The 57318-nt window shown below is 68.4% G+C and carries 46 protein-coding genes and 1 tRNA gene (1 of these 47 only partly in view); 26 read left to right on the top strand and 21 right to left on the bottom strand.

The window, feature by feature from the left end; all coding sequences use genetic code 11:
* A partial coding sequence (locus ABIS05_RS00800) for a DEAD/DEAH box helicase (RefSeq protein ID WP_348013420.1) occupies positions 1 to 2249 on the bottom strand: 2249 nt, incomplete at its 3' end.
* Between the two features lie 133 nt (positions 2250 to 2382).
* Between ABIS05_RS00800 and ABIS05_RS00805 the strand changes: the two genes are divergently transcribed.
* The 4 genes from ABIS05_RS00805 to ABIS05_RS00820 all read left to right on the top strand — a co-directional run bounded on the left by ABIS05_RS00805 (position 2383) and on the right by ABIS05_RS00820 (position 5417).
* Positions 2383 to 4155: a DUF885 domain-containing protein gene (locus ABIS05_RS00805; RefSeq protein WP_348013421.1), complete on the top strand. Its 1773-nt coding sequence runs from the start codon at positions 2383 to 2385 to the stop codon at positions 4153 to 4155.
* A gap of 54 nt (positions 4156 to 4209) precedes the next feature.
* Entirely contained in the window at positions 4210 to 4440 is a 231-nt protein-coding gene (locus tag ABIS05_RS00810; RefSeq protein WP_348013422.1) for a type II toxin-antitoxin system ParD family antitoxin, read from the top strand.
* Positions 4437 to 4757: a type II toxin-antitoxin system RelE/ParE family toxin gene (locus ABIS05_RS00815; RefSeq protein WP_348013423.1), complete on the top strand. Its 321-nt coding sequence runs from the start codon at positions 4437 to 4439 to the stop codon at positions 4755 to 4757. The genes ABIS05_RS00810 and ABIS05_RS00815 overlap by 4 nt, the downstream gene beginning before the upstream one ends.
* A gap of 141 nt (positions 4758 to 4898) precedes the next feature.
* A complete protein-coding gene (locus tag ABIS05_RS00820; protein ID WP_348013424.1) occupies positions 4899 to 5417 on the top strand; it encodes a hypothetical protein in 519 nt (172 codons plus the stop codon).
* A gap of 4 nt (positions 5418 to 5421) precedes the next feature.
* Here the strand turns inward: ABIS05_RS00820 and ABIS05_RS00825 are convergent, their stop codons facing one another.
* The 6 genes from ABIS05_RS00825 to ABIS05_RS00850 form a co-directional block, all read right to left on the bottom strand.
* Positions 5422 to 8529, bottom strand: a complete 3108-nt coding sequence (locus tag ABIS05_RS00825) for a CusA/CzcA family heavy metal efflux RND transporter (protein WP_348013425.1) — start codon at positions 8527 to 8529, stop codon at positions 5422 to 5424.
* Between the two features lie 9 nt (positions 8530 to 8538).
* Complete coding sequence (locus ABIS05_RS00830) at positions 8539 to 9750, bottom strand: efflux RND transporter periplasmic adaptor subunit (protein WP_348013426.1); 1212 nt, start codon at positions 9748 to 9750, stop codon at positions 8539 to 8541.
* 1 nt (position 9751) lies between these two features.
* On the bottom strand, positions 9752 to 10963 hold the full coding sequence (locus ABIS05_RS00835; protein ID WP_348013427.1) for a TolC family protein: 1212 nt from the start codon (positions 10961 to 10963) through the stop codon (positions 9752 to 9754).
* 96 nt (positions 10964 to 11059) lie between these two features.
* The gene (locus tag ABIS05_RS00840) at positions 11060 to 11389 is read right to left on the bottom strand and encodes a hypothetical protein (protein ID WP_348013428.1); all 330 of its coding nucleotides are present in this window, start codon (positions 11387 to 11389) and stop codon (positions 11060 to 11062) included.
* Between the two features lie 20 nt (positions 11390 to 11409).
* Complete coding sequence (locus ABIS05_RS00845; RefSeq protein ID WP_348013429.1) at positions 11410 to 12009, bottom strand: chalcone isomerase family protein; 600 nt, start codon at positions 12007 to 12009, stop codon at positions 11410 to 11412.
* Between the two features lie 105 nt (positions 12010 to 12114).
* On the bottom strand, positions 12115 to 13161 hold the full coding sequence (locus tag ABIS05_RS00850) for an RNA methyltransferase (RefSeq protein ID WP_348013430.1): 1047 nt from the start codon (positions 13159 to 13161) through the stop codon (positions 12115 to 12117).
* Positions 13162 to 13412: 251 nt separating this feature from the next.
* On the opposite strand from ABIS05_RS00850, the gene ABIS05_RS00855 reads away from it, so the two are divergent.
* A complete protein-coding gene (locus ABIS05_RS00855) occupies positions 13413 to 14162 on the top strand; it encodes a class II aldolase/adducin family protein (RefSeq protein WP_348013431.1) in 750 nt (249 codons plus the stop codon).
* A 23-nt stretch (positions 14163 to 14185) separates the two neighbouring features.
* Positions 14186 to 14899 carry a 2-C-methyl-D-erythritol 4-phosphate cytidylyltransferase gene (gene ispD / locus ABIS05_RS00860; RefSeq protein ID WP_348013432.1) on the top strand — a complete coding sequence of 238 codons (714 nt, stop codon included), beginning with the start codon at positions 14186 to 14188 and terminating at the stop codon, positions 14897 to 14899.
* On the opposite strand, the gene ABIS05_RS00865 is transcribed toward ispD, so the two are convergent.
* From ABIS05_RS00865 to ABIS05_RS00890, 6 genes are all read right to left on the bottom strand, one after another.
* Entirely contained in the window at positions 14859 to 17843 is a 2985-nt protein-coding gene (locus ABIS05_RS00865; protein ID WP_348013433.1) for a hypothetical protein, read from the bottom strand. The two genes, ispD and ABIS05_RS00865, sit on opposite strands and share 41 nt — an antisense overlap.
* A gap of 101 nt (positions 17844 to 17944) precedes the next feature.
* On the bottom strand, positions 17945 to 18745 hold the full coding sequence (locus ABIS05_RS00870; protein WP_348013434.1) for a molecular chaperone: 801 nt from the start codon (positions 18743 to 18745) through the stop codon (positions 17945 to 17947).
* Positions 18746 to 18856: 111 nt separating this feature from the next.
* Complete coding sequence (locus tag ABIS05_RS00875; protein ID WP_348013435.1) at positions 18857 to 19321, bottom strand: DUF4402 domain-containing protein; 465 nt, start codon at positions 19319 to 19321, stop codon at positions 18857 to 18859.
* Between the two features lie 10 nt (positions 19322 to 19331).
* Positions 19332 to 19781 carry a hypothetical protein gene (locus tag ABIS05_RS00880; protein ID WP_348013436.1) on the bottom strand — a complete coding sequence of 150 codons (450 nt, stop codon included), beginning with the start codon at positions 19779 to 19781 and terminating at the stop codon, positions 19332 to 19334.
* 15 nt (positions 19782 to 19796) lie between these two features.
* Positions 19797 to 20360 carry a DUF4402 domain-containing protein gene (locus ABIS05_RS00885; RefSeq protein ID WP_348013437.1) on the bottom strand — a complete coding sequence of 188 codons (564 nt, stop codon included), beginning with the start codon at positions 20358 to 20360 and terminating at the stop codon, positions 19797 to 19799.
* A gap of 126 nt (positions 20361 to 20486) precedes the next feature.
* Positions 20487 to 22682: a patatin-like phospholipase family protein gene (locus ABIS05_RS00890; protein WP_348013438.1), complete on the bottom strand. Its 2196-nt coding sequence runs from the start codon at positions 22680 to 22682 to the stop codon at positions 20487 to 20489.
* Positions 22683 to 22722: 40 nt separating this feature from the next.
* Between ABIS05_RS00890 and ispF the strand changes: the two genes are divergently transcribed.
* Positions 22723 to 23223: a 2-C-methyl-D-erythritol 2,4-cyclodiphosphate synthase gene (gene ispF, locus ABIS05_RS00895; protein WP_348013439.1), complete on the top strand. Its 501-nt coding sequence runs from the start codon at positions 22723 to 22725 to the stop codon at positions 23221 to 23223.
* Between the two features lie 262 nt (positions 23224 to 23485).
* Here ispF and ABIS05_RS00900 read toward each other — a convergent pair whose 3' ends face one another.
* A complete protein-coding gene (locus ABIS05_RS00900) occupies positions 23486 to 24805 on the bottom strand; it encodes an ATP-binding protein (protein ID WP_348013440.1) in 1320 nt (439 codons plus the stop codon).
* A gap of 155 nt (positions 24806 to 24960) precedes the next feature.
* Positions 24961 to 25695 (bottom strand): two-component system response regulator OmpR, encoded by a 735-nt coding sequence (ompR, locus tag ABIS05_RS00905; protein ID WP_348013441.1) that lies wholly within the window; start codon positions 25693 to 25695, stop codon positions 24961 to 24963.
* A gap of 172 nt (positions 25696 to 25867) precedes the next feature.
* Here ompR and ABIS05_RS00910 point away from each other — a divergent pair, with 172 nt between their 5' ends.
* The 11 genes from ABIS05_RS00910 to ABIS05_RS00960 all read left to right on the top strand — a co-directional run bounded on the left by ABIS05_RS00910 (position 25868) and on the right by ABIS05_RS00960 (position 36865).
* On the top strand, positions 25868 to 26521 hold the full coding sequence (locus ABIS05_RS00910; protein WP_348013442.1) for an SIMPL domain-containing protein: 654 nt from the start codon (positions 25868 to 25870) through the stop codon (positions 26519 to 26521).
* 70 nt (positions 26522 to 26591) lie between these two features.
* Positions 26592 to 27470 carry an alpha/beta hydrolase gene (locus ABIS05_RS00915; protein WP_348013443.1) on the top strand — a complete coding sequence of 293 codons (879 nt, stop codon included), beginning with the start codon at positions 26592 to 26594 and terminating at the stop codon, positions 27468 to 27470.
* An 11-nt stretch (positions 27471 to 27481) separates the two neighbouring features.
* Positions 27482 to 29731, top strand: a complete 2250-nt coding sequence (locus ABIS05_RS00920; RefSeq protein WP_348013485.1) for a bifunctional (p)ppGpp synthetase/guanosine-3',5'-bis(diphosphate) 3'-pyrophosphohydrolase — start codon at positions 27482 to 27484, stop codon at positions 29729 to 29731.
* 44 nt (positions 29732 to 29775) lie between these two features.
* Positions 29776 to 29852, top strand: a tRNA-Val gene (locus tag ABIS05_RS00925).
* Between the two features lie 453 nt (positions 29853 to 30305).
* Positions 30306 to 30818, top strand: coding sequence for a winged helix-turn-helix domain-containing protein (locus tag ABIS05_RS00930; protein ID WP_348013444.1), 513 nt, complete (start codon positions 30306 to 30308; stop codon positions 30816 to 30818).
* A 43-nt stretch (positions 30819 to 30861) separates the two neighbouring features.
* Entirely contained in the window at positions 30862 to 32340 is a 1479-nt protein-coding gene (locus tag ABIS05_RS00935) for a hypothetical protein (protein ID WP_348013445.1), read from the top strand.
* A gap of 102 nt (positions 32341 to 32442) precedes the next feature.
* Positions 32443 to 33000, top strand: a complete 558-nt coding sequence (locus ABIS05_RS00940) for an SgcJ/EcaC family oxidoreductase (RefSeq protein WP_348013446.1) — start codon at positions 32443 to 32445, stop codon at positions 32998 to 33000.
* 277 nt (positions 33001 to 33277) lie between these two features.
* Entirely contained in the window at positions 33278 to 34690 is a 1413-nt protein-coding gene (locus ABIS05_RS00945) for a CapA family protein (RefSeq protein ID WP_348013447.1), read from the top strand.
* A gap of 211 nt (positions 34691 to 34901) precedes the next feature.
* Positions 34902 to 35795 carry a PEPxxWA-CTERM sorting domain-containing protein gene (locus ABIS05_RS00950; protein WP_348013448.1) on the top strand — a complete coding sequence of 298 codons (894 nt, stop codon included), beginning with the start codon at positions 34902 to 34904 and terminating at the stop codon, positions 35793 to 35795.
* Positions 35796 to 35949: 154 nt separating this feature from the next.
* Positions 35950 to 36318 carry a di-heme oxidoredictase family protein gene (locus ABIS05_RS00955; RefSeq protein WP_348013449.1) on the top strand — a complete coding sequence of 123 codons (369 nt, stop codon included), beginning with the start codon at positions 35950 to 35952 and terminating at the stop codon, positions 36316 to 36318.
* 19 nt (positions 36319 to 36337) lie between these two features.
* On the top strand, positions 36338 to 36865 hold the full coding sequence (locus ABIS05_RS00960; protein WP_348013450.1) for a hypothetical protein: 528 nt from the start codon (positions 36338 to 36340) through the stop codon (positions 36863 to 36865).
* Positions 36866 to 37203: 338 nt separating this feature from the next.
* Here the strand turns inward: ABIS05_RS00960 and ABIS05_RS00965 are convergent, their stop codons facing one another.
* The gene (locus ABIS05_RS00965) at positions 37204 to 38232 is read right to left on the bottom strand and encodes a vanadium-dependent haloperoxidase (RefSeq protein ID WP_348013451.1); all 1029 of its coding nucleotides are present in this window, start codon (positions 38230 to 38232) and stop codon (positions 37204 to 37206) included.
* Positions 38233 to 38281: 49 nt separating this feature from the next.
* Between ABIS05_RS00965 and ABIS05_RS00970 the strand changes: the two genes are divergently transcribed.
* Positions 38282 to 38836: an ECF-type sigma factor gene (locus ABIS05_RS00970; RefSeq protein WP_348013452.1), complete on the top strand. Its 555-nt coding sequence runs from the start codon at positions 38282 to 38284 to the stop codon at positions 38834 to 38836.
* A gap of 248 nt (positions 38837 to 39084) precedes the next feature.
* The gene (locus ABIS05_RS00975) at positions 39085 to 41994 is read left to right on the top strand and encodes a serine/threonine-protein kinase (protein WP_348013453.1); all 2910 of its coding nucleotides are present in this window, start codon (positions 39085 to 39087) and stop codon (positions 41992 to 41994) included.
* A gap of 133 nt (positions 41995 to 42127) precedes the next feature.
* Here ABIS05_RS00975 and ABIS05_RS00980 read toward each other — a convergent pair whose 3' ends face one another.
* The gene (locus ABIS05_RS00980; protein ID WP_348063201.1) at positions 42128 to 42373 is read right to left on the bottom strand and encodes a hypothetical protein; all 246 of its coding nucleotides are present in this window, start codon (positions 42371 to 42373) and stop codon (positions 42128 to 42130) included.
* Between the two features lie 438 nt (positions 42374 to 42811).
* On the opposite strand from ABIS05_RS00980, the gene phaR reads away from it, so the two are divergent.
* The 4 genes from phaR to ABIS05_RS01000 are packed head-to-tail and all read left to right on the top strand — an operon-like array spanning position 42812 to position 46788.
* Positions 42812 to 43342, top strand: a complete 531-nt coding sequence (gene phaR / locus ABIS05_RS00985) for a polyhydroxyalkanoate synthesis repressor PhaR (RefSeq protein WP_348013454.1) — start codon at positions 42812 to 42814, stop codon at positions 43340 to 43342.
* Positions 43343 to 43372: 30 nt separating this feature from the next.
* Positions 43373 to 44140 (top strand): hypothetical protein, encoded by a 768-nt coding sequence (locus tag ABIS05_RS00990; RefSeq protein WP_348013455.1) that lies wholly within the window; start codon positions 43373 to 43375, stop codon positions 44138 to 44140.
* Positions 44141 to 44197: 57 nt separating this feature from the next.
* Entirely contained in the window at positions 44198 to 45607 is a 1410-nt protein-coding gene (rimO, locus tag ABIS05_RS00995) for a 30S ribosomal protein S12 methylthiotransferase RimO (protein ID WP_348013456.1), read from the top strand.
* Positions 45604 to 46788, top strand: a complete 1185-nt coding sequence (locus ABIS05_RS01000; protein ID WP_348013457.1) for a PLP-dependent transferase — start codon at positions 45604 to 45606, stop codon at positions 46786 to 46788. The genes rimO and ABIS05_RS01000 overlap by 4 nt, the downstream gene beginning before the upstream one ends.
* A gap of 213 nt (positions 46789 to 47001) precedes the next feature.
* Here the strand turns inward: ABIS05_RS01000 and smpB are convergent, their stop codons facing one another.
* Positions 47002 to 47463 (bottom strand): SsrA-binding protein SmpB, encoded by a 462-nt coding sequence (gene smpB, locus ABIS05_RS01005; RefSeq protein ID WP_348013458.1) that lies wholly within the window; start codon positions 47461 to 47463, stop codon positions 47002 to 47004.
* A gap of 312 nt (positions 47464 to 47775) precedes the next feature.
* Here smpB and ABIS05_RS01010 point away from each other — a divergent pair, with 312 nt between their 5' ends.
* Both ABIS05_RS01010 and ABIS05_RS01015 read left to right on the top strand, forming a co-directional pair.
* The gene (locus ABIS05_RS01010; RefSeq protein WP_348013459.1) at positions 47776 to 48237 is read left to right on the top strand and encodes a type II toxin-antitoxin system RatA family toxin; all 462 of its coding nucleotides are present in this window, start codon (positions 47776 to 47778) and stop codon (positions 48235 to 48237) included.
* A complete protein-coding gene (locus ABIS05_RS01015; protein ID WP_348013460.1) occupies positions 48227 to 48532 on the top strand; it encodes an RnfH family protein in 306 nt (101 codons plus the stop codon). The genes ABIS05_RS01010 and ABIS05_RS01015 overlap by 11 nt, the downstream gene beginning before the upstream one ends.
* A gap of 49 nt (positions 48533 to 48581) precedes the next feature.
* On the opposite strand, the gene ABIS05_RS01020 is transcribed toward ABIS05_RS01015, so the two are convergent.
* The 3 genes in view from ABIS05_RS01020 to ABIS05_RS01030 are tightly spaced (at most 50 nt apart) and all read right to left on the bottom strand, a layout consistent with a single transcriptional unit that may run on beyond the window.
* The gene (locus ABIS05_RS01020) at positions 48582 to 49091 is read right to left on the bottom strand and encodes a DUF4124 domain-containing protein (protein ID WP_348013461.1); all 510 of its coding nucleotides are present in this window, start codon (positions 49089 to 49091) and stop codon (positions 48582 to 48584) included.
* A 50-nt stretch (positions 49092 to 49141) separates the two neighbouring features.
* The gene (locus ABIS05_RS01025; protein ID WP_348013462.1) at positions 49142 to 49870 is read right to left on the bottom strand and encodes a SapC family protein; all 729 of its coding nucleotides are present in this window, start codon (positions 49868 to 49870) and stop codon (positions 49142 to 49144) included.
* Between the two features lie 27 nt (positions 49871 to 49897).
* Positions 49898 to 57318, bottom strand: partial view of a filamentous hemagglutinin N-terminal domain-containing protein gene (locus ABIS05_RS01030; protein ID WP_348013463.1) — the end only. The gene runs 8020 nt beyond the window's last position; 7421 of the gene's 15441 nt are visible here — the last part of the coding sequence; its start codon lies beyond the right edge, outside the window; the stop codon is at positions 49898 to 49900.

Here is a 57318-nt window from a genome sequence, read left to right on the forward strand (position 1 = left end):
CGCATGGCCTTCATCGCCTCCTTGTGGCGCACGCCGAAGCGGTGCTCCTCGTCGATGACGAGCAGGCCGAGGCGGTTGAACTTGACCTCGGGCGACAGCAGCTTGTGGGTGCCGATGACGATGTCGATCGTGCCGTCGGCCAGGCCTTCCATCGCGGCCTTGATCTCCTTGGCGGAGCGGAAGCGGCTCATCTCCGCCACCTTCACCGGCCAGGCGCCGAAGCGGTCGGCGATGTTCTGGTAATGCTGCTCGGCCAGCAGCGTGGTGGGCGCCAGGATGGCGACCTGCTTGCCGCCCATCACCGCGACGAAAGCGGCACGCAGCGCCACCTCGGTCTTGCCAAAGCCCACGTCGCCGCAGACCAGGCGGTCCATGGGCTTGGGCGAAATCATGTCCTGGATGACGGCGTGGATGGCGGCGCGCTGGTCGGGCGTTTCCTCGAAGCCGAAGCTCGCAGCGAATGCTTCGTAATCGTGGCCGGAGTAGCGGAAGGCATGGCCCTCGCGGGCGGCGCGGCGGGCATAGAGGTTGAGCAGCTCGGCGGCCGTGTCGCGCACCTGCTCGGCAGCCTTGCGCTTGGCCTTTTCCCATTGGCCGGAGCCCAGGCGGTGCAGCGGCGCTTCCTCGGCGCTGACGCCCGTGTAGCGGCCGATCAGGTGCAGCTGCGCCACGGGCACGTAAAGCGTCGCCTTGTCGGCGTATTCCAGGTGCAGGAACTCGCTGACCTGGCCATCGCCCAGGTCGATGTTGACCAGGCCTTGATAGCGCCCGATGCCGTGGTTGATGTGCACGACCGGGTCACCCACCTTCAGCTCGGACAGGTCCTTGATCAGCGCGTTGACGTCGCTGACCTGCTCCTGCTTGCGCCGCCGGCGCGTCGTCGGCATCGTCGCGAAGAGTTCCGTCTCGGTGAAGAGCTGCATCGGGTGCTGCTCGTCCACCCAGAAGAAGCCCGACGCCAGCGGCGCAGCGGTGATGGCGTACTTCTCGCCGCTCGCCAGGAACTCGGCCAGGTCCTTCACCGACGGCGGCTCGATCTTGTGGTCGCGCAGCTGCTCCAGCAGGCTCTCGCGCCGGCCTTCGCTCTCGGCCAGCAGCAGCACGCGGTGGGGCGTGGCCTTCAGGTGGGCTTCCAGGCGCGCCAGAGGCTCCTGCACGCCGCGCTCGACGCTGATGTCCGGCAGCGGCCGGGCGAATTCGACGGGCTCCGTGCCGCGCACCGACAGCACCGCATGCGGCTTGGTGAGGCCGAAGAAGTCCTCGACCGTCAGGAAGAGCTCTGCCGGCGCCAGGATGGGCCGCTCGGGGTCGTGCTGCAGGAAGCGGTGCCGCTCCTTGGTGTCAACCCAGAAGCGCTGGATGGCCTCGTCCACCTCGCCGTGCAGCGCCAGGCCGGCGGTGTCACCGAGGTAGTCGAACACCGAGGCCGTCTGCTCGAAAAAGATCGGCAGGTAGTACTCGATGCCGCCCGAGGCGACGCCCTCGCCGATGTCGCGGTAGATGCGCGCCTTGGTCGGGTCGCCGTCCATCTTCTCGCGCCAGCGCTCGCGAAACTTCTTGCGCGCCGCGTCGTCCATCGGGAACTCGCGGCCGGGTAGCAGGCGCACGTCCGGCACCGGGTAGAGGCTGCGCTGGCTGTCGGGGTCGAAGGTGCGGATGGAGTCGACCTCGTCGCCGAACAGATCGACGCGGTAGGGCACGGCCGAGCCCATGGGGAACAGATCGATGAGGCTGCCGCGCACGGCGTATTCACCGGGTTGCACGACCTGGCTGACGTTCGTGTAGCCGGCCAGCGTCAGTTGACTGCGCAGCGAGGCTTCGTCAAGCCGCTGCTTCTGCTTGAAGTTGAATGTGGTGCCAGCCAGGAAGCTCGGCGGCGCCAGGCGGGTCAGCGCGGTCGACGCCGGCATCAGCACGACGTCGATGGTCTTGGTCTTCTTCGCCTGCAGCAGCTCCCACAGCGTGGCCAGGCGCTCGGAGATCAGGTCCTGGTGGGGGCTGAAGCTGTCGTAGGGCAGGGTCTCCCAGTCGGGGAAGACGGCCACCTTCAGCTCCGGCGCGAAGAACTTCAGCTCGTCTTCCAGCCGCTGCGTGTCGCCCGGCTCGGCGGTAAAGATGGCGGCCATGCGCCCGGCGTCGCGCTGTTGCTGCACGAAGCGGGCGAGCAGCAGGGCATCGGCCGAGCCGACGGGGCGCGGGTGGGTGAACTTCTTGCCGGGCTGAATGACCGGGAGCGAGGGCAACGTCATGGGGCGGGCACTGTTGGCACTACAAACGACAACAGCCCCGAAGCGGGGCTTGGGGGCATTTTAGGGAAGCCATCACCTTTGGCCGCGCCCCAAGGTCATCGCTAGCATCGCGGCACTTCCTTTCGGAGATTCCATGCGCCGCCGCCACGCCATCAGCCTGCTCGCGACCTCACTGTCCCTCAGCCTTCCTGCCCTTGCCGCACCCACGGAGAGCGAACGTTTCCACCAATGGCTCGCCGCCCAGTGGGAGCTGACGCTGCAGCGCCAGCCCGTGCTGGCCACGTCCCTGGGCGACCCGCGCTACAACGACCGCCTCATCGACGGGACGACCGCCGCCTACCGCGCGCAGGCCCGGCTCGACCTGCGGCAGACGCTGAAAGGCCTGGCCGGCTTCGACAAGGCCAAGCTCGACCCCAAGGACCGCGTCTCCTACAGCATCCTCAAGCTCGACCTGGAGCAAGACCTGGCCGGTGAGCGCTTCCCCGAGTGGATGCAGCCGATCAGCCAGATCGGCGGCCTGCCCAGCTTCCTGGCGCAGATGGGCACGGGGCAGTCCATCCAGCCCTTCAAGACGACCAAGGACTACGACGACTGGCTCAAGCGCCTGGCGCTGGCCGTGCCCAGCTTCGACGGCACCATCGCCAACATGCGCGAGGGACTCAAGGCCGGCGTTACCCAGCCCCGCGCGGTCATGGAGAAGGTGCTGCCGCAGCTGAGCGCGCTGGCCGTGGCCGAGCCGGAGAAGAGCCTCTTCTGGGGCCCGATCAGCAACTTCCCCGAGGCCGTGCCGGCGGTAGACCGCGAGCGCATCACCGCTGCGATGCGCACGCTGCTGGCCGGGCAGGTGCTGCCGGCTTACGCCCGCCTGCTGGCCTTTGTGCGTGACGAGTACACGCCCAAGGCGCGGGCCACAACGGCCTGGTCGGCCCTGCCCGACGGCAAGGCCTGGTATGCCCACCGCGTGCAGCAATCGACGACGCTGGCGCTGTCGCCCGACGAGATCCACGACATTGGCCTGAAGGAGGTCGCGCGCATCCTCGGCGAGATGGACGGCGTGCGCCGCCAGGTCGGCTTCCCAGGCGACCTGAAAGCCTTCTTCAAGCACCTCAACGACGACCCGCGCTACTACTTCAGCAAGCCCGAAGACCTGCTCGCCGGCTACCGCGAGCTGCAGAAGAAGATCAACGGTCTGACGCCCAAGCTCTTCGACGTTCAACCCAAGGCCGACTACGAAGTCCGCGAGGTCGAGGCCTTCCGCGCCGAGAGCGCGGCCGGCGCGTCCTACCAGCAGCCGGCCGTCGACGGCTCTCGCCCGGGGGTGTTCTACGTCAACACCTTCAACCTGAAGGCCCAGCCCATGTTCGGCATGGAGACGCTGTCGCTGCACGAAGCCTCGCCCGGCCACCACTTCCAGATCTCCATCGCGCAGGAAGACAAGGAATTGCCGGCCTTCCGCCGCTTCGGCAGCCACTACACGGCCTACGTCGAAGGCTGGGCGTTGTACGCCGAGAGCCTGGGCAAGGAGCTGGGCCTCTTCACCGACCCCTACCAGTGGTACGGCCGCCTGTCGGACGAACAGCTGCGCGCCATGCGCCTGGTGGTGGACACCGGCCTGCACCACAAGGGCTGGAGCCGGGAACGCGCGATCCAGTACATGCTCGACAACTCCTCCATGGCCGAGAGCGATGTCGTCTCCGAGGTGGAGCGCTACATCGTCTGGCCCGGCCAGGCGCTGGGCTACAAGATCGGCCAGTTGGAGATCACCCGGCTGCGCGCCGAGGCCGAACAGGCGCTGGGCTCGAAGTTCGACATCAAGGGCTTCCACCGTGTCGTGCTGACGGCGGGCCAGGTGCCGCTGCCGGTGCTCAGGGAGTTGGTTCACGTGTGGGTCAAGGCCGCGCGCTAAAGATCAGGCTTGCCAATCTTTGCCAACATCGGTAGTCTGGGCGACATGAGCACCATGAACATCTCATTGCCCGAGCCGATGCGCACCTTCGTCGAGAAGCGGGTCAGCGAGAAGGGTTACGGCAGCAGCAGCGAGTACGTGCGCGACCTGATCCGGCGTGACCAGGAGCGCGAAACGCTGCGTGCGCTGTTGCTGGAGGGAGCTCAGTCGCCCGTTGCAGCGGAGATGACGCCGGCCTTCTTCGCGGGGCTGCGCCAGCGCGTTCAGACGCGCAAGCGCAAGTGACGCTGCCGGTCATCCTGCGCGCGCTGGCGCTGGAAGATGTCGAGCAGGCGCTTGACCATCTGCTAGGCGAAGGCGCGGCCGATGCGGCGCTCAGCTTCGTGGACGAGCTGGAGGCGGCGCAGCAACAGATCGCGCGGCAGCCTGGCATCGGATCGACACGGTATGCACACGAACTCGGCATCCCGGGTCTGCGCAGCTGGGCGTTTGGCGTGCACCCCTATCTGCTGTTCTACGTCCAGCGCGACACCCACCTGGACGTATGGCGCGTGCTGCACCAGCGGCGCGACCTGGCCGCCTGGCTCGCAGAGCCGGAGTGAGGCGGCGCCGGGGGGGGCGAGGCGCAGGCAGCCCGCTGATCTGCAGTTCAGCCGTCCGTGGCTGCAGTGCGTCGCATCGGCAGCACGGCCGAGGTGGGGTGGCGGCTAGTCTGCGGCCCGACGCAACGACAAGGAGCCGAGATGAACCGCCCGACCTACGCCCTGCTGACCGTGCTGATGGCCGCTAGCGCGACGATGGCAAGCGCCCAGTCCGACAAGGGCATCAGCCTGGAGGCGCACTCGCGAACGCGCGTGCAGGACGTTGGCCTGCCCGCCTACCCCGGCGCCACGCTGGCGGTGGAGAGGGGCGTCAACGGCGAGGAGGACCATTCGGCCGGCAGCTTCGGCGCTTGGATGGGCAGCATCGGCATGCGGGTCGATGCGATCAAGTTCAAAACCAGTGACAAGCCCGAGCAGGTCGCCGCTTTCTACGCCAGGGCCATGGCCCGCCAGGGTGAGGTGCTCGACTGCCGGCTGCCGTCGTCGCGCGTCAAGCAGGTCAAGGACGAGCCCGAGCGGCTGAGCTGCGACGAGAAGCCCATCCAGCCCGGCCACTTCGAGTACCGCGTGGGCCAGCCCAAGCACATGCGCATCGTCCATGTGCACCCGGAGGGCGATGGCACGCGCTTCGAGATGGTTCGCCTGCAGCTCGGTCGATGAGCGACTAGGTCCGCAGGCGGTGCGCCCACCGGTACAGCAGCGGCAGCACCAGCAGCGTCAGCGCTGTCGACGACAGGATGCCGCCGATGACCACCGTGGCCAACGGCCGTTGAACCTCCGCGCCCGTGCCTGTGGCCAGCGCCATCGGCACGAAGCCGAGTGACGCGACCAGTGCCGTCATCAGCACCGGTCGCAGCCTTGTGAGCGCGCCCTCGCGAACGGCACGGTCGAGCGGTGTTCCTTCATCACGCAGCGAGCGGATGAAGGCGATCATCACCAGCCCGTTCAGCACCGCCACGCCCGAAAGCGCGATGAAGCCCACGCCGGCCGAGATGGACAGCGGGATGTCGCGCAGCCACAGCGCCGCGATGCCGCCGGTCAGCGCAAACGGCACGCCGGTGAAGACGATCAGCCCGTCGCGCATGTTGCCGAACATCGCGAACAGCAGCGCGAACACCAGACCCAGCGCCACCGGCACGACGATCTTGAGCCGCGCCGTGGCCGACTGCAGCTGCTCGAAGCTGCCGCCCCAGTTCGTCCAGTAGCCGCTCGGCACCTTGACCCGTTCGGCCAGCCGCGCCTGCGCCTCGGTCACGAAGGAGCCGATATCGCGACCCCGCACATTGGCCGTGACGACGACGCGCCGCTTGCCGTTCTCGCGGCTGATCTGGTTGGGGCCGGGCGCTTCGTCGAAGCTGGCCACCTCGCCGAGCTGCACGTGCGCGCCGTTCGGTAGCCGCAGCGGCAGGCGCTTCAGCGCATCGACATCGCTGCGGATGCTGTCCGGCAGCCGCACCTGGATGTCGAAGCGGCGGTCGCCCTCGAACAGCACGCCGGCCTCCTGGCCGCCGATGGCCGCCGCTGCCGTCTGCTGCACGTCGGCCACGCTCAGCCCCAGGCGCGCGAGCTTGGCGCGGTCGAGTTGCAGCGTCAGCAGCGGCAAGCCGGTGGTCTGCTCGACCTTCACATCGGCTGCGCCGGGCACGGTGCGCAGCACATCGGCGATCTGGTCGGCGCTGCGCTCCATGACGGCCATGTCGTCACCGAACACCTTCACCGCCACGTCGCTGCGCACGCCCGAGATCAGCTCGTTGAAGCGCATCTGAATGGGCTGCGTGAACTCGTAGTTGTTTCCCGGCACCTGCGCCGCGACGGCCTGCAGGGCTTCGACCAGCGACGCCGTGGAGCGCTTGGGGTCGGGCCACTCGCTGCGCGGTTTCAGCATGATGAAGGTGTCGGCCACGTTGGGCGGCATGGGGTCGGTCGCGATCTCCGCAGTGCCGAGCTTGGAGAACACGCGCGCCACTTCGGGCGCCTGCAGCAAGGTGCGCTCCAGCTCGCGCTGCATCTCCACGGCCTGTGTCAGGCTGGTGCCGGGGATGCGCATGGCGTGCAGCGCAATGTCGCCCTCGTCCAGGCTGGGAATGAACTCGCTGCCCATGCGCGTGGCCAGCAGCGCGCTCAAGGCCACGGTCACGCCGGCAATCGTCAGCACGAGTGGCGGGTTAGCCAGCGCCCGGTCCAGCAGCGGCGCGTAGCCACGCCGGGCCCAGCCCATCAGGCGGTTCTCTTTCTCGTCGACGCGCTGGCCTATCCACAGCGCCACGGCCGCCGGGATGAAGGTGACCGACAGCAGCATCGCCCCCAGCAGCGCGATGACGACGGTGAACGCCATCGGGTGGAACATCTTTCCCTCCACGCCGCTGAGCGCAAAGATTGGCAGGTAGACCACCATGATGGTGAGCTGGCCGAACAGCAGCGGCCGGCGCGCCTCGCGGGCAGCGGCGAAGACCTCGTCGAAGCGCTCCTTGCGCGTCAGCAGCCGGCCCGCTGCGGCCTGCGCATGCGAGAGCCGCCGCACGCAGTTCTCCACGATGACGACGGCGCCATCGATGATGATGCCGAAGTCCAGCGCGCCCAGGCTCATCAGGTTGGCGCTGACCTTGCCCTCCACCATGCCGCTGAACGTGAACAGCATGGACAGCGGGATCACCGCCGCCGTGATGACCGCCGCGCGCAGGTTGCCGAGGAAGGCGAACAGGATGGCGACCACCAGCAGCGCGCCTTCCAGCAGGTTGGTCTTCACCGTCGAGATCGCCTTGTCGATCAGCAGCGTGCGGTCGTACACCGTCTGCGCCACGATGCCTGCGGGCAGGCTGCGGTTGATCTCGGCCAGCCGCTCGTCCACCGCCAACGACACCTGCCGGCTGTTCTCGCCCAGCAGCATGAAGACGGTGCCCAGCACCACCTCACGGCCGTTCTCGGTGGCCGCGCCACTGCGCAGCTCGGCGCCCAGGCCCACGTCCGCGACATCACGCACACGCACCGGCATGCCTTGCGCGTGGCCCACGACGATATCGGCGATGTCGTCCATGCCCGTCACCTGGCCCGGCACGCGGATCAACACCTGCTCGCCGCGCCGCTCGATGTAGCCGGCGCCGACGCTCGCGTTGTTGCGCTCCAGCGCCTGCACCAGCTCCGGCCACGCGACGCCGTGCGCCACCAGTTTGTCCGGCCATGGCGCCACCTGGTATTCCTTCGCCTGCCCGCCAATCGTGTTGATCTCGGTCACGCCGGGCACCGTGCGCAGCTGCGGCTTGACGATCCAGTCCTGGATCTCGCGCAGGTCCGTCGGCGTGTACGGCGTGCCGTCGGCCTTCAGTGCGCCGGGCTTGGCCTCCACCGTCCACATGTAGATCTCGCCCAGGCCCGTGGCGATGGGCCCGAGCGTGGGCGCCAGGCCCGCCGGCAGCTTGCCTTTGGCCTCCTGGATGCGCTCGTTGACGAGCTGGCGCGCGAAGTAGATGTCCGTGCCCTCCTTGAACACCACGGTGACCTGGGACAGGCCGTAGCGCGACAGCGAGCGCGTCTGCTCCAGCCGTGGCAGCCCGGCCATCGCCGTCTCGATGGCGAAGCTGACGCGCTGCTCGGCCTCCAGCGGCGAGTAGCCCGGCGCCTCGGTGTTGATCTGCACCTGCACGTTGGTGATGTCGGGCACGGCGTCGATGGGCAGGCGCTGGTAGCTGAACACGCCTAACGCCGCGATACCCAGCACGGCCAGCATGACGAGCCAGCGCTGGGCGATGGCGAATCGGATGAGTTTCTCGAACATCGTTGTTCCTCAGTGGGCGTGTTCGGCCGCAGCCTTGCCGATGTCGGCCTTGACGAGGAAGCTGTTCCTCGCCGCGTAGCGCTCGCCGGCCTTCAGGCCCTTCAGCACCTCCACGTGGGCGCCGTCGCTGCGGCCCGTCTCCACGCGGCGCGCGTCGAACTGCTGGCCCTCACGCACGAACACCACGCGGGCGTCGTCCAGCATCTGCACGGCGTCTGCCGCCACGGCCACCGGCACGTCGACCTCGCTCGCCGTTACCGCCACCGTCACCGGCAGCCCGGGCCGCCACAGGCCCTTGGGGTTGGCCAGCACGAGCCGCGCCGTCGCACTGCGGCTTTGCTCGCCGACGAGCGCGCCGACGTAGCTCAGCCGTGCCGTGCCCTGCGCCTCGAACGCCGTCGCCTTGACCTGCGCCGTCATGCCTTGCGTCAACTGGTTCAGGTCCTTGGCGGGCACCGTCAGCTCCACCCAGACGCTGGACAGGTCGGCCACCTGGAACACGGCGGCGTCCTCCTTCAGCGCCTCGCCGACGCTGAGCTTCTTGTCGACGACGACGCCGTCGATCGGCGAGCGAACCTCGTGGCGTGTCAGGCCCTTCGGGTCGCCCGCCGTCGCGCCGAACGACGCCAGCCGCTGCCGCGCGTTCTCGACGGCGATCTCGGCTTCCTGCATCGCCTGGCGCGCGGCCAGGTAGTCCTGCTCGGCGGAGATCTTGTCCTCCCACAACTTCTTCTCACGGTCGTGCGTGGTGCGCGCGATGGCCAGGCGCTTCTGCGCGGTCAGCAGCTCGCTGCGCTGATCGGCCAGCGCGGGGCTGGAGATGACGGCCAGCACCTGGCCGCGCGTCACGCGGTCGCCTGCGTTGGCGCGCACGGCCTCGACCAGACCGGCCAGGCGCGGCGTGACGATGACGGCGCGGTCCTGGTTCAGCTTCACCTCGCCCAGCAACTGCAGCCGCGTGGCGATGCGCGCCGGGCCGGCGTCGGCGAGTGCGATGCCGTTGTGGCGCAGCTGCTCGTCGCTGAAGCGCGCGTGAGGTGCTTCGACCGGCGCCGATGCGGGCTTTCCAGCCGCATGCGGGGTTTCCTCGGCGTGTTCGCCGTGTGCGCCGTGCTCGTCGTGCCCGTCTTCACCGTGCTTGTCGCCGCGCAGGATGGCCGCGCCCAGCAGCAGGCCCACGGCCAGCACCGCCGCGATGGCGATGGCGTTTTTCTTGTTCATGTCAGTCCTCGCTATCAGTCTGGATGGACCGGCCCAGCAGGCGGTCCAGGTCAGCGGCGGCGCGGTGGGTGTCGGCGCTGCCTTGCAGCAACTGGCGGCGCAGTGCAACCAGCGTGCGCTGGGCGTCCAGCACATCGAGGAAGGCGAACTTGCCCAGCTCATAACCCTTCAACGCAGCGTCGTAGGCGGTCTGCGCGGTCGGCAGCGCGTCGTGCCTCAGCAGCGCCACCTGCTCGCGGCCCAGCCGCAGCCGCGCGGCGGCATCGGCCACGTCGGTCTGCAGCTTCAGCGTCGCGTTGGTCAGCGCCTCACGCGCCTGGTCTTCGCGGCGCAACGCTTCCAGCAGACCGCCCTGGTTGCGGTCGTTGATGGGCAGCGGCAGCGAGAAGCCGATGACGGCCTGCGTGCGGCCCAGCTCGGCGTCGCGCTTGGCACCCAGCGTCACGGTCACGTCCGGCACGCGGCGCGCGCGCTCCGTGTCGGTCAGTGCCTGGCGGCGGGCGATGTCGAGCTGCGCCAGCCGCAGCGCAGGGGCCTCGATCATCCATTCGGCGAGGCGCCGATCGTCCGGCGCATGGGGCAGCGTGGCGGTGTCGCCGTTCGCCTGCGTCACGGCTTGCAGAGGCTGGCCGCAGAGCGCCGCCAGGCGCCCGCGAGCCAGTAACTGCGCGCTCTGCGCCTGCGCGACTTCGGCCCGCGCGCCGGCCTCGGCGACGCGCGCCTTGGCCAGCTCCAGCGGCGGCACCTTGCCGGCCTGCATTCGTTTGTCGGCCGCGTTCACGGCGCTACGGGCCAAGGCCAGCGACGACTCGGCCAGCCGCTGCTGTTCCTGCGCGCCGAGCAGGTCAAAGAAGGCGGCAGCCACGGCGGCGCGCAGCTCGGCTTGCCTGGCCGCCAGCGCCACGGCCGCCTGCTCGCGCGCCTGCGCCGCAACCGCCTGGCGCGCGGCGCGCTTGCCGCCCAGCTCGATTGCCTGGGACAGCTGCACGGTGCTCGTCCGCGTGGCGCGGCGGGTGTCTTCCAGCAGCACACCCAGCTCGGGGTTGGGCCGCGCGCCGGCTTGCAACTCGGCGCCTTGCTGCGCCTGCAGCTCCAGCCGCGCGCGGGCCAGATCGGGGTTGTGGGTGAGGGCCAGGTCTTGCGCCTCGGCCAGGGTCAGGGCATGGGACGCGCTGGCCCACAAAAGAAGAAAGCCAAAGACAAGGCTTCGCATCGAACTCTCCAAGGTTGTTGGGGACGGTTCGGCGCGCGGCCGGCACCCGGCGGGTGCCTTGCTTCAGATCAACGGGGCGGGGAAGCGGCGCGCCGATCAGGCGCGCAGCCAATTGGGGCGTTCGAGCCCTGCAGGCGTGTGGGACCGCAGCCGCGCGGCCGCAGCGGGCTCGGGCGGCACGGCCTGCGAGGCGGTGATGCCCTGGCCTTCAGCCAGCGGCGCAGCGCACCCCGTGTGGTGGCAATGGCAGTGGCCGGTCTCGCAGACCGGATGCACTTCGCCCGCTGCCGCCGAGTGCACCGGCTCGCCGCTCAGCACGGCGGCGTTCTGCTCGGCCAGTTCATCCACGCAGCACAGCGCGGCACCCGCCCAGGACAGCTGGACTGTCACGAGCAGGGCGAGGAGGAGGAGAAACCAGCGGCGCATGGCGGCAGATTCTAGAGACGCTAGTCCTTGCCGCCGTCGAGCAAGGCGTCACGCAGGTGGGCGTCGGCCGGCGATTCGCCGAACCAGATGCGCAGCACCAACGTGAAGAACTCGTCGTCGCCCACCGGCTCGCCCTGGGCGATGCCCGAGATGTAGAACTGCGTGCCCTTGCCGGGGATGAAGTCCATGGCGAAGGTGTCGCCCGCGACGAGCTTGGCCTTGCCCGAGAAGATCTCGATGAGGCGCGTCGTCGACAACGTCTGCCGCGTCATCTGGGCGCTGGGCGTGTTGTCACTCATGCCGCGCAGGAAGAGCCGGCCGAGGTCGGTGCCGGGCAGGTCGCGCAGGGCGGTGAACTGCAGGCGCTTGGGGCCGGGCAGGGCCAGCAGCTCGGCCGGCGTGGTCACGCGCTTGGTCGTGTAGAGGCCCATGTCGTAGGCCTTGAACACCAGTTTCACCCGCGTGCCCTTGCCATTGAGCTGCAGCGTGCTGCCGCCTACCTGGGCCGTGGGCTCGAACTTGTGGACCGTGGTGGCGGCCGTGGCCTGCAGGCACAGCGCCGTGCCGGCGATCAATGCGGCCATGCGGGCCTGCGCCGCGAGCGTCTGAAGCTGGGTCATGTCGTCTCCGTGGAATGTCTTCTCGCATCGAAACCGACGCGGCGCGTGGATTCTGCGTGCCAACCGGGGTGGAGCAGTGACCGTTTGTGGTGTCGGTTCACTCCGTCAGCCGTGAATCCTAACGACGCGGCCGGCGCGCCCCACCGCCTCCCGCGCACGCAGCTGGCCGCAGCCACCTTCCACGTCCTGGCCGGCGGAGTCGCGCAGCTTGGTCAGCACGCCGCGGCTGCACAACTCGGCGGCAATGGCCCGCGCGCGTTCCCAGCTCGGCCGCGTGAAGGGCAGGCCGGGCGCGCTGTTGAACGGGATCATGTTCAGCAGGCCGTAGCGGCCCTTGAGCAGGCGCACGATGCCGTCCAGCTCGTCGGCACCGTCGTTGACGCCGTCCAGCAGCGTCCACTGGTACTGGATGGGATAGCCGCTGGCGCGGGCGTAGGCATCGGCAGCGTCGACCAGTTGTTCGGGCGTGAGGCGCGGCGCACGCGGCAGCAGCTCGGCGCGCTTGGCGGCATCGGTCGTGTGCAGGGACAGCGCCAGCGCCGGGCGCACCTCGGCCGCGTTCAGGGCCTCGAAGGCGCGCTCGTCGCCCACGGTCGAGAACACCAGCTGCTTGTGCCCGAAGCCGCCCTCGCGGCCCAGCAAGGTGATCGCGTCCAGCACATTGGCCAGGTTGTGCGCCGGCTCGCCCATGCCCATGAAGACGACCTTCTTCAGCTTGGGGTTCTTGCGCCGCGCTAGCACCACTTGCGCCACGATTTCAGCGCTGCCGACTTGGCGGATCAGCCCGTCCACGCCGGTCATGCAGAACTTGCAGCCGACCGCGCAACCGACCTGGCTAGACACGCAGACGCCGTCGCGCGGCAGCAGCACGGTCTCCACCGTCTGGCCGTCATTGAGGCCCAGCAGCAGTCGGGCGGACTGGCCGTCGCCACCAGCGTGCTCGCTGCGCAGCGTGAGGAGGCCATCCAGCTCGGCCATCAGGCCCGGCAGCGCCTGCATCACGGCCTTGGGCAGAAAGCCCTGCAGCGGCCGTTTCTCACGCGGGCCACCCTCAAGCGGCAGCGCGTGCAGCCAGGTGCGCAGCACGCGGGACTCGTGGTCGGGGTTGGCGCCTAGCGCGCGCAGGCGCTGGCGGAGGTCGGGGATCAGCATGGCGGCGCGATTGTCCCAGCAGCCGCCGAATTGAAGCTTCCCCTCGCCCAGTCCCGCGCCGCTGGACGCGGGCGGGCCTGGTCGGTCCCCCACGGGGACGGCGATGCTTGCGGCATCGGGCCGCAAGCACATCGCCTGAGGGGCCGGCTTGGGAGCGGCCCGGCGCTCGGCCCAAAGGCGCAGTGATCGAAGGTGACACCGCAGAGCTGCTCGGAGGAATAAGCTGGTCTGCCCGCATTCAGGAGACACCCATGGCCAGACCCACTCCCATCACCGCAGAGGAATGGCAAGTCCGCTGCGATCTCGCGGCCCTGTACCGGCTGGCCGCGCTGCACGGCTGGGACGACCTGATCTTCACGCACATCTCCGCCCGCGTGCCCGGCCCGGCCCATCACTTCCTCATCAACCCCTACGGGATGATGTTCGAGGAGATCACGGCCAGCAGCCTGGTGAAGGTCGACCAGGCGGGCGAGAAGGTGGCGCCCAGCGACTACAACGTCAACCCCGCCGGCTTCATCATCCACAGCGCCGTGCACGAGGCGCGCGAGGACGCGCAGTTCGTCATGCATCTGCACACGGTGGCGGGCGTTGCGGTCAGCGCGCAGCGCGAGGGCCTGCTGCCGATCTCGCAGCACAGCCTGTTCCCGCTGGCGTCGCTCAGCTATCACGGCTACGAGGGCGTGGCGCTCAACCCCGACGAGAAGACGCGCCTGGTCGCCGACCTCGGCAACACCTCGCTGATGATGCTGCGCAACCACGGCCTGCTGACGCTCGGCCGCAGCGCCGCCGATGCCTTCCTGAAGATGTTCATGCTGCAGCGCGCCTGCGAGATCCAGATTGCGGCGCAGGCGGGTGGCGGTGAGCTGATCCGCATTCCGGCGCCCATCCTGTCCGGCATCCGCGCGCAGAGCGACAAGGTCATGCGCGGTTCCGGCGCCGAGCTGGCGTGGCCGGGGCTGCTCAGAAGATTGGCGCGGCAGAACCCGGGTCATGACAGCTGAGCGTCGCTGGAACAATGGCGGGGATGACTGAACCCCGCTTCTTCGCCCTCGTCCCCGCCGCCGGCATCGGTGAGCGCTCCGGCGCCGGCATGCCCAAGCAGTACGTCGATATCGCCGGCCAGCCCATGCTGGCCCACACGTTGGCCGCACTCGCTGCGGTGCCCCGTCTTGCGCAGACGCTGGTCGTGCTGTCGCCAGCAGATGACCGCTTCGAGGCCGCGCTGCCGGGCTGCACCGCCTGGGTCGCCCGCGTCGGCGGCGCGAGCCGGGCCGAGACCGTGCTCGGCGGCCTGGCCGAGTTGCGCGAGCGCGGCGCAGGCGATGGAGACTGGGTGCTGGTGCACGACGCCGCCCGCTGCCTGCTGCGCCCCGAGTGGGTCGATGCGCTGATCGACGCCTGCGAGCACGACGCGGTTGGCGGCCTGCTGGCTCAACCGATTGCCGACACGCTGAAGGCCGGCGACACCGAAAGCCGCGTCACCGCCACCGTCGACCGCCGCGACAAGTGGGCCGCGCAGACGCCGCAGATGTTCCGCCTCGGCCTCGTCGAGCGGGCGCTGACGGCCATGGGCGCCGCAGCGACCGACGAAGCCAGCGCCGTCGAAGCGCTCGGCCTGGCGCCGCTGCTCGTGCGCGCGTCGATGGCCAACTTCAAGGTGACCTGGCCGGAAGACTTCGCGCTGGCGGCGCTTTGGCTCAGCCACCCGCCAACTGCAGCACCAAGTCCTGCCCGCTGATGAAGTTGCCGTCCATCGGCACCTCGATGCCGCGCTCCAGCGAGCCGTTCAGCCGCAGCTTCTCGGCCTGCTCCGGGGCGATGCGCAGCCGGTAGGGGCCGGGCGCGATCTGGTGGAAGAGGTAGTAGCCGTCGGCCGCGCTGGTGCTGGTGGCGATGACCTGGCCGTCTGCGCCCACCAGTTCCACGCGGGCGTCGCCGATGCCGCGTTTCCTGCCGCCGGCCTCGGCGATGAAGATGGTGCCCTCGATTTCCGAGGTGGCGATGACGGGAAACTCCAGCGTCTCTACACGGCCAGGACGCGGCAGCACGCGCACGCCCGGTGACAGCGGTTTCCACTGCGGGTCTTCCAGCGTGGCGGTGTCCAGCGCAATGTCGGCATAACGACCTGGTTGCAGGCGGTTCAGCAGGGCCACGCCGTCGGCATCGGTCAGGCGCGGGTGGCGGCCGCCGCCGTTGAGGATGAAGCCGGCGTTGGGCACCAGCTCCTCGCCGGGGTCGCGCAGGCCGTTCATGTTGCGGTCGACAAAGGCGCGGGCCGACACGGCGCCGGTGCCGGCCAGCGGCTGGCCGTCGAACGACCATTTGCCGCTGCGGGGGTCGCGGTCCAGCGCGATGAAGAGCTGCAGCCCGAGGGCCAGTTCGCGCTGGTTGGAATAGCTGGCGCTGAGGGCCAGGCCGAAGCTGCCGAGGTTCTTGCTGAGGCCGGCGGAGACGAGCGTGAGCTGCGACTCCATGCTGCGCAGCAGGCCGCCGGTGAGCTGGTAGCCGTCGGCGAGGTTGTGGTCGGCGCTGAGCGCAAAGGCCTGCAGGCTGGCGCCGGGTTGCAGCCGGTAGTTCAGCTGTGCGCTCAAGCCGACGTTGGCGACGCGCCGGCTGACCTGCAGCACGCCGTCGGTGCTGGCGTAATCGCCCGTGCGCTGCCAGCGCAGGCTGTTGGACAGGGCGGTGCCCTGCAGCATCGTGGCGGCGCGCAGGCCGACCTGGTAGTTGTCGCTGCCCTGGTCCAGCGCGTTGCGCACGGCGTCGAAGTCCAGCGTCAGGCGGGGCAGGGCGCCGAGCTTGACGGCGCTCTTCAGGCGCAGCTGGTCGCGCTGGCGCACGCCGCCGGCCACGTCGGCGAACTGGTCGTTGATGAAGTGACCCTGGCGCTGGGTGTGCAGCAGGTCCAGCGCGACGTTGCCCAGGCGCGTCTTCAGCCCGACCTCGCCGAGCGCGCCGCCGCCCTGCATGCCGACGAGCTGCGAGCTGAGGATGGCCGAGTTCAGGTAGGCCAGCAGGCCCACCTGGCCGTAGTTGAGCGGGTTGCCGCCGCCCTGCTGCGGCCGGCGCACGAAGCCGAGGTTGCCGGTCAGCATCTTGCTGATGCCGATGTCCACCAGCGCGACGCGGCGCACCGAGCCGTCGTCGGCGACCTGCTGGCCCAGCGAGTAGAAGAGCTGGCCGGGCTTGACGCTGGCTTGGTCGAGCAGAAAGCTCTGGCGCTCCACGCGCAGCTGGCCGAGCGGGCCGTGGAAGACGAGGCGGAACTCGTTGGGGCCGAAGGACAGCGGCAGGTCGTCGAACGCGTACTGGCCGTCGGCGCGCGCGGACTGGTAGGCCAGCAGCGTGTCGTTGTAGTAGAGCGTCACGTCCCAACCCGGCGGCAGGTCGCCGCGCAGGCTGTGGCGGTCGAAGCTGTTGGGCTGGTCGGTCGGGCGGTTGCTGATCGCCACGCCGTTGCCCAGCGGGCTGCCCTGCATGACGTTGCGCACGCTGGGCAGCACGAGGCTGCCGACGGTGACCGAGCGGGCCTGCAGGGGGCCGAGGAGGCCGCCGTCGGGGTCGTGGCGAGCGAGCGTCATGCGCAGGTCGGGCCGGGTCTTGTCCTGCGTCTTAAGCACATAGGCCGAGCCTTCCATGCCGAGCAGGTCGGCGGTGAGGTAGGCGGTGTAGGCGCTCTTGTACTGGCGTGAGTCGCGGCCGAAGCGCGCGTCGGCGCCGAAGGACTGGTCGATGGACGGCACGCCGATCAAGCCCGGCGTGGACGGCGTGTAGGGGTAGTTGGGCCGTTCGCCCGGCTGCTGGCCGGCCAGCGCCGCGGCGATGCGCTCGCGCTCCATGCGCTCCTGCAGCGGCAGCTTCTCGCGCGGGATGACCTTCAGCTGCAGCGTGCTCAGCTCCGTCTTCAGCTCGACCGGCAGCCAGCGCGACAGCAGCTGCCGGGAGACGTAGATGTCGTCGCCGATGACGACGGCCAGGCGCGGCTCGAAGTTCTGCTCACGCCCCGCCAGGCTCACCAGCGACTCGCCCAGGTTGAGCGCAAAGCTGCGCTCGTTCAGCACCGTACCGGCCGCGCTGCCCTGGCCCGGCTGCACCTGGATGGGCAGCGTCAGCAGGCGCGACAGCTCGCCCAGCGGCAGCAGGATCTGCGCGCCGTCCTGGTAGGCGCTGAAGCTGTCGGACAGCACTTGGCCGTCCAGCTGCACCTCCAGCACCAGCAGGTTGGCCTCGGCCTCGGTCATGGCGCGGCGCGGGGTCAGCACGGGCGGCGGCGCCACCGCGGCGTCGGGCGGCAGGCGCAGGCGCAGCTGCCAGTGCGGCAGGTCCACGGCCAGCTCCAGGCCGAGCCAGCGCGTCAGCAGCGCGGTCGACACGTAGATGTCGTCCTCGGCCGCAAAGGCCAGGCGCGGCTCGAAGGACTGGCTGCGTTCGCCCACGCGCGCGCTGGACTCGGTCAGGTCCAGGAAGAAGGGCAGGCCCGAGCCGGGCTGCGTGCCGGCCGCGCGGCCGTGGCCGGGCTGCACGCGCAGGTCCAGCCCGAGCAGCTTGGACACGGCCGCGAGTGGCAGCAGCACCTGGTAGTCGGTCTGGTAGGCGTCGATGCGCGCCGGCAGCGGCTGGCCGTTGAGTTGCACCTCCAGCTGGCGCAGCGGCTTGGCGGCTGGCTGGACCTGGGCGTTCAACTGAGCGCAGGTAAGCAGCGCCAGCGCGACTATCAGGCCCCTGAGCAATGAGGGCCACGCGCGGGGATGGGCCATGGGACCCTCGCTCCGGCGCGCGCCGTTCAGGGCAGCGCGAGGGCGGCTTCGGCCAGCAGCTTGCCGCCGGCCTCCGGACGCTCGCGGAAGCTGACCTTGAGCACGCCAGCGGGCAGGGCCTGGCCCGGGGTGGTGCCGGGCAGCTGCAGCGGCAGTTGCACGCGGCGGCTGGCGTTGGGCACGTAGACGGCCACGCCGCCGGCCTTGGCCACCTCGAAGCTGACACCGGCCGCCGTGGTGAACGTGGCCTGCAGGTCGCCGTAGACCGAGCGGTTGCCCTCGCGGTTCATCTGCAGCGACAGCAGGCCGCCGGGTACCAGTCTGAGCTCTGAAAGACTCATGCTGGCCTGGGTCTCGCCCTGGCGAACGATGACGGGAATGGACGCGCCCACCAGCGCGTTGATGACGACGCCGAGGTCCTTGCCACCCTGCTTGGCCAGGTCCTCGACGCTGCTGGCGCCGCTGGCTTCGGCGACGCGGTCGAACTGCAGATGCGAGCGGTACTCGCCGGCGGCCAGCGCCTCGGGCTTGCGCAGCAGGATGCGCACGATCTGCGAGCCGCCGGGCGGGATGGTGACCTGGCGCGGCGAGTAGCGCAGCAGCTCGTCGGCGAACTGCTCACCGGGGCCCGGCTTGTCGATGGCGATGAACTCGCCGTTCGCGCCCATGCGGCGGTTGACGAGGTTGATGCGGTAGGTCTCGGCCGTCTTGCCCTGGTTCATCAGCTCGACCTGGGCGGCGCGTTGCTTGTCGAAGACGATGCGTGTGGGGAACAGCATGAGGTCGGCACGCGCGGTGCACGACAGCGAAAGCAGGACCGCAGCCATCAGGCCGGGGCGCCACGAGGAACATGTGGAAACACGCATGGGCCGGATGGTCTCCGGTCGGCTTGCGATTCAAAGCCCGCAATAGCGACGGACTTCCAGCGCAGTTGCTCGCTACTGGTAGTTCACGGTGACGTTGAACGAGCCCGAGTAGCTGGCCGGCGCCTGCTGGTTGCCCACCGTCAGCGTCGCGCCGACGCTGATCGTCGCCGTGCCGCCGCCACCCAGAATGCCGGTGACGCTGGGGCTGCTGGTGAAGCCGTTCAGCGCCATCGTGTTGGGGCCGCCGTCGTTGAGGAAGACGGTGCCGTCGACCGGCAGCGTGATCTCGAACACCGCGCTGGGTGTGCCGCTGATCGTGAACTGGGCGGCGCTGGCCGTGCCCGACTGGTTGACGAGGATGACGCCGCCCGTCTTCATGCGCGCTCCGCCGCTGTTGACGGTGATCGTGCCGCCCGCGCCCGCAGTGAAAGCGCCGAAGGACAGCGCCCCGTTGTTGGTCAGCGTCTGCGCAGGGGCGGCCATGGCCGTCAGGCAGGCGGCCCACCCGAGCCACCAGCGCCATGCCATTGCGGTCATCGCCCGCGCCTCAGTTGAACGCCACCGTGATGACCAGCGGCGCGTCGCCGTCACCGCCGGTCGCGGCCGCGAAGGCCGACACCGCCGCCGCCATGCCGCGCGGCAGCAGGGCCGAGCCGGCGCTGGGAACGATGTCGATGGCAAAGGAGCTCTTCGCGTCCAGCGCCGCCGCAAACCAGGCCGGCAGCAGGCGCATCGAGCTGGGCGGGTTGCCCGTGGGCACCCTCGGCACGAGGGCGCCCGTGGCGGGGCCAGCCGGTGCCTGCTGCGCGCGCAGCAGATCCTGCACGCTGACGGCCAGGCCTAGCCAGGTGTTGATGGGCACGGCTTCGACGACGGCGGCGCTGGCCCGGGCCGCGCCGGTGGCTGCCAACGCCGGGGCCGGTGCAGCAGCGAGCAGCGCCAGGCAGGCCAACGTGGAAGCAGATGTCGAAGCGAGTTTCACGCGGATGTCGGGCATCGCAAGCGCCCCGCCTCAGTTGTAGGCGACGGTGACCTTGACGTTGCCGCTGTAGGTGCCGGCAGCTTGCGAGGAGCCGACCGTGAGCTTGGCGCCCACGTAGATGTAGGCGGCGCCCGAAGCCAGCGTGCCGGTCGCGGCGTCCGTCGACGCATCGGTCTTGCCGGTCGGTGAGGTGGTGGCCACGGCCTCGGTGATCCAGTCGATGGCCATGGTGTCGCTGCCGCTGGTCAGCACGCTGTCGCTGCCGGTGTAGTCGATGGAGAAAGTGTTGGCGCCCGTGCCGGTCACGTCGAAGCGGGCCGCGGCCGCAGCGCTGCCGCCGGTGGGCAGCACGGTCGTGCCGCTCTTGGTGCGCGCGTTGTCGGTGGCGACCGTCACGTCGCCGTTGCCGGCCACGACGTTGCCGAACACCAGGTCCGCCGCCTTGCTGACTGCGATGGGCTGCAGCACCACGGCCGTCGCGCTGGCTGTGGCGTTGTCGGCCGCCTGGGCAATGCGCAGGCCGCCGAGGGCGGCGAGCAGCGTCAGGCTGGCGATGAGGGGCAGGGGACTGGCGGTCTTGAGACGCTTGTTCATGTGTGGCTCCTGGTTTGCCGGACAGGCGCGCAGCGCCCGACACAGCGGGATAGGGGATGTTGCAAGACTCCCTGCCACGTTATCGGCCGATGACGGCGGCCATTGATCGTTATTTCTCTCAGGGGCTCACCAGCTTGGGCCGAGCAGCAGATAGGCCGCCGTCTCGCCGCCCCGCGTCGTGCCCAGCGCGAGATAGAACGGCCCGAAGCGCGTGTCCACGCTGAGGAAGCCGCTGGCCGCCTGCTGCCAGCCGCTGCGCGGCAGGTTGGCCAGCCTCAGCCCCGCGCCGGCGCCGACCGCGCCCGCCTCCAGCGAGAAGCCGATGCGCACCGCGCCGCCCAGGCCCACCGGCATCTCGCCGATGCGCCGCGCCATGACGACGCGGCCGAGCACCATGTTCTCGCCCAGCAGCGAGCCGTCCGGCGTGCCCGACAGGCGCAGATAGCCCCCCAGCGACCGGGCCTGGCCACGCTCGGCATGGGCGAACTCGCCGTAGAGCTGGCCGGCCCATTCGCCCAGCCGAAAGGCCGCCAGGCCAAGCAGCGAGGCGTTGATGACGCTGGACTCGCCGCGCGGGTGCAGCCATTCGATGCGCGCCGTCGTCCACTGGCCGCGGCTGGGGAAGGCCAGCGAGTCCAGCGAGTCGGTATGCAGCTCCACGTATTGCTGGCCATAGGTCTGCGAACGCCCGCCCTGGCCGGGGACGACGGGCAGCACGACCTCGTCGCTGGCACGCAGGCGGCCGAAGCCCAGCCGCAGGTCGCCGAGGCCGGCCACGCGGTGGCCGAGTTCGAGCTGCGCGCTGGCCAGGCTGCTGGACAGGCGCAGCGCGCGCTGCCCTTGGTCGAACACGTCGTTGGCGCCGGCCGTGTAGCCGAGCTTGGCGCTCACGAACCAGCGCGAGCCCGGGCCCAGCGGCTGATAGAACTCGGTGTTGAGGCCGCGCGTGGTGCCGATGCGGGCCACGGTGCGCGCTTCGGCGCCCCATGCATTGAGCCAGTTGGCCACGTGCATGGCGACGAGCGAGTAGCTGCTGGCGTCGGCGAAGTTGCTGTACAGCTCCAGGCCGAGGCGCACGCGGCTGGCGGCCCAGTCGGCCTCGCTGAGCTTGAACTCGACGTTGCGCCGGCCATCGTCGCGGTCGTCGATCTGGGTCTCGATGCGCTCCAAGTCGCCGGTGCCGTCCAGGCGTTCGACGGCGCGGTTCAGGTCGGCGCGGCCGACCGGGTCGCCCGGCCTCAGCGCCAACTCCGCCCGCAGTGCCTCGGCGTTGAGGCGGCGCGAACCGCTGATCTTCAGCTCGCCCAGCGGCAGCGCGGCCATGGCGGACTCAGGCACGTCCAGGCGGCGGGCCTGCAGGGCGGCGAAGGCGGCGGGCGAGGCCAGGGCAGCCAGGCGCTCGCCCGCCGCCAGCGCCGCCCGCCGGCCGGTGGCCATGGCTTCATCGGCGCGGTAGAAGTCCATGAAGCCCATGGCGCCGAGGTCGGGGTCAATGATGATGTCCTGCGCTTTCAGCTCGCGCAGCGAGCGCTGCACGTTCTGCTCGGTCAGGATCTGCAGCATCTGATTGGCCACCATGACGGCGCTGGTGATCTCGCGTTCTTCCAGCAGCGGCGTGCCGACGTTGACGGCGATGATGATGTCGGCCCCCAGGCTGCGCGCCACGTCGATGGGCAGGTTGCGCACCAGGCCGCCGTCCACCAGCGGCCGGCCGTTGACGCGCAGTGGCGCGAACACGCCGGGCACGGCCATGGAAGCGCGCAGGGCCTCGAAGAGCGGCGTGTCGGCCTGGTCCAGCATCTCGCCGGAGAGCAGGTCGGTGGCGACGGCACGAAAAGGGATGGGCAGCTTGCGCAGCGGGTCGTCCATGCGGGTGGCGGGCAGCAGCGACGACAGCGTCGCCTCCAACTGGCCATTGCCGGCCGCGCCGCCGGGCAGCATGGCGCCGCGCTCCAGGTTGAAGCCGAACTCGATGCGCGAAGGCAGGCGCTCGTCGTCCTCGCGGCGGCGGATGGCCAGGCGGTCACGCGCCGGGCGGTCGGCCAGGATGGCGTTCCAGTTGGCGCCCTTCACCAGGGCTTCCAGTTCGTCCAGGCTGCGCCCCGACGCGTAGGCCCCGCCGACGACGGCCCCCATGCTGGTGCCGACGATGAAGTCCACCGGCACCTGCATCTCCTCCAGCACGCGCAGCACGCCGATGTGCGCCAGGCCGCGAGCGCCGCCGCCGGACAGCACGAGGCCGATCCTGGGGCGCGGCGGCAGGGGTTCGGCAAAGGCGAGCTGGCAGAGGGCGAGCAGGCAGAAGAGGAGGGCTCGTTTCATGGCGGGCCGCACCATAGCAGCGTCCGCGAGAATTGCGCCCATGAACTCGTCGCCCCTCCCGTCATTGCGCATCGGCGAGGGCTGGGACACCCACCAGCTCGTCACCGCCCGCCCGCTCGTCCTCGGCGGCATCACCATCCCGCACAGCCACGGCCTGCTCGGCCATTCCGATGCCGACGCGCTTGCGCACGCCATCACCGACGCGCTGCTCGGCGCCGCTGCGTTGGGCGACATCGGCAAGCTCTTTCCCGACACCGCCGTCGAGTTCAAGGGCGCGGACTCGATGGTGTTGCTCGCCGAGGCCTATCGCCGCGTGCGCCAGGCCGGCTGGCAGCTCGTCAACCTGGACAGCACCATCGTCGCCCAGGCGCCCAAGATGGCGCCGCACATCCCCGCCATGCGCGCTCGCCTGGCCGAGGTGCTGGGCGTGGCCGTGGGCCAGGTGAACGTCAAGGCCAAGACGGCCGAGAAGATGGGCCCGGTGGGGGAGGGCCGCGCCATCGAAGCGCGGGCGGTTTGCCTACTGGCGGCGGCAGCCTGAGCTGCATTCGCGCCACCCGCGACGCATCACCCGAGCGTATTCGGGCCGAGCGCCGGGCCGCTCCCAAGCCGGCCCGCCAGAGGCTGCTTGCGGCTCAATGCCGCGAGCAGCCTCGTCCCCTCGGGGGCTGAGGCCGGACACGGCAAGTCCTGTGGACTTGTCGTGCCTGCCGAAGAGCGGCCGCTCGGTCGGCTGCGCGGTCTGCAAGACCGACCAGACCCGCCCGCGTTCAGCGGGGTGAGGCTGGGCGAGGGGCTCCAATTCAAGCCGCTTGCAGCTTCAGCACCGTGATGAGGCCGCCGCCGTCGGCATTGGCGATGGTCAACGTGCCGCCCAACCGCTGCACCGACTTGTCGACGATGGCCAGCCCCAGGCCCGCGCCACTGGCCGCCGTGCGCGCCGCGTCGCCGCGATAGAAGGGCACGGTGAGGCGCTGCAGACGGTCGGGCGGCACGCCGGGGCCGTGGTCGCGCACGCGCAGTTCTACCCAGGTGCCCTGGCGCGTGGCGCTCACGTCCACCCGCGCCGGCTCGCCTTCCGCGTGGCCGTAGCGGCGCGCGTTCTCGAACAGGTTGAGCAGCACGCGGCCCAGCTCGGTGTCGTCCACGAACACCTTGAGGGACTCGCTGACCTGCACGCGAAAGCGGATCTGGTCGGGGTCGCGGAAGCCCTGGATCTCGCGCTCCAGCACGTCGGTCAGCCGCGCCTCGCGCAGCTGCGTCTCGTTGGGCCGCGCATAGTCCATGAACTTGCTGATGATGGCGTCGAGCTGGTCGATGTCCTGCGCCATGAAGTGCCGGGCCTGCTCGTCGGCCACGCTCATCTCGGCTTCCAGCCGCAGGCGGGCGAGCGGCGTGCGCAGGTCGTGCGAGATGCCGGCCAGCATGACGGCGCGGTCTTCCTCCAGCTTAGCCAGCTCGCGGGCCATGCGGTTGAAACCCATGTTGACCTCGCGGATCTCGCTGGTCATGGTGTTCTCGTCCAGCCGCGAGTCGTACTCGCCGTCGCGAATGCGGCCGGCCGCGTCGGCCAGTTCGCGCAGCGGCTGGTTGATGAGCCGGGTGATCAGCGCCGAGCCGACAACGGTGGCCAGCAGCGCGATCGCCACCCACCACCAGTTGCCCGCCAGCGAGACGGACAGCGGTGCCGGGCTGGTGCGCAGCCAGAAGGCGTCCTCACCGACGATGTAGCGCACCCACAGGCCGGGTGCGCCGTTGACGCTGCGGGCAATGACCGTGTGCGGCCCCAGCGTGGCGGTGAGCTCTGCGGCCAGCTTCTGGGCGAAGGGGCTGGTGTCATAAGGCAGCCAGCGGTCGCTCGTTTCGGCCACGCGCACCTGCACCGTGTCGCCGCGTGACATCGACGTGATGACGGCGACGCGGTTGATGGAGTCGGTGTGCTCCAGCGCGATGCGGCTGAGCTTGACCAGGCCGGCCAACTGCTCGGCCGACTGCAACGCGCGCGGCTGCGCTTCCAGCAGCTTGAAGGTGTACTGCCAGGCCAGCACCGCGCCGGCCAGCAGCAGGGCCAGCCAGGCGAAGGTGCGCCAGAAGAGGTTGAGCGCGAGGTGAGGGCGGGCCATCAGTCAGTCAAGTTGTGTTCGGGACGAGCGCCGGGCCGCCCCCAAGCCGGCCCGTCAGGCGATGTGCGAGCGGCTCAATGCCGCAAGCATCGCCGTCCCCTCGGGGGACCGACCAAGCTTGATTGCGTTCAGCAACTCAAGATTGGGCGAGGGGCTCACGAATTTTCGTCAGGAACGAACACGTAGCCCACGCCCCACACCGTCTGGATATAGCGCGGCTGCGCCGGGTCGGCTTCCAGCATCTTGCGCAAGCGCGAGATCTGCACGTCCAGGCTGCGGTCGAAGGGCTCGAACTCGCGGCCGCGGGCGAGCTGGGCCAGCTTGTCGCGCGACAGTGGCTGGCGGGGGTGGCGCACCAGCGTCTTCAGCATGGAGAACTCGCCGGTCGTCAGCGGCAGCTGCTCTCCGTTCTTCGCCAGGCGACGCAGCGCCAGGTCGAATTCGAACGGGCCGAAGGTCACCGTCATCGGCTCCTTGCTCGGCGCGCCCGGGGCTTCCGGCGGCGGGCGGCGGCGCAGCACGGCGTTGATGCGGGCCAGCAATTCACGCGGGTTGAAGGGCTTGGCGAGATAGTCGTCGGCGCCCACCTCCAGGCCGACGATGCGGTCGACGTCTTCGACCTTGGCCGTGAGCATGATGATGGGCGTGCTGTCGTTGGCGGCGCGCAGGCGGCGGCAGATGGTCAGGCCGTCTTCGCCGGGCAGCATGAGGTCGAGCACGATGAGGTCGACGGTCTCGCGGGTGAGCTGCTTGTTGAGGGCGCGGCTGTCTTCGGCCAGCAGCACTTCAAAGCCTTCCTGGGTCAGATACCGGCGCAGCAAATCGCGGATACGGGCGTCGTCGTCAACGACGAGGATGCGGTTCTGGCGGGGGTTTGCGGCGTTGTTCATCGCGCTTCCTGAATTTGTAACAGCGCCATTGTGTTCAGGTTTGAAACCCGGGCTTGTAGGACAGCAGGCAAGGCTTACAAGTCGTTGCCATCTGGGCCGGCTAAGCTCATTCCCCGCCTTGAAAGGAAGCCCTATGCGTACGTTCGCTGTTTTGCCTGCCCTTGCTCTGGCCTTGGCCGCTCATGCAGGCGCCGACGTGCCGCGTGAGCGGATGAGCTTGTCGGCCAGCGCCAGTGCCGAGGTCGTGCGCGATGTACTCGGCGTCAGCTTCTCGACGACACGCGAGGGCGTCGAAGCTGCGGCCGTGCAGGCGGCGCTGAAGCAGGCGCTGGACGCCGCGCTGGCCGAGGCGCGCAAGGTGGCCAAGCCGGGCCAGGTCGACGTGCAGACGGGGGGCTTCTCGCTCTACCCGCGCAACGACCCCAAGACCGGCAAGATCAATGGCTGGCAGGGCAGTGCGGAGCTGCAAGTCGAGGGCCGCGACGCCGCCACGATCGCCCAGCTGACCGGGCGCATCAACACGCTGACGATTGCCCGCGTCGGCTACAGCCTGTCGCGTGAGTCGCGCGAGAAGGCCGAGGCCGACATCACCGCCCAGGCCATTGCCCGCTACCGCGCCAAGGCGGCGGAATACGCCAAGCTGTTCGGCTATGGCAGCTATGTGGTGGGCGAGGTCAACATCGCCAGCGACGAGGCTTCGGCCCCGCGGCCGATGATGGCCATGCGCATGTTGAAGGCCGAGTCGGCCGACGCGGCCCTGCCGACCGAGGCCGGCAAGGCGACGGTGACCGTCAGCGTCAATGGATCTGTCCAGTTGACCAAGTAGCAGCGGCTGAGCGCCGGCTCGCCTTTCAAGCTGGAGGGCCCTTGCTACGATGGTTTTAAAGGACTGTCACATGACCCAACCCGACCTTCGTTTCGTCAATTGCCTGGACGCCACCGGCCTGCATCGCATGGCGTACTGGGAGTGGGCCGGGCCGGCTGCGGACGCGCCGGTGCTCGTCTGCGTGCACGGCCTGTCGCGCCAGGGGCGGGACTTCGACGCGCTGGCCCGCGTGATGAGCCAACGCTACCGCGTCGTCTGCCCCGACGTGGCCGGCCGTGGCCAGTCCGACTGGCTGCGCCAGCCCGGCGGCTACCAGATCCCGGCCTATGTGTCCGACATGGTCGCCCTGCTGGCGCGGCTGGACGTGGAGCAGGTGGACTGGGTGGGCACGTCCATGGGCGGCCTCATCGGTCTGGGTGTGGCGTCGCTGCGTGGGCGCGAAGGCCAGCCCGGCCTGGTGCGCCGCCTGGTGCTGAACGACGTCGGCCCGGCCATCCGATTCGAGGCGCTGCAGCGCATCGGCGCCTACATCGGCAAGACGCTGCGCTTCACGTCGCTGGCGGAGGGCGCGGCCTATCTGCGCACCATTTCCGAGGGCTTCGGCCCGCACAGCGACGAGGAGTGGCTGGCGCTGTCTGCACCGCTGTTCCGCGAGGAGGGTGGTGAATGGCGTCTGCGCTACGACCCCGCCATCGGCCTGCCTTTTGCCACCATCACGCCCGAGTTCGCCGCCGCTGGCGAAGCCGCGCTGTGGGCTGCCTATGACACGCTGTCCTGCCCGACCCTGGTCATCCGCGGCGCCGACAGCGACCTGCTCACCTCCGAAACCGCCCGCGCCATGACGCAGCGCGGCCCCGGCGCCCGCCTCGTCGAGCTGCCCGGCATCGGCCACGCGCCGACCTTGATCCACGACGACCAGATCGCCATCGTGAAGGACTTCCTGAGTTGAAGACAGGCTTGATGCCCGAGGGCGCGGCCACCGCGCCCATCGTCGCGTTGCTGGAAGCCAGCACCGGGCACTCCAACGCCGAGGTGGCCCGTGCCCGCGCCTTTGCCGAACCGCTGCTGGCGGCCGAGACCCTGGACACCGGCGAGAACGCGCTCGCTCATGCCGACGGCGTCGCTGCCATCCTGCTGACCATCGGCACGGCGCAGGAACTGCAGGCAGCGGCCTATCTGGTCTACGCGGCCGACTTCCTGAGCAAGCCCGAGGAGGTCGTCGCCAAGGCCTTTGGCGACAGCCATGCCAGCCTCGTCATGCACACGCGCAAGCTCGTGCAGATGCAGCGCGCCGCACGCGCCGCCAAGGTCAGCACCGACCAGAAGGCCGAGCAGACCGAGCGCGTGCGCAAGATGCTGCTGGCCTTCTCGCGCGACCTCCGTGTGGTGCTGCTGCGGCTGGCCTCGCGGCTGCAGACGCTGCGCTGGCACGCGGCCAGCAAGACGCCTTGCCCGCCGGAATTGGCGGCCGAGTCGCAGGCCGTGTTCGCGCCGCTGGCCAACCGGCTGGGCATCTGGCAGATCAAGTGGGAGCTGGAGGACCTGGCCTTCCGCTTTCGCGAACCCGAGGCCTACAAGGCGCTGGCGAAGGGGCTGCAGGAGACGCGCGTCGAGCGCGAGCAGCGCATCGAGACCGCGCGCGCCACGCTGCAGGCCGATCTCTACGCACAAGGCATCGCCGCCGAGGTGCAGGGCCGGCCCAAGCACCTGTACAGCATCCACAAGAAGATGCAGGGCAAGGACCTGGCGCTGGACCGCGTCTTCGACCTGCGCGCGCTGCGCGTCATCGTCGCCAGCGTGGCTGATTGCTACGGCGTGCTGGCCCGGCTGCATGAGCTCTACGCGCCGGTGCCGGGCGAGTTCGACGACTACATCGCCAAGCCCAAGCCCAACGGCTACCAGTCGCTGCACACCATCGTGCTGGGGCCGGACGAGCGCGTGATGGAAGTGCAGATCCGCACGCGCGAGATGCATGACCACGCCGAGCACGGCGTCGCCGCGCACTGGGCCTACAAGGAGGCCGGTGCACGCGGCTATGCCGGTGTCACTGCGGCGGGCGAGTTCGAGGAGCAGGTGGCGCGAGCACGCAAGGCGGTGCTGAACCAACTGCTGGCCTGGGAGCGCGACACGGTGCAGGAGGTGCAGGGCGCTAGCAATCCGACCTTCGACGACCGCATCTACGTCTTCACGCCGCAGGCCACCATCGTCGAGCTGGCGGCAGGCGCGACGCCGGTGGACTTTGCCTACGCCGTGCACACCGACCTCGGCCACCGCTGCCGCGGCGCGCGCATCGACGGCCAGATGCTGCCGCTGAATACGCCGCTGCACAGCGGCCAGACGGTCGAGATCATCGCGGCCAAGGAGGGCGGGCCGTCGCTGGACTGGCTCAATATCGAACTCGGCTATCTGCAGAGCCAGCGTTCGCGCGCCAAGGTGCGGGCGTGGTTCAACGCGCTGCAGCAGACGCAGACGATTGCCAAGGGCCGCGAGCTGGTCGAGAAGCTCTTGCAGCGCGAGGGCAAGACGGCGCTCAAGCTCGACGAACTCGCCTCGCGCCTGGGCTTCAAGGGCGCGGAGGCGCTGTTCGAGGTGGTGGGCAAAGACGAGTACTCGCTGCGCAACATCGAGCTGCTGCTGCGCCCGCCCGAGCCCGTGGCCGACGAGGACGAAATGCTGGCGCAGCGGCACACGCGCAGCGCCAGCAGTGGTGCGCGCAGCGGCGTGCTCGTCGTTGGCATCGACTCGCTGCTGACGACGCTGTCGCGCTGCTGCCGGCCCGCGCCGCCGGACGCGATTTCAGGCTTCGTCACGCGCGGCAAGGGCGTGGCCATTCACCGCAGCGACTGCAGCAACCTCGCGGAGATGAAACGCCGCTCGCCCGAGCGCGGCATCGCCGTGGAGTGGGGCGGTGGTGATCAGGTGGCCGGATCGGGCAAGGGTGCGCCCGTCTATCCAGTCGACGTGTTGGTGGAAGCCAGCGACCGCCAGGGCCTGCTGCGCGACGTGCTCGAAGTCTTCGCCAAGGAAAAGATGAACGTCGTCGCCGTCAACACGCAGTCCTTGCAGGCAGGTGCGTCCAAGCCCCGGACGGGCGGCGGCGAGACGGCGTGGATGAGCTTCACGCTGGAGTTGTCGGATGCCACCAAGCTGAACAAGGTGCTGCGCGATCTCTGCGCCATTGGCGGCGTGCGCTCGGCACGCCGCAAGTGAGTTTGACGACAGCCTGAAAACGCTGCTATAGTGCGCAGCTCTTTAGGCGCGTAGCTCAGCTGGTTAGAGCACCACCTTGACATGGTGGGGGTCGTTGGTTCGAGTCCAATCGCGCCTACCAAATACGGTAGGTTTAAAAGCTCTGTAGGTTGTTAAACCTACAGAGCTTTTTTCATTTCCGGCCGCCACCCAGGTCTGAGTTGGGCTAGTCCCCCCGCACGCCACCCATCGGGGGCGCCTACCGATAGCAGCGCCTTGCGCAGCCAATCCATTTCGTCCCCTTCGAGGCGGTGCGAGACGTGTGCGACCTGCTGAGGTGAACGAGATTGGTGGCCACTGACGGACATCCGTTGCGCGGACGGTTCGGCTCGGACCCTTCAAAGCCGATTTGCTACCCAGGACTTCGCCCGTAGGGGCGCGCGGCGGTGAAGGTGCTCCGGATCGGGATCGGGATCGGTAGCATCGCGGAGTAGCGAGGCCCGTCACCGTCGATGACTTCGAGCTTTTTCCAGCAACTTGGCGCCACGCTGCACTTCCGATCGGATGGCCAGCAGATACCCCGAACTGACGCTTCATGACGTTGCCTCTTTCTGACGCCGCCCCCATCGATCTCGCGCGAACCCCCGCCTTCACGCTCGGCGCCACGCGTGTGAACCCGGCTTTGCGGGAAGTTGTCGTGGCGGGGCAGGTCGAGATGCTGGAACCGCGGGTGATGCAGGTGCTCGTTGCCTTGGCCGAGCAGCGTGGTCAGGTGATTTCTCGCGATACCCTGAGCCAGCGTTGCTGGAGCGGGCGCACGGTGGGCGACGACGCGTTGACGCGCTGCATCGCCCGCGTACGGCGCCTGGCGGAGGCCTCGGGCGACTTCAACGTCGAGACGATCCCCCGTGTTGGATACCGGCTCACTGCCGCCGAAGTCGAAGCTGAAGCTAAAGACGAAGTCGAGGCTGCACCTGCACCGCAGCCTGCGGCCCCGCCAGTACCGGCGCGCCCCCAAGCCTCGACGCACCCTTTGGATAGCAAGTGCTCTGACCGTCCTTGCTGTATTGGTAGCAGTCGGCTTTCGCGCCTACGTCGCACAGGGTGACGACCGCCGCGCCGCCGGAGTGCTGGAAGACAGAACCTTCATCGTGCTGCCCTTCAAGACGCACGATGAAGACGATGCAGCGTCGCGCGTTGTCGCGCAGAGCGTTGTCGCCTCGCTCACGGAGGTCTTGACCCGCGCCGGCCAGCAGGTGGTGTCGCCGGCCAAGGGCGAGAAATACCGTGGCGCCGATCGAAGCCGCATCACGGCGGAGACCGGTTCGCGATTCATCGTCGATGGCGAGGTTCATCACGACGGCCGCTCGATGAGCGTCGCGCTGCGCATCGAAGACGGGCGCACGGGGCGGCTGGTGATGTCGAACGTCTTCGAGCGCCCGGCTACCGCTGACGTGGCCGGCTTCGCCGATCTCGTGGCCGGGTACGTCGGTGTGCGCAGTTGGTCCTACACGCCCAGTGCCGTGCCATCCAGCCACCCGGAGGTCGAGGCGGCCGGCTACCGCATTGCCGAACTGCTGGCACATCGCGAAACCCGAGCCGCCTACGACCTGGGCGCGGCCATGGCACGCAAATACCCGGACGACCCTCTCGCGCTGATGCAGTTGGTGGCCAACTCGACCTTCAACTACTGGTCGTTCCAGCAGGATGAGGTCGAGTCCAGGATGCGCGCCGCCCGCGCGACCGAGCAGCGTGTCAGCAAACTCTTGCCACGCTATGGGGATCTGAGCGTCGCAAGGTCACTGTTCGTGCCGCCGCAATGGTGGACTGAGCGTGAGGCCCTGCTGCGCATGGGTCTGGCACTGGACCCGGATACCCGCCTTTCCGGGCATGCGCCGGCCGGTTTGCTGGGGGAGGTCGGGCGCCTGCGCGATGCCGAACAACTGGAGGGCGGCGAGTTGGGGCGCGATGCCTTCAATCTTGAAAAGATCCTGCGCCAGTACACCCTGCTGCGTACGCTGGGGGACCGTGCGCAGAGTGACGCCCTGGGTGCCCTGGTGGCCCGCTTCGTACCGGGCAACGCCGAGTTCGCGCTGCGCCAGTTCATGGCCAGTGACTTTCGCGGCCAAGCCGCCGAACCCGCGCGGCTGATGGCAGATCCGACCCTCGCCTCCCTGATCGAGCCGCCCGAGCGGCCGCCCCGGATCCGCCAGATGCTGGCGGCCCTGCAATCGAGGCGCCCGCGCGACATCGACATCGCCGTGCCCGGGTGCACGCCCGCGTGGGTCAGCATGCAGACGACCGTCGTCTGCCTCGTCGGCCTCAGTGAGCTGGGTCGCCTGGACGATGCCTTCGCCTTCGCCCTGGCGATCTACCCTGACCTGCGCGCCGCCACGCGGGAGGCCGAAGACCAGCATTGGCTGCGGCGCGACCGCACGCTGTTCGACACCACCGTGCTGTACCGCCCGGAGCTGGCGCCGATGCGCGCCGATGCCCGGTTTGCCGCCCTGGCCGAGCGCATCCGGCTGCTGGACTACTGGCGCGCCGGACACCCGCCGGACTTCTGTGGCGCCGAGGCCGAGACCGCGGCCAAACCACTTCCCATCTGCGCCGCCATCGGCAATCCATAGTCGTCATCGGTGATCCATCGGCTGTCCGCCCTGTCCCAACGGCCCTGCCGCTGACAGAGTGAGACGGGTGGCAAAAGGCCACTTTTCGATGGAGAACCGAACATGATTCGCAATGCCTTGGCGCTGTGTGCAGCGCTCCTGCTCTCGATTTCGCCCGCCCACGCCGTTGACGCGAAGCTTGCCAACCCGCCCCTGAGCGCCGCCGACGAAGGCGCCGTGAAGGCGTTGACCGGCAGCTTCGTCGACGCATGGAACCGGCACGACATGAAGGCCTTGCACGACATCGACACCGATGACGTGCAATGGCTCAACGTGGTGGGCCACAGCTGGGTGGGCAAGACCACCGTCTACCGCGGCCACTCGGCATTCCACAAGCGGATCGCCAGCCACTCCACGGTGCGCATCGAGCAACTGGACATCCGCCCCCTCGCCCCGGGCGTCGCCGTGGCCGTCGCCGTCATGCACTTCAGGGACGTGCCTGGGCCCGACGGCCAGGCTGCTGGCCCGGTCACCAAGACACGTGCCTCCTTCATCGCCGTCAAGCGCCAGGGCAGCTGGAAGATCGGCCACTTCCAAAACACGGCGATCGAGCCGCGCTTCGAGAACGACGACCTGCCGAACTGGCCCGAGGCGGAGTCGCCGCCCGTCGCGGGGAAGTAGCCGAACCTCGTCGGCTGAATGAGGCCGACGGGCCGCAGCGCAACAGGAGCCAGGCGCCTTGGCCGCCAAAAGCAATTCGGCTCGCCTGTCCGTTCCCGCCCCGTCAGCTCGTTCACTCCAGTAGCAGCTGACGCGCAAGCGCAGCGTCCTCACTTCTTGCCAACGGAGTTGCCATGTTCAGGTCAACCCGGCTCACGGTCGTCCTCGATCGCCAGCCGATCAAGGCGACGTCGCCGTGATTCGCGTCTTGCTCCGAGCCAGGCGTCGAGGGCTTGCCGTGCTTTGCGCGCTGCTTTGCTTCGCGTCGACACGGGTGTTCGCCCAGCCGGCCGAGCCCACTGAACTGCTGTGCAGCATGCGCACGGGTGAGTCCACCGCGACGCTGCGCGTCTCGCCAGGCGCAGACCCGCTGGCGCCTGCAAGCGTGCGGGTCGGAGACAGCTACGAGCTGCGCGCAGTGGCCTTGGCTGGCGCGGCGAGAGGAGAACGGGTCTCACACATTGTCGTCACCGTGCTGGACCTGGAGGGCACCGGGCGCCCGGTCGTGCTGTCGCAAAGCCGTTGGCCTGCGGCAGGGCACGATGTCCTCGGTCAGGACGCCGCCTGGCAACCGACCTTGTCGGGTTGGCAGCGGGCCTATTCGCCCAAGCTGGGCCGCGAACTGGCCTGGGGTTGCGCCTTGGTACAAAATGGCGCGACACCCGAGGGTTGGGACCGTGCGGATGCGACCGGAGACAACGCGGTCATGGCCCAGCGCCACCCTGCTTTCGTCAAGGTCGGCGCGGGCGCAGCGACGGTGCGGCTGGCGTGGATGGGCGACGTCATGCTGGCGGACGGGCCTGGCCGCCTCATCGCCCGTGGGCAAGACCCGTTCGCCGCCGTCATGAACGCGATGAAGGGCGCCGACCTGCGCATCGCCAACCTCGAATGCGTCATCGCCACCGGCGGCACGCGTGCCATCAAGCCCTGGACCTTCCGCGCCCGGCCTCAAGCGCTGGACGTGCTGCGCCGCCACGTGGATGCCGTCTCACTGGCCAACAACCACTCGGGCGACTTCGGCCCGCAGGCCTTCGCGCAGATGCTCGGCCGGCTGCAGCAGGCCGGCCTGCCTTACTTCGGCGGCGGCACCGACCTGCGCTCGGCGCATCAACCCGCCATCATCGAGCGCAACGGGCTGCGCATCGCGCTGCTCGGCTACAACGAGATGTTCCCGCGGCGGTTCGAAGCCGGGCCCGACAGCCCGGGCATCGCCTGGGCCGACGAGGAACAGATCGTGGCCGACATCCGCGCCGCCCGGGCCCAGGCTGACGTGGTCATTCCCTACATGCACTGGGGGCAGGAGCACAGCGAGACCTCGCACGCCCGCCAGCACGCGCTGGCCCGCTTGATGATCCGCGCCGGCGCAGATGCCGTGGTCGGCACGCATCCGCATGTGCGCCAGGACACCGAGGTCATCGACGGCAAGCCGGTGATCTACAGCCTGGGCAACTTCGTCTTCGACGGCTTCAGCGACGCGGACAACAACACCGGCTCCATCCTGTGGATGACGGTCACAGCGGCCGGCGTGAAGGACTGGCACCTGCAGGAAGTCCACCTCGATCCGTCAGGGAGCCCGCATTTCCAACGCGTTGCCGCAGCGCCTGCCGCCGATTTGGCGTCGGCAAGGTGGGGCGGTTTGATGAAGCCGTAGAAAGCATGTCGACCGCCATACCTGCTTGTCCAGGATCGGCGAGAAAAGACGTTCAGTCAGTAGGAGGCCGGTTCATTGGTTCGCTGTGCACCGAAGCGACAGGTTCCAGCAATAGCGTCCTAAATCGGCGATTGATTTGACTCCCAGCATCTGTACGCGAATTGGTTGCGACAGAAATATCCGTCATCAAATATCATTTTGGAGAATACTTATGCTTGGTTCCGCGTCGGCGATGCGAAATTTCCCATCTGCTGTCAGATCGAAAATATCGAAGTTGGCAGCGCTTGCGCTGGCAGTTCTGGGGTCCATTGTTGCTTCCGGCACTGCGAATGCCGAAACTACCCAGATATTCAGCGCATCAGTCGGCGGCGTGCGCGTGGGCGAGGGCACAGACCACTTCGGATCATCACGCAGCGAATCGTTCCCGGTCGATGAGGCAATGGGTGGAACCTATTGGCGGACTGAAGCGTCGTCGAATGACATCGGCGGGGGATTGGTTTCGGTAAGAACTGCGATCACGTCGCCGCCCAGTGCGACGCCTACGTATATCCAGAGCCTGCAAGCACATGCGCAACTTTCGTACAAATTCATTTTGGACGGGCCATCGACAACTGAGAATATTCCAATTCTTCTGAATGGCGCCGGCGGCGTATCGGCAAATTTAAATTATGGCAATGCATTCGCCTCTTTGCAGCTCGGCGGTTCCGGGCAGCTTTATGCAAACTATAGCCTTGATGCGATCCTCCTGAACAACGGCAGCGAGGTCAGTTCGCATTCTTTCAGGGTGCACGACATCTATTACATAACTCCTGGAACTACGCTCGTTCTCTCGATGGAAGCCTTCTCTAGCGTGTCATATCCAGGCATCAATAACGGCAAGAGCGAGGCGACGTTTGCTTCAGTCGACCCGACTTTGACAATCCTGGGTGGTTTCGGCGAAACCTATCATTTCGTCGGACTGCCGGAATCGGCGATCGGGTCCCCTGTGCCCGAGCCGACGACCTGGCTCACCATGCTCGCCGGCTTGGGCGTCACCGGCGCCTTGATGCGCCGCCGCCGCGGACTCTGCTCAATCCCGGCGTGCGTGCAAAGCCTGATGGCTTGAGGTATGCGTCGTTGCGGCCCCCTGCCGGCGGCTTTGCGGCCGTCCTCTGGCATGGCAGACCGCTACGCTTTTGTCATGCGTGCGGCGCGGTCCCGCGTCAACATCTGAAAAGAACACATCCATGCGATGTACTCCGCCGGCCCTGGCGTGGAGCTTGGTTGCCGCGCTCGCCTCATTGGCCAGCGCCACCTTGCCCGCGTCGGCCGCAGCCCAGACGGCCTCGGCCGCTGCAGACCACAACGTTCCGGCCACCCGCACCTGGCCGTTGCGCGCCCGCGTGGTGGCGAGCGGCCTGAAGCAGGCTGACAAAATTGCCCAAGGCCAGGCGACCGGCGCCGAGTGGCGCACGACCCCTTTGATCGGCACGCGGCTTCGCGACCGCTACCTGCACGACGGCCGGGCCACCAGCTTGCGCGACCCGGTGCTGGAACATGGTGGTGAAGGCGAGATCGTGCGAAAGCGCTTCTTTGAACTTGATGAAGACGAGCAGCGGGCCGTCTACGCGTTCGTCGCACGTCTGTAACGCTGACCAAAGGCAGGCCATGAAAAGAAATCCTTTCAGATCTCTGACCGTCATCCTCGGCACGGCCGCAGCGCTTTCGCAGACGCCTCTCACGGCCCACGCCCAAGCCACCTCGCGTCTGTGCTCAGGCACGGCCGGTGAAACACCCGGCCCCGCCTGCCTGGCCGCACACCAGGACATCGGCGCGCTGCCGCCAGGGCCGCTCTACTGGAGCATCTACACCTTCGCAGACACCGAGGCGGCCGTGCGCGCACGACCGCCACATGGCGCCGTGGTGCAGGCCTTCGGCCGAGTGTGGCTGTTCGACATCGGCAGCAACGCGCGCCAGCTTCCTGGCGGTCGCCACGTGGCCGACGTCGGCCCGTTGCCGCTGGATGTGTCCACGGGCAACGTCAGCGTCGAATATCTCAAGTCCACCTTCTCGCCCGGCATGACGGCGCCGCTGCACGTCACTCCGGCCCCGAAGCCTTTTACGCGATCAGCGGCGGCACCTGCCTCGAAACACCCGACGGCGCGCAGGTCGGCCGCGGTGACGGGCACGCCCTGATGGTGAGGCGCGGCCCGCCCATGCTGCTTCAGGCCATCGGCAAGGAGCCCCGTCAGGGCTTCGCGCTGATCTTGCATGAGGAAGGCAGTTCGCCGACGACGCTTACTTCGACTTGGCAACCCAAGGGCTTGTGTCCCTTGGAGTGATGGACAGGTTCGTCAAGATGGCTTGGCCTAGTAACCTCGACGTGCGTGTGCCGTGGCCGCAGTAGCTAGGGGAATTGCGGCTGCAAAGTAGTTCTGGTCACGCTCAGTTCGTCAACTTCGCTACGGCAAGTTCGCCGACCTTTCGCCCCAGCGCTGTCCCGACCTCAGTCGAGTTGCGATAGTGCACACTGCCTAGATGCGCGCGTTCGACACCTCTTGAACGAACGCGTCGATGGTGTTCCAAGTGCGCGGCACACCCGGCAGCTTCGGGCTGGTACAGCTGAGTCGCGGAACGGGTTCGCCTGCGGTTTCTGCACGCAGGACTGCACCGTAGCCGCCGGCGACCGCGCAATGCGCGCAGGGGTACTCGGGGTGCATCGGAGTCTCGATGAAAGGCAGCCAGGATGGGGCGCGCTCGGTTGCGTCATTCCCGTCCTGATCGCCGTTTCGTATCGCCGTCAACGGCCGCCAGAACTGGTAGGAGAATTTGGCATCGAAGACAGCGTCGATTGCGTCGACCCCAACTTGCGCGAACACCGCGAGGAAGCGCGCATTGCGCGTCACGTCTCGCCCCGGTTGGTCGGTGATCGAATGCGCGAGCGGGAAGTAGACGGCCGGTCCGGCAGTGCTCCAGAAGCGTGCGATCGCTGTTTGCTCCGAGGAGCGCGCGTTGCCGGAGCGGGCGCCCATGGCTTTGACCTCGTCGTAGTCCCGCGACCAGATGGCGCTCTTTAAATCGGGTGGCGGTCCCGGTCGAAATTGATCGACGCGGTCGAGCGTCCAGCACAAGTTGACGCGAGGCGAATCGCCGCCAATGGGGACGACCGTTGGCACGTACATGCCGGGACTTGTCGCCGGGCGGTAGTACGCGACCTCCGCCGTTTCGACGGGGCGGCGTGCGACGAGTCCGGCCACCGCCTGTTCGCCTATGGCAATGCCGTCGCTCCGCGACTCGCCGTCAGGGATATGGGCGAGCGCGGCCATATATGCCGCCTCGATCGCGCCTCGCTGCGACGGCGCAAGCTTCAAGAGCATCGATCGGTTGACCGCAGCAACTGAAGCTTCAAGCGATGCGCCGGGTGGAGGCTTCAGCGTCCGGCTGGCAGCCTTCGGGTACTGGCGAGTGATCGCATTGACCGCATTGAATACGGCTGTCTGAACGAATGCGAATATCTCATTGCCTAGCGGACCGGGTTGATGGGCGGCAATGATTGCTAGCATCTAGGCAGCAGGTGCGCCCCGTCTGCGCATGGCGAAAAAGGGAGCGAGCATGGGGGAAATCACGCTGCTGCTGCAGCGCGCGCGTATCGGCGACAAGGCAGCGCTAGACAAAGTTTTCGAACTGCTGCAACCGGAGTTGCGTCATGCCGCGGATCGCCGACTTGCGCGTGGGCCACATGACGGCGGCGTTGGCACCACGGCGCTTGTCAACGAGTGCTACTTGAAGCTCGTCCAGCGCGATAGCCTTTCCACCGCCGACCGCGCGCATTTCGTCGCATATGCGGCTAGCGCGATGCGATCGATCATCGTCGATGCCGCCAGGGCCGCCGGTGCCGACCGCCGTGGAGGCGACGCGCAACACGTCCCGCTCGACACCGCATTGCTTGAGTCGATCGGTAACCCGGTCGATGAAATCCTCGACGTTCACGCGGCGCTGGAGGAGCTGGCGCGGGTCGATGCGCGCCTCGTCCAGGTGGTCGAGATGCGCTACTTCGCAGGCCTGTCTGATGAAGAGATTGCTGCCTCGCTCGGCATCACCGATCGCACGGTGCGCCGCGACTGGGTCAAGGCCCGGCTCTTGCTCGCGCACTCGCTGCGCAGCTGATGCAGCGGCTCGGTGCCGCCAGCAACCCGGTGAGAGTGTCCGGTGATCGGCCTTGGCAACGTTCACAAGTAAGCAGGTGTGAAATCTTCATGTTCCATGATCGGTGCTCGCGGGCGCATCCAGCCGGGTGCAGCTCGGCCCGACCACTCCTGCAAGCGGATCGACTGTGGCGTTCCGCGAAAGTCAAATGAAGTGCGGCCCGGTGGGCCGCGTTTCTCGCAACAGGCAGAACAGGCAGGATTGACGACATGGCTCTCCAATCGGTGCTCTCGAACGACTGGCCGGCGCTCAGCCAGCTGATTGACGAGGCGCTCGCGCTGTCGGCGCCGGAGCGCGACGCCTGGCTGCAGTCGCTCGATGGCAATCGTGCCGCCCATCGCGACACCCTGTGCAACTTGCTGGCCACGCAAGCAGCAATCGAAACCGGCGATTTCCTCGCAGACCTGCCGGTTCTGCCAACCGCCGCCTCCACGGCAGCGAATGTGCCATCGGCGGCTGGCCATCTTGTCGGTGCCTACCGGCTGATCGAGCCCATCGGCCACGGCGGCATGGGCACGGTCTGGCTGACCGAGCGCGCGGACGGCACGGTCAAGCGCAGAGTTGCGCTGAAGCTGCCCCATGCCGTCTGGGGCGATGCCTTCACCGAACGCTTGGTGCGCGAGCGCGAGATCCTGGCGGCACTCGACCATCCAAATATTGCCCGGCTCTACGACGCCGGTGTCGATGCGCATGGCCGACCCTTCCTCGCGATGGCCTATGTCGCCGGGCAACCGATCGATGCCTACTGCCGGGATCACGGGCTGCCCTTGCGGAGCCGCGTGGAATTGCTGCTGCAGGTGATGGCAGCCGTCGCCCATGCGCACGCACGCCTCGTCGTTCACCGCGACCTGAAGCCCGGCAACATCCTCGTCGACGACGACGACCAGGTCGTGCTGCTCGACTTCGGCATCGCCAAGTTGCTCGACGGCGAGCAAACGCGCGAGACGGCGCTGACGGCCATGTCGGGCCGTGCACTCACGCTCGACTACGCCAGCCCGGAGCAGATTCGCGGCGAGCCACTTGGCACGGCGAGCGACATCTACAGCTTGGCGGTCGTGGCCTACGAACTGCTGGCGGGCGGGCGGCCGTATCGGCTGACGCGGGGCAGTGCAGCCGAGCTTGAGGAGGCGATTGCCGGGATCGAAGCACCGCGCGCGAGTGACACGGCCAGCGATGCGTTGCTAAAACGTCAGTTGCGAGGCGACCTCAATGCCATCCTCAACAAGGCACTGAAGAAGCGGCCGGACGAGCGCTATCTGACGATGGATGCCTTCGCGCACGACCTGCGGCGGTACCTGGCCGACGAGCCGGTCGAAGCGCGGCCCGACGGATTGTCTTATCGCACCACGAAGTTCGTGCGCCGATATCGGCTGCAGGTCGCGGCGGGTGCGCTGGTGGTTATTGCGCTTATGGGGGGTACAACAGTCGCGTTGTGGCAGGCGTATGAGGCTCGCCTGCAGACCCAGCGCGCGCTGGCCGAAGCGGCTACCGCAGAGGCGGTTCAGAGCTTTCTCGAAGGCGTGTTCCTCACCAACTCGGGCGATCAGGTCGACCCGATAAAGGCGCGCGAGAGGACGGCGCGTGAGCTGCTCGATCGCGGCGCGCAGCGAATCGAGACCGAGCTCGTGAATGCGCCACAGGCGCGGTTGCGCCTGCTGGGCGTGCTTGCCTCGATGTACGAGAAGATGGGTCTCGTTGACCGACAGATCGCGCTGCGGCGCCAGCAATTGGATGAGGCGCGCCGCGTGTCGGGGCGAATCAGCGACGTCACCGTGACGGCGATGGCCCGACTTGCGGATGCGCTCACGACCGCCGAGCAGCGGCACGATGCAGCCTCATTGCTGAGGGATGCGTCAGTGATTCTTGATGCGCGCAACGACCACGACTCCCGAACGCGCTTTCTGGTCGAACTCCTTCAGGCATCGCTAGATCGCCGCATAGATCCAAAGCACGGTCTTGCAGCCGCTCGTCGCGCACTCGCGATTGCAAGGCGCTATCCGCCCGACGCCGACTTGCTCCTGACATTGGTGGTTCTGGGAGAAAACGCTCTCTTCATCGGCGAGTTTGAACAAGCCCGCCAGTCTTTTGCCGAATTCGTTCACATCAGCCAAGTGCACCCGCCGCTTGGCGCCAACGACCTTTCCATGATTTATGGGGCGCTCGCTGAAGCGCAGCGCAAGTTGGGCGACTTCGCTCATGCCGAGGCAAACCAACGCACGGGCCTTGAAATTGCTCGCCGACGCGCGGAGCCGTTGCCAATACATTACTGCGAAATTCAGCTTTCACGGCTTCTCGTTGACACCGGGAGATTTCGAGAAAGTGTGGAGGCGGCGGAGCCGGCATGGCACTGGTCTCACACGACAGAAGCTGAAGCAGACCCTGCCACAGTCCACTGGATAAAGGTCAATTACGCCGAGATGCTGATGGCCTATGGCAGAGCGAGCGAAGTGTTGTCCGTCACTGCCGGTGACGTTTCACTCACAATTGATCCACAAGTAGCCCAGGGCCTGGACTTGAGAGTGTTGAGCTTTAGAGCACGGGCGCTGACCGAGCTCGACCGACTCAGCGACGCGCGCGCAGTTCTAGAGCGCTCCCGCGCACTGTTGGCGCAGTCGAATGGGAAGCTCGACTCGCGATCGACGGATCGCGCTGAACTTCAATGGCTGGTGGCCAGTGGTGAAGCCGCAAAGGCGCTGTCGTCCTACCGAGCTGCGCGAGTCGCGAAGCAGTTGCCGCAAACGCCCCCCTCCACCGCCTCGGTCGCCGACCTGACTGAATCGGCTTGGCTTGAACTGGAAGCTGGCCACGCGTCTGAAGCTTACGCGCAGGCTTCGCAGGCGCTGGCTGCCATTGCGAATGGCGGAGCAGCCGCCTACCAGCGCCATCACGAAGCTCGGGCGACGCTCGTGCTCGGCAAGGCCTTGATGCTGCAGCAGCGCGTCGACGAGGCGCGGCCGTTGCTCGAGCGCGCGGTGACGCTGCACCGCGCCATCTACGACCCGCAGCACAGCAGCGTGCTGGCCGATGCTTGGCGCACCCTCGCGGCTTGCCGGAAGGCTCAAGGCGATACCCGCGCCGCTGCGGAAGCTACGCGCGAGGCCAGCCGCATAGACGCCTGATCGCCGCTTTGCCACCCGTGGTGGCGCAGGCGCTATGCGCCAATCCCGCGTCGCCGAAGCCCTGCCCGTGCTTCTAAAGGCGCTGGCATTCCACCTCGCTCAGTTCGATCCGACGCGCAACCTTGCAATTGCCTCAGCTCTTGGCAAGCTCATCGCGTTCTACGCTCCTGACCTCGGCCGCCGCCGGCATGCTCAGCGTCGCCGCGTGAGCCGCAGGACCCGCGCTGGGAATGGGGATTGCAGGCTGGCTCGCGTCGCTGCCAGCCGTCAGCGCAGCGCGCAGCTGCTCGGCTTTGTCCTCGACGCGCCCGGCTACCAGGCCGAGCAGCGGGCCTGCTGCAGCGCCGTGTCCTGCGGCGAGCGGCCGGTAGTGCAGCACCAGATCCCTGACCGATGCTGCCGGTGGCGATGCGCCCGCTGGCCAGCACCTGCGCGCTCAAGCGGACTCCGCCCGCGCACGCGCAGGTCGTCCGCCGATGTTGCTGCGGCCGACCCCATCCGGGTGCCGGCACTGTCCGCGAGCCCAGCGCCTGCTCCAGCGCCCGCGCCTTTGCCAGCCTCGAGCCCGGTGCCGGCTCCCCGCTCCCGCGTCGGGTGGCGGCGATGCGGCGTCGACGTGGTGGCTGGCCGAGCTGGCGCTAAGCTCGTTGGCCCTGCGCTCCCGCCGAACTTGCCTGGCGTCGAGTGAAAATCGCGGATCGAGCCGGTCGCGTCACCTGTATTTGGCGATGTAGCTTTCCAGAGACTCAGGGAAAGCCATTCGGAGCGACATTCGGGGTCTGCCTAGAATTTGTTGCACTGCACAGGAGATTTCCGCATGGCGACTGCCCGCAAAAAGCCGGCATCCACTGATGAGACGTCCGCTGGCGAGGCCAAGCCTGGCCTGCGCATCCTCAAGAAGTACCCCAACCGGCGCCTCTACGACACGCAAACCAGCAGCTACATCACGTTGGCTGACGTGAAGCGCATGGTGCTGGAAGGCATCGCCTTCGAGGTCCAGGACGCCAAGACGCACGATGACCTCACCCGGGCCATCCTGTTGCAGATCATCCTGGAGGAGGAAACCGGCGGCGTGCCCATGTTTTCCACCAGCTCGCTGGCGCAGATCATCCGCTTCTACGGCGGCGCGATGCAGGGCGTCATGGGCGGGCTGCTGGAGCGCCAGATGCAGGCCTTCACCGACATGCAGTCGCGTTTCACCGAGCAACCTGCCAGCATCCCCTTCCCCCCCGAGGCCTGGACGGGCCTGATGGGCGGCTACGCCGAGCAGTCCAAGACGTTGATGAACCAGTGGCAGGAACAGCTGAAATCGGCGGGTGTGATATTCCCGTTCGTGCCGAAAAAGTAAGGCTCGCTCGACATCGCCGAAAATACGGCGATGAATGAAACGACCACCTCTGTCCCGAAGATCGGTTTTGCCTCGCTCGGGTGCCCCAAGGGTGTTCGATCTATACCTACACAGCGCTGGTTGAGCCTTAGCGTCACACGTAGCTCGGCGCGCGCCACAGCGATGTGCCTAGCCGGCGTCTTCGCTGCGTTTTTGGGGACACTTGCTGGTGCGGAAGAGTTGCCCGCAGCAGCTGTTGTGGCCCCAATATTCGACGAGCTGTTTGTTCACCAGGTGCCTGCTGGTTTCAAGGCACAGGCCGAGCAAACTCAGGCTAGCGTCTATCTGCGAACTTTCGTTCTGGCCTCGGATCCCAGCACGGGCCCATGGACGCAGCGCATCTTGGTGAGCGGGACCAAGGACCTTGGACTTCAGGCAGAGTTGACGCCAGCGATGTTTGCGATGCAGATCGCGAAAGGCTTTCAATCTTCGTGTCCGACCAGCTTCGCAGGGGGGCGGGTTGCCGAAGCGAACATTGGAACTGGGCACTCGGTGTACGTCATGTTGGTCGCATGCGGCTCCCATACGTTGACCACAAACAAGGCGCCCACAAGCGAAGTCGCGTTGGTGGCGGTGGTGAAGGGCGACAAGAACATGTACTCCGTCCAATGGTCGGAGCGAGGTGAGGCGGTTGCGACGAAACCTGAGCCGGATAGGGCCGTCTGGGGCCAACGGCTGAAAGCCATTACTCCGTTTCTCGTGTGTCCTCTCAAAGCCGGTGAAGCTGCCCCTTACGCGAGTTGCACTGCGCGCCGCTAAGTGTTCGGCGCCTGTTCGACCCTTATAGCTACCGCAACAAAATTCAACCAAGACCCTATGACAACAGCCAACCCCGACGCCCCTCGCGGCCTGCAAGCGCAAAAGATTCCCAAGGTGGCGTTCGCGAGTCTGGGCTGCCCGAAAGCCCTGACCGACAGCGAACTGATCCTCACCCAGCTCCGCGCCGAGGGCTACGAAACCTCCAAGACCTTTGCCGGGGCCGACCTGGTCATCGTCAACACCTGCGGCTTCATCGACGACGCGGTCCAGGAGAGCCTGGACACCATCGGCGAGGCGCTGGCCAAGAACGGCAAGGTCATCGTGACCGGCTGCCTCGGCGCCAAGGCTGGCGCGGTCAGCAAGGATGCCGGCGGGCTGGTGCGCGAGATGCATCCCAGCGTGCTGGCCGTGACCGGCCCGCATGCCACGCAGGAGGTCATGGACGCGGTGCACACCCATGTGCCCAAGCCCCACGACCCCTTCGTCGACCTGGTGCCGAGCTACGGCGTCAAGCTGACGCCCAGGCACTACGCCTATCTCAAGATCAGCGAAGGCTGCAACCACCGCTGCACCTTCTGCATCATCCCGAGCATGCGCGGCGACCTGGTATCCCGCCCCATCGGCGACGTGTTGAACGAGGCCCGCGCGCTGTTCGAGAGCGGCGTGAAGGAGCTGCTCGTCATCAGCCAGGACACCTCGGCCTACGGCGTCGACGTGAAGTACCGCATGGGCTTCTGGGACGGCAAGCCGGTCAAGACCCGCATGCTGGACCTCGTCGCCCAGCTCGGCGAGATCGCCAAGCCGTTCGGCGCCTGGGTGCGCCTGCACTACGTCTACCCCTACCCGCACGTCGACGAAGTGCTGCCGATGATGGCCGAAGGCCTGGTGCTGCCCTACCTGGACGTGCCCTTCCAGCACTCGCACCCCGACGTGCTCAAGCGCATGAAGCGTCCGGCCAACGGCGAGAAGAACATGGAGCGAATCCTGCGCTGGCGCGAGAGCTGCCCGGAGCTGGTCATCCGCTCGACCTTCATCGCCGGCTTCCCCGGTGAGACGGAGGCCGAGTTCCAGCATCTGCTGGATTTCATGCAGGAAGCGCGCATCGACCGTGCCGGCTGCTTTGCCTATTCGCCGGTGGACGGCGCCACGGCCAACGACATCCCCGGCGCGCTGCCGACCGAAGTGCGCGAGGAACGCCGCGCGCGCTTCATGGCGATGGCGGAAGCCGTGTCCACCGCCAAGCTGCAGAGCCGCGTCGGCCAGACGCTGCAGGTGCTGGTCGACTCCGCCCCCGGCCTGGGCCGCAAGGGTGGCGTGGGGCGCTCCTACGCCGACGCGCCCGAGATCGACGGCACCGTGAAAATCCTGCCGCCCGAGAAGGCCAGCAAGACGATGAAGGTGGGCGATTTCGTGCGCGCCCGCGTTGTCGCCGCCGATGGGCACGACCTGGTGGCTTCGCTGGTATGACGCGCGGGCCTGCGACCGAGCTCATCCACCACCCCTACCGCGCGCCCGAAGGCTGGGACGCGATACCCGTGCCGGTGGCCAAGGCGTCGACCGTGCTGTTCAAGGACACGGCCGACCTGCACAAGCCCCGCCCGCGCGATGGCCTGTCCTATCGCTACGGCCTGCATGGCACGCCCACCAGCTACACGCTGGCAGCGCGCATCGCCACGCTGGAGCACGCCGAGCACTGCCTGCTGGTGCCCAGCGGCCTGGCGGCCGTGACACTGCCGTCGCTGGCCATGCTGCGGCCTGGCGACGAGGTGCTGGTGCCCGACAACGTCTACGGACAGAACCGTTATCTCACCGAGTCCTGGCTGCCGCGGTGGGGTGTCACGCACCGCTTCTACGACGCGTTGACCGTGCCCGAGCTGCGCGACAACACGAAACTCGTCTGGCTGGAAGCGGCCGGCTCGATCACGCTGGAGTTTCCCGACTTGCTCGGGACGCTCGCCGCCTGCCGTGCGCGCGGCATCACGACGGCGCTGGACAACACCTGGGGTGCCGGCCTGGCCTTCAACGGCTTCGAGCCGGCGCCGCGCACGCACCCGGGCCTGGGTGCGGACATCGTCATGCAGGCGCTGACCAAATATCCCAGCGGCGGCGCCGACGTGCTGATGGGCTCGGTCTGCACGAGGGACGGGCGCCTGCATGACAAGCTCAACCACGCCCACGAGCACCTCGGCTACGGGCTGGGCCAGAACGACGTCGAGCTGGTGCTGCGCAGCCTGCCGACGATGCCATTGCGCTACGCGGCGCAGGACCGCGTCACGCGAGAGCTGGCGAGCTGGATGGCCGGCCGGCCCGAGGTGACGCGCGTCTTCCATCCGGCGCTGCCGGGCTCGCCGGGCCATGCGCATTGGCTGGCCGTGGGTGGCGCAGGGGCGGCGTGCCTGTTCTCGGCGGTCTTCCAGCCCGGCTATTCACCCGCCCAGGTGGATGCTTTTGTCGACGCGCTGCAGCTGTTCGGCATCGGCTACTCCTGGGCCGGCCCGATGAGCCTGGCCGTGCCCTACGACCTGAGCCGTAGCCGAAACCTGCCGCTGCCTTTCGACGGCGGCACGCTGGTGCGCTTTGCCATCGGCCTGGAAGACGCTGCCGACCTCAAGGCCGACATCGAACAAGCGCTGTCAGCTCTTGTTTGACACCTTGTGCCGCATCAACTGGCCCTTTTGGCGAAAGCTCCAATGAGCCGCTACGCGTCTCAGGCCTTGCGGCCCGTCGATGCGTGCCGCATCAACTGTCCCTTTTGGCGAAAAGGGCATTGAGCCGCTGCGCGTCTCAGGCCTTGCGGCCCGTTGTTGCGTGCCGCATCAACTCCCCCTTTTGACGAAATGGACATTGAGCCGCTACGCGTCTCAGGCCTTGCGGCCCGTCGATGCGTGCCGCATCAACTGTCCCTTTTCACGCTCCCAGTCCCGCTCCTTCTCGGTGTTGCGCTTGTCGTGCTCGGCCTTGCCCTTGGCCAGTGCGATGTCGGCCTTCACGCGGCCGCCCTTGTAGTGCAGGTTCAGCGGCACCAGCGTGAAGCCGCGCTGCTCCACCTTGCCCACCAGCCGCTTGATCTCGGCCTTGTGCATCAGGAGCTTCTTGGTGCGGTCGGCCTCCGGGTTCACATGCGTGGAGGCGCTGCGCAGCGCATTGATGCGGCAGCCGATCAGGAACAGCTCGCCGTTCTTGATCAGCACGTAGCCGTCGGTCAGTTGCACCTGGCCAGCGCGGATGGCTTTGATCTCCCAGCCGGACAGCACCACACCGGCCTCGAATTTCTCTTCGATGTGGTAGTCGTAACGGGCGCGGCGGTTCTCGGCGATGGACATGAAGTGGGATGTGGGGTCAGGGCCTGTTTGCACAACAGGGGTCGGTGCGAGAGGGGCTGTGCGGGTGCAGGGCTAGGCGTGCGCTGAAGCCCGGGCTTGGCGGCCCGGACGAGGCGCGCAACGACGCCATGTGCCCGCAAAGCCCCTCTCTCAAAGGGTTGTCACTCAAAAGCCCGCGCGCGGCGTTGCTCAGCATCGCTGGGGCTCTACCCAGCTTCGCTTCGCGCCTTGCTCGCAGGCTTTTGAGTGCCAACGCATCCGATCCCTGTTGTGTAAACAGGCCCAAGGCCCTTCTTACAATCCTGGCATTCTATGAAGCAGGTCAAAAAGTCAGTTTTGCTTTGGTACACGCCCAGCGAGATGTACGAGCTGGTCACCGCGGTGGAGCGCTATCCGGAGTTCCTGCCCTGGTGCGACAAGGTCGAGGTGCTGGAACGAAAGCGCGACGCCGTCACGGCTCGGCTGCACCTCGCCTACGCCGGTGTGCGCTATGCGTTCACGACACTCAATCGCAACGATGACGCCGGCCCCAGCGTCCGCATGGGGTTGGTTGACGGGCCGTTCTCGGACCTCGACGGCGTCTGGCAATTCCTGCCGCTGAACAAGCCCGGCACCGAAGGCGAGCCGACGGCCTGCAAGATCGTCTTCGAGCTCAGCTACGCCTTCAGCAGCGGCGCGTTGGAGGCGGTGGTCAGCCCCGTCTTCGACCGCATCGCCAACACCTTTGTCGACAGCTTCGTGCAGCGCGCGGAGAGCCTTTACGGTGCGCGTTGAACTCGTCTGGAGCTTGGCAGCAGGCGATGTGCAGCAGCGCTGGCTGGAGGTGGAAGAGGGCGCCACGATCGAATCAGCGCTGCGTGCCTGCGCCGACTTCAACCTGGCGCTCGACCAGTTCCGCATCGGCATCTGGGGCCGCGTGCGGCCGCTGGCAACACCGCTGCGTGACCGCGACCGCATCGAGGTGTATCGCCCGCTGACCGTCGACCCGATGGAGGCGCGGCGCCTGCGCTACGCCAAGCGCGGCGAGCGCATCGTGTCGCGCCACCGACCCAAGGCGGGCGGCGGGTAGGGCCTGGTAACACGACGGCAGCGGCCCATTGCCGTCGTGTTGCCAGGCCCTACTTGCACTCGCTGGTGACCAGCCCGCGAGCGCGCTCGGCCTCGGCCTGGCGCTGCACGTCGTCCATGAAGACGCGCTCGCCCGCCTCGTTGGTACGCGTGATGCGGATACCGCTCTGCAGGTCGCGCAACTGCGCCTGGGCACGGCTGCAGTTCTCGCGGCGCTGCTCGGCAACGCGGCGTTCTTCTTCCTTCTGCTTGGCGTTCTCGCGAGCCTGATCCTGCTTCTGGCGCGCGGCCGCGTCCTGCTCGGCACGGGTCGGCGCACTGGCGCCCGGGCGAGGGGCGGAGGCGGGCGTGCTGGCGGGAGCATCGGCCTGCGTCACCGTGATGGCGCGCGCGGCGGCCGTAGCCGGGCGCGCAAGGATGTCCTTGTCCGGCGTGCCGGCTGGGGGCGGGCGGTCGCTGTACTGCACGTTGCCCTTGGCATCCTTCCACTTCCACTGGGCGTGGGCGGATGCAGCCAGAACCAGACCGATCAGAGCGATGAGCAGGGGCTTTTGACGCATGCCGTCAGTGTAGCCGCGAGGCCTTGCCAACCTTGGTGCCGTGCAGGCGCTCAGGCCTGCGCGGCGGCCGCGTCGATCAGCGTCGACCACGCACCGATGGAGAAGAAATGCCAGTGAACAAGCGCCAGCCAGCCCTTGCGGCGCCAGGCCAGGAAGGTCTCGTCCGGCAGGTTCATGAAGCGGGCCTGGTCGATGACTTTGAAGCCGGACAGGCTCATCACCCGGCCGTCACGCAGCGACACGTCGGCGCGATGCTCCACCAGCAGGTCGGCCGCCACCACCGCGCGTGCGTACTCGGCCGTTGCCAGGTGCTGCGACTGGTAGTCGCGGCACAAGGCCAGCGCTGAAACCGTTAGCGGCGTGGGTTCGCCGCTGGGGTCGAACAGCGGGTTGTCGCGCCCGGCCAGCAGCGATTCGGCGGCTTCGTCGACGCACAGGGTCAGCTCCTGGCTCGCCGCGTTCTCCAGAAAGATGAACGGGTAGCGCCGCAGGTAGGCCGGCACGTAGACGCCTGGGCGCCATTGGCCGCCCGCGTCGACGAACAGATTCTGCTGGGCGCGCAGGCCCAGCACGGCCACCGGATAGGGCCGCGCGTCGTCGCTGAAGACCAGCGGGTAATGCCGGCCGGCCAGCATCATCTCGTCGGCCACCACAGGCACCGCGTTGGTCTGCGCCGCAAAGCGATAGCTCGCCTTGGCCGCCAACGAGTGGTGGCCGTGGGCACCCGGGTGCAACACCCGGGGGGTCTTGTAGAACAGGGGGAGGGCGCTGTCGGTCATCGCGGGGCAGGTGAGGTGGGGCGGCGTTCAGCGCGATGCTTCGCCAAGCAGCGCATCGGATCGCTTCTTCTTTTCGCCTGTCGGGCCGAGGCTCAGCACCTGCGGGTCCATCCAGGCTTCCAGCGCGTTGGGCGCAATGCTGGTTGCCAGCATCGCCGGGTTGAACAGCGCCGATGCCAGTGGGCGGCTGGGCACCACGAAGGTCGGTGCCGTGATGGCTGCCAGCACCGTGATCTGCCCGACCGGGCCCCACGGGGTGCCATTGAAGAAGTAGGGCGAGTTGGCGAGGCCGCCCCGCACCATCGTCGCGGCCGTGGCGCCGCCATTGGCGTCTACCGAGCCAAACAGCTGGGCCGAGCCGGCCGCCGGCACGAGCAGGGAGCCCACCGCGAGCTTGTGCTCGGCGGTGGCGTCGTCCAGGCCGATCAGCAGTGCACCGGTTCCCGAGTTCAGCGTCAGCGCTGTTGCAGGACCTTGCAGGCCGACCGCCTTGATGTCGCCCTGCGCGCTGAGGGTCGCCTCACCCGAAGGCAGCGTGGCCGGGGCGTTGAGGGTGATCGGCCCGGCGGTCACGCGCAGCACCGCCGGCAGCGTCACGCCGGCACCGCCGGTCTGCGTGAAGCTGGTGGCGGCCTGGACGGTCGTGCCGGCTGCAAAGCTCACCGTGCCGGCCGCGTCCGTGTTGGTGATCACTATGCCGCCCAGCGCGGCCGTCACGGCATCGTCGAAGCGGAAGCTGGTGCCGTTGAACTGCAGGCCGCCCGCGCCGCTGGCCGCCAGGCGGTCGGCAAAGCGGGTCAGGCCACCCGCTGCTGACTGCGCCAGGCTGCCCACCTGCACCGAGCCGTTGAAGGTGGTGAAGGTGCCGGAGCGCAGCGTGAGCGCCCCGATGGCGCCGCTGCCGCCCACGGCGCCGGCCACGTCGATGGCGCCGCTGTCGGCGCGCAGCGTGAGGTTGCCATTGGCGGCGCTGTCCAGCGTGCTGCCGAACACCAGCGAGCCGCCGGTGCTGTGCAGGCTGGTGTCACTGCGCAGGTTGACGGCGCCGGTGTAAGTTTGCGTGCCGCTGCTGTTGACGTCGCCGCCCAGCGTGCTGGCGCCGGCGATGGTGAGGGTCTGGCCTGCCGTGGCGGTGGCGTCGGCCCCGCCGGACAGCGTCACCGCATTGCCAGTCAGCGTGGTGCTGGCGCCCAGCACGGCGCGCTCGCCATAACTTTGCGCGCCGGTGGTGTTGACCGAGCCGCCGTTGATGGCCAGGCTGCCTGCCGCGTCGGTCGTGACCGAGGCTGCGTTCACCGAGCCGGCGAAGGTCGTCGCGCCGCTGCTGTTGACTGCGAGTGCGCCGACGCGGGTTGTGCCACCCACGGCGCCGCCGAAGCTGGCTGCGCCCGCGCCGCTGTTCACGGTGAGGTTGCGAGCGCCATCGACCGTGCTGGCGAAAGCCACGCCGTTGCCGCTCAGCGTGGCATCGGTGGCCAGCGTCACGGCGCCGTTGTAGCTTTGCGCGCCGGTGGTGCTGATGTCGCCGCCCAGCGTGCTGGCGCCGGCGATGGTGAGGGTCTGACCCGCCGTCGTCGTTGCGTCGGCGCCGGCTGACAAGCTCACCGCATTGCCGGTCAGCGTGGTGCTGGCGCCCAGTGCGGCGCGCTCGCCGAAGCTTTGCGCGCCGGTGGTGTTCACCGAGCCGCCGTTGATGGCGAGCGTGCCGGCGGCATCGGTTGTGACCGAGGCGGCGTTCACCGAGCCGGCGAAGGTCGTCGCTCCACTGCTGTTGACGGCGAGTGCGCCGAGGCGGGTCGTGCCACCGACTGTGCCGCCGAAGCTGGCTATGCCCGTGCCGCTGTTGACGGTCAGGCTGCGTGCGCCGTCCACCGTGCTGGCGAAGGCCACGCCGTTGCCGCTGAGCGTGGCATCGGCGGCCAGCGTCACGGCGCCGTTGTAGCTTTGCGCGCCGGTGGTGCTGATGTCGCCACCCAGCGTGCTGGCGCCGGCGATGGTCAGGGCCTGGCCTGCGCTCGCAGAGCCGTCGGCACCGGCGGACAGGCTCACCGAACTGCCGATCAGCGCGGTGCTGGCGCCCAGCACGGCGCGCTCGCCGAAACTTTGCGCGCCGGTGGTGTTCACCGAGCCGCCGTTGATGGCCAGCGTGCCGACGGCATCGGTCGTGACCGAGGCCGCGTTCACGGCGGCGGTGAACGTCGTCGCACCGCTGCTGTTGACGACGAGTGCGCCGAGGCGGGTCGTGCCACCCACGGTGCCGCCGAAGCTGGCTGCGCCTGCGCCGCTGTTGACGGTCAGGTTGCGTGCGCCGTCCACCGTGCTGGCGAAGGCCACACCGTCGCCGCTCAGCGTGGCATCGGCCCCCAGCGTTATGGCGCCGCCGAAGTTCTGAGCGCCCGTGGTGTTGACCGAGCCACCGTTGATCGCCAGCGTGCCGGTGGTGGTGACTGAGGCTGCATTCACGGCGGCGGTGAAGGTCGTGGCACCGCTGCTGTTGACGGTGAGTGCGCCGAGGCGGGTCGTGCCACCCACGGCACCGCCGAAGCTGGCTGCACCCGCACCGCTGTTGACGGTCAGGTTGCGCGCGCCGTCGACGCTGCCGCTGAAGGCCACGCCGTTGCCGCTGAGCGTGGCATCGGCAGCCAACGTCACGGCGCCGTTGTAGCTTTGCGCGCCGGTGCTGCTGATGTCGCCACCCAGCGTGCTGGCGCCGGCGATGGTGAGGGTTCGAGCTGCCGTGGCCGTGCCGTCGGCGCCAGCGGACAGGCCAACCGAACTGCCCGTCAGCGTGGTGTTGGCGCCCAACACGGCGCGCTCGCCGAAGGTTTGCGCGCCGGTGGTGTTCACCGAGCCGCCGTTGATGGCCAGCGTGCCGGCGGCATCGGTCGTGACCGAAGCTGCGTTCACGGCGGCAGTGAAGGTGGTAGCACCGCTGCTGTTGATGGTCAGGGCACCGACACGGGTCGTGCCACCCACGGTGCCGCCGAAACTGGCTGCGCCTGCGCCGCTGTTGACGGTCAGGTTGCGAGCGCCATCCACCGCGCTGGCAAAGGCCACGCCGTTGCCGCTCAGCGTGGCATCGGACCCCAACGTTACGGCGTCGCCGAAGTTTTGAACGCCCGTGGTGTTGACCGAGCCACCGTTGATCGCCAGCGTGCCGGTGGCGGTGACTGATGCGGCATTCACGGCGGCCGAGAAGGTTGTCGCGTCGCTGCTGTTGACGGTGAGTGCGCCGAGGCGGATCGTGCCACCCACGGCGCCGCCGAAGCTGGCTGCGCCCGCACCGCTGTTGACGGTCAGGTTGCGAGCGCCATCCACCGTGCTGGCGAAGGCGACGCCATTGGCGCTGAACGAGGCATCGGCCGCCAGCGTCACGGCGCCGTTGTAGCTTTGCGCGCCGGTGGTGCTGATGTCGCCGCCCAGCGTGCTGGCACCGGCGATGGTCAGGGTCGCTGAGCCGTCGGCGCCACCGGACAGCGTCACCGCATCGCCGGTCAGCGTGGTGCTGGCACCCAGCATGGCGCGCTCGCCGAAGCTTTGCGCGCCGGTGGTGTCCACCGAGCCGCCGTTGATGGCCAGCGTGCCGGCGGCGTCGGTCGTGACCGAGGCCGCGTTCACGGCGGCCGAGAAGGTCGTGGCGCCGCTGCTGTTGATGGTCAGGGCACCGACACGCGTCGTGCCACCCACGGCGCCGCCGAAGCTGGCTGCGCCGGCACCGCTGTTGACGGTCAGGTTGCGAGCGCCGTCCACCGTACTGGCAAAGGCCACGCCATTGCCGCTGAGCGCGGCATCGGCGGCCAACGTGACGGCGCCGCTGTAGCTTTGCGCGCCGGTGGTGCTGATGTCGCCGCCCAGTGTGCTGGCGCCGACGATGGTCAGGGTCGCAGAGCCGTCGGCACCACCGGACAGCGTCACCGAAGTGCCAGTCAGCGTGGTGCTGGCGCCGAGAACTGCGCGCTCGCCATAACTCTGCGCGCCGGTCGTGTTCACCGAGCCGCCGTTGATCGCGAGCGTGCCTGCCGCGTCGGTCGTGACCGAAGCTGCATTCACGGCACCCGCAAATGTCGTCGCGCCGCTGCTGTTGATGACGAGTGCGCCGAGGCGCGTCGTGCCGCCCACGGCGCCGCCGAAGCTGGCTGCGCCCGCGCCGCTGTTCACGGTCAGGTTGCGTGCGCCATCGACGCTGCTGCTGAAGGCCACGCCGTTGCCGCTGAGCGTGCTGTTGGCGCCGAGGGTGACCGCGCCGTTGTAGGTCTGCGCGCCGGTGGTGCTGATGCCGCCGCCGTTCAGCGCGATCTGCGCGGCTTGCAGCGCCAGGCCGGATCGGCTGGCGTCGCTGCCGTTGTTGACGAAGGCCTGGCCCAGCGTCAGGTTGCCGCCGGTGGACGTGAGCGCCACGTTGCCGCTCTGGCCGGCGCTCAAGCTGCTGCTGGCGTTCAGGTTGCCGGCCGAGGTGACCTGGATGTCGCCGTTGGCCGTGGTGAGAGCCCCCAGCGTCAACGCCGTGCCCGAGCCGACGTAGATGCCGCCCTTGCCGGTCACTTGGGCCGTGACAGCCATGCCGCTCACGTCGAAGGCCGAGCCGTTGCTGCCGATGCCGGTGCCGGCCGTCAGGTTCAACGCGCTGGCGGTGAAGGCTGGCGACGCGGTGAACAGGCTGCCGTTGGCGGCCGACAGCGTCAGCGTGCCGTTGCTGCCGGCGTTCAGCGTGCCCACGGTCAAGTCGCCTGCGGTCGAGCTCAGTGCGATGTTGCGGTTAGCACCGCCCGCCGTCACCGAGCCGGCGGTCATGCTGCCGCTGCTGGTGGCGGTGATGTCACCGTTGCTGGTGGCCAGCGTGGCGCCCGTGAGCACGCCGGTGTTGTTGACGGTCAGCGCACCGGCGCCGGTAAGGGCGGCGTCGATGCTCTGGGCGGTGCTGTTCAGCGTGGTGGCGCCGCCGGTGGCGCCGCTGCGCAGGTAGAGCGAATCCGCAGCCAGCGTCAGCAGGCGCGGCGAGCCGCCGGCCGAGCTCAGGTCGGTGCCGACGAGGCCCAGGCGCCCGGTCGTCGAGATGCCGGCCGTGGGCAGCACGATGGCGCCATCGGCGCTCAGCAGCAGGTTGCCGGCGAACGAGAAGGCACCGGGGTTGAAGGCGACGTCGCCCGCGCTGCTGAGGTAGGCCGAGCTGCCGCTGCCCATCGTCAGCAGCGTCGGGCTGAGCGTCAGCGTGCTGGTGTTGAGGTTGCGCACCGAGATCACGGCGTTGCTGCCGGTGGTGCTGAGCCCGGTCAGGTTGGCGGTGTTGACGCGCACGGGTGCGCCGGCGCCGGTGAGGGTGTCGGTCACCGTGCCGATGTCGCCACCGGCCGCGAGTTGCACGCTGGTGCCGGTGACGTGGGTTCCGTTGCCCGAGCCGAGGATTGCGCCCGCAGCCGTGAGCTGGGCGCTGCCCGCCGTGGCGGTGACGGCCACCACCGTGAGGTTGCCACTGCTGGCGTTGATGGCCACGTTGGTGGCCGCGCGCACGTCGGTGGCCACGGTTGGGCCGGCGGTAGTGATGCCCACCGCACCGCCGTTGGCGATGATCGAAGCGAGCGTCACGCCGCTGGCATTCGCGTCGTTCACGAAGATGCCCGTGCCCGAGCTGCCGCCGGTGAGGGCCAGCGTGGTGGCCGAGGTGCCCACCGCTTGCGTGCTGCTGCCCACGCCGCCGGCACCATTGAGCGTCACGGTCGCGCCGCTGACGCGGGTGCTGCTGTTGCCGTCGTCCCTGACCATGCCGCCCGCAGCGGTCGAGCTCATCGACACATTGCCAGCCCCGGCGTTGATGTTGCCGGCGATCAGCGCGACGCCGCCGGTGGTGCTGGCCACGGTGATGGCACCACCGCCCGAAGAGGCGTTGGCCAGCAACAGGTCGGCGGCCGTGCTGATGTCGATCAGGCCGCCGTTGGAGTTGACGCCGGACAGCACCGACGGGGTGCTCGCGCCGAGGTAGATCGCGCCGCCGCTGCTGCTGACCTGCACGCGCTGGCCGTTGGCGGACATGCGGTTGGTCGCGTCGCCCACGCCGGTGGCGCCGTGCAGGTTCACGTCGAAGGCTTGCAGCGTGGTGCCGGGCGTGGCGATCAGGCGGCCGGCGTTGGCGGACAGGTCGATGGCATTGAAGCTCGCCCCGCTGCCGCCCGAGACGCTGACCACCGTGATGTCGCCAGCGCTGGCCGTGACGCGGATGTCGTTGCCTGCGGCATCGGTGCCGGAGCTCATGGCGGTCAGCTTGATGGAACCGGCCGCAGTGACCGTGGTCGAGCCGTCATGGACAGACGTGGTCAGCCCGCCGTTGAGTGTGCTCAGGCTGCTGAGATGCAGCGAGCCGGTGCCGGTGACGCTGGCATTGACCGTGTGGCCGGCCGAAGCGTTCACCAGCACGGGTGCCAGTTCGGTGCCGATGCCGTTGGCGGCGCTCAGCGTGATGGCCGCATTGGCGCCGCTGCCGGCCAGGGTGCCGCTGCCAGCCAGGATGCTGCCGCCGCTGGCCGTCAGGTTCAAGGTCTTGGCGCTGCCGTAGCTGAGCGTGCCCAGCGTCAGGTCACCGCTGCTGGCCGTGACCGCCAGGTCGCCGGTGGTGCTGAGGCTGGTCAGGTTCAGCGAGCCGGCTTGCCGCAGGAACATGCCGCCGGTGCCCGCGCTGGCCGTGAGGGAACCCACCGCCGTGCCCAGCGCCGTGCCGCTGCTGCCGATGTTGCTGCCCGTGCCGTAGGCCTGCAGGTTCAATGAGCCTGCGGTGATGAGCGAGCTGCTGTTGATGGCGTTGATGTTGCCGTTGCCGCTGCTCAGGTAGGCCTGCAGCAGCAAGCTGCCGGCGCCCACGTTCAGGCTGCCCACCGACAAGGAGCCGATGCCCAGGTAGGTGAAGTCCAGCCCGGTGCCATCGGCGAGGCTGGTGAGGGTGGTGGTGTTGGCGCTGTCGGTGGCGCTGAACGTCAGGCCGCTGGCAATGACGCTCAGCGTGCCGCTGCTGCCGGTGCTGGAGTAATTGGTGCGGTCCACCGTCAGCAGGTTCAGGTCGGCGGTGTCGGTCACGTAGACGCTGCCCGGGGTGTTCAGCACGAGCTGGGGCGTATTGACGTTCAGGCTCACCGAGTTGTTGCCGATGCCGTTGCCCGTGCCGTAGCGCGCCGACAGGTTGACGCTGGTGCCGGTGATGGCATTGCTGCTGTTGATGCCGTTGATGCTGCCCTGCGATGAACTCAAGGCCACCGCGCCACCGCTGGTGAGGGTGCCGGCCGACAGGCCATAGCCGCTGCTCAGCGTCACGCCGGCAGGCGCCGTCACCGATGAGGCGGCCAGGTTGTAGCTTTCGCTCAGGGCAATGCTGCCGATGGCACCGTGGGCTGCACTGGCCGAGGCCGTGAGCGTGGTGGTGCCGCCGCCATTGGCCGTGGTGCCGATGGCGCTGGTGTTGCCGA

It is taken from the genome of Roseateles sp., assembly GCF_039929605.1.
In the GTDB taxonomy this organism is placed as follows: Bacteria; Pseudomonadota; Gammaproteobacteria; order Burkholderiales; family Burkholderiaceae_C; genus Pelomonas.

What these genes read in the sequence shown, in the direction of transcription:
- ABIS05_RS00805 (WP_348013421.1), top strand. Translation starts at nt 2,383, where the DNA reads ATGCGCCGCCGCCACGCCATCAGCCTGCTCGCGACCTCACTGTCCCTC.
- ABIS05_RS00810 (WP_348013422.1), top strand. Translation starts at nt 4,210, where the DNA reads ATGAACATCTCATTGCCCGAGCCGATGCGCACCTTCGTCGAGAAGCGG.
- ABIS05_RS00820 (WP_348013424.1), top strand. Translation starts at nt 4,899, where the DNA reads ATGAACCGCCCGACCTACGCCCTGCTGACCGTGCTGATGGCCGCTAGC.
- ABIS05_RS00825 (WP_348013425.1), bottom strand. Translation starts at nt 8,529, where the DNA reads ATGTTCGAGAAACTCATCCGATTCGCCATCGCCCAGCGCTGGCTCGTC.
- ABIS05_RS00830 (WP_348013426.1), bottom strand. Translation starts at nt 9,750, where the DNA reads ATGAACAAGAAAAACGCCATCGCCATCGCGGCGGTGCTGGCCGTGGGC.
- ABIS05_RS00835 (WP_348013427.1), bottom strand. Translation starts at nt 10,963, where the DNA reads ATGCGAAGCCTTGTCTTTGGCTTTCTTCTTTTGTGGGCCAGCGCGTCC.
- ABIS05_RS00840 (WP_348013428.1), bottom strand. Translation starts at nt 11,389, where the DNA reads ATGCGCCGCTGGTTTCTCCTCCTCCTCGCCCTGCTCGTGACAGTCCAG.
- ABIS05_RS00845 (WP_348013429.1), bottom strand. Translation starts at nt 12,009, where the DNA reads ATGACCCAGCTTCAGACGCTCGCGGCGCAGGCCCGCATGGCCGCATTG.
- ABIS05_RS00850 (WP_348013430.1), bottom strand. Translation starts at nt 13,161, where the DNA reads ATGCTGATCCCCGACCTCCGCCAGCGCCTGCGCGCGCTAGGCGCCAAC.
- ABIS05_RS00855 (WP_348013431.1), top strand. Translation starts at nt 13,413, where the DNA reads ATGGCCAGACCCACTCCCATCACCGCAGAGGAATGGCAAGTCCGCTGC.
- ispD (WP_348013432.1), top strand. Translation starts at nt 14,186, where the DNA reads ATGACTGAACCCCGCTTCTTCGCCCTCGTCCCCGCCGCCGGCATCGGT.
- ABIS05_RS00870 (WP_348013434.1), bottom strand. Translation starts at nt 18,745, where the DNA reads ATGGCTGCGGTCCTGCTTTCGCTGTCGTGCACCGCGCGTGCCGACCTC.
- ABIS05_RS00875 (WP_348013435.1), bottom strand. Translation starts at nt 19,321, where the DNA reads ATGACCGCAATGGCATGGCGCTGGTGGCTCGGGTGGGCCGCCTGCCTG.
- ABIS05_RS00880 (WP_348013436.1), bottom strand. Translation starts at nt 19,781, where the DNA reads ATGCCCGACATCCGCGTGAAACTCGCTTCGACATCTGCTTCCACGTTG.
- ABIS05_RS00885 (WP_348013437.1), bottom strand. Translation starts at nt 20,360, where the DNA reads ATGAACAAGCGTCTCAAGACCGCCAGTCCCCTGCCCCTCATCGCCAGC.
- ABIS05_RS00890 (WP_348013438.1), bottom strand. Translation starts at nt 22,682, where the DNA reads ATGAAACGAGCCCTCCTCTTCTGCCTGCTCGCCCTCTGCCAGCTCGCC.
- ispF (WP_348013439.1), top strand. Translation starts at nt 22,723, where the DNA reads ATGAACTCGTCGCCCCTCCCGTCATTGCGCATCGGCGAGGGCTGGGAC.
- ABIS05_RS00900 (WP_348013440.1), bottom strand. Translation starts at nt 24,805, where the DNA reads ATGGCCCGCCCTCACCTCGCGCTCAACCTCTTCTGGCGCACCTTCGCC.
- ompR (WP_348013441.1), bottom strand. Translation starts at nt 25,695, where the DNA reads ATGAACAACGCCGCAAACCCCCGCCAGAACCGCATCCTCGTCGTTGAC.
- ABIS05_RS00915 (WP_348013443.1), top strand. Translation starts at nt 26,592, where the DNA reads ATGACCCAACCCGACCTTCGTTTCGTCAATTGCCTGGACGCCACCGGC.
- ABIS05_RS00920 (WP_348013485.1), top strand. Translation starts at nt 27,482, where the DNA reads ATGCCCGAGGGCGCGGCCACCGCGCCCATCGTCGCGTTGCTGGAAGCC.
- ABIS05_RS00930 (WP_348013444.1), top strand. Translation starts at nt 30,306, where the DNA reads ATGACGTTGCCTCTTTCTGACGCCGCCCCCATCGATCTCGCGCGAACC.
- ABIS05_RS00940 (WP_348013446.1), top strand. Translation starts at nt 32,443, where the DNA reads ATGATTCGCAATGCCTTGGCGCTGTGTGCAGCGCTCCTGCTCTCGATT.
- ABIS05_RS00950 (WP_348013448.1), top strand. Translation starts at nt 34,902, where the DNA reads ATGCTTGGTTCCGCGTCGGCGATGCGAAATTTCCCATCTGCTGTCAGA.
- ABIS05_RS00960 (WP_348013450.1), top strand. Translation starts at nt 36,338, where the DNA reads ATGAAAAGAAATCCTTTCAGATCTCTGACCGTCATCCTCGGCACGGCC.
- ABIS05_RS00965 (WP_348013451.1), bottom strand. Translation starts at nt 38,232, where the DNA reads ATGCTAGCAATCATTGCCGCCCATCAACCCGGTCCGCTAGGCAATGAG.
- ABIS05_RS00970 (WP_348013452.1), top strand. Translation starts at nt 38,282, where the DNA reads ATGGGGGAAATCACGCTGCTGCTGCAGCGCGCGCGTATCGGCGACAAG.
- ABIS05_RS00975 (WP_348013453.1), top strand. Translation starts at nt 39,085, where the DNA reads ATGGCTCTCCAATCGGTGCTCTCGAACGACTGGCCGGCGCTCAGCCAG.
- phaR (WP_348013454.1), top strand. Translation starts at nt 42,812, where the DNA reads ATGGCGACTGCCCGCAAAAAGCCGGCATCCACTGATGAGACGTCCGCT.
- ABIS05_RS00990 (WP_348013455.1), top strand. Translation starts at nt 43,373, where the DNA reads ATGAATGAAACGACCACCTCTGTCCCGAAGATCGGTTTTGCCTCGCTC.
- rimO (WP_348013456.1), top strand. Translation starts at nt 44,198, where the DNA reads ATGACAACAGCCAACCCCGACGCCCCTCGCGGCCTGCAAGCGCAAAAG.
- ABIS05_RS01000 (WP_348013457.1), top strand. Translation starts at nt 45,604, where the DNA reads ATGACGCGCGGGCCTGCGACCGAGCTCATCCACCACCCCTACCGCGCG.
- smpB (WP_348013458.1), bottom strand. Translation starts at nt 47,463, where the DNA reads ATGTCCATCGCCGAGAACCGCCGCGCCCGTTACGACTACCACATCGAA.
- ABIS05_RS01010 (WP_348013459.1), top strand. Translation starts at nt 47,776, where the DNA reads ATGAAGCAGGTCAAAAAGTCAGTTTTGCTTTGGTACACGCCCAGCGAG.
- ABIS05_RS01020 (WP_348013461.1), bottom strand. Translation starts at nt 49,091, where the DNA reads ATGCGTCAAAAGCCCCTGCTCATCGCTCTGATCGGTCTGGTTCTGGCT.
- ABIS05_RS01025 (WP_348013462.1), bottom strand. Translation starts at nt 49,870, where the DNA reads ATGACCGACAGCGCCCTCCCCCTGTTCTACAAGACCCCCCGGGTGTTG.